This window comes from Mycobacterium sp. SMC-17 (assembly GCF_045310915.1).
Lineage (GTDB): Bacteria > Actinomycetota > Actinomycetes > Mycobacteriales > Mycobacteriaceae > Mycobacterium.
Map to the genome: position 1 here is coordinate 1 of NZ_JBJIAK010000032.1, position 57671 is coordinate 57671.

Genomic DNA, 57671 nt, shown 5'->3' on the forward strand with positions numbered 1-57671 from the left:
GGCAGGTAGAACATGAACGTCTGCTCGAATTCGAGCTTGACCTTCTGGCTGACCTCTTCGACCTTGGCCAGCAACGGATCCCGGCCCACCTGCTCGGGTCCGCCGCCGAGATCGTCGTCCCAGTTGGCGCCCCAGGTGACCTTGGTGTCCTGCCCGGTGATCAGCGACTTGGGCCGGGCCACGGGCGTCGTGTCCATCAATGGCGACGACAGCAGGTTGTCGTAGTCGTACGTCCACGGGTCATAGTAGTCGCTGACCGTGGGCAGGTCCGGATTGGCGAAGATGTTCAGCAGCCGCTTGAACCGCGAGCCCGATCTGAGCGTGAGCTTGCCGCGCTTGTTGAGCGTCCACCCGCCCTTCCAGCGCTCCTGGTCCTGGTACTGGCGCGGATAGCCCTGCCCGGGGCGGGTTTCCACATTGTTGAACCAGACGTACTCGACACCGCTGCGGTTGGTCCACGCCTGCTTGCAGGTGACGCTGCAGGTGTGACAGCCGATGCACTTGTCGAGGTTCATCACCATCGCAAGTTGCGCCATGACTCTCATAGGTCAGTACTCCACTTCTTGCGAACGGCGACGGATCGTCGTCACCTCGTCGCGCTGATTACCCGTGGGGCCGTGGTAGTTCAGTGCGAAGGACTGCTGGGCATAGCCGCCGATCAAGTGCGTGGGCTTGATCATGATGCGGGTCAGGGCGTTGTGAATACCGCCGCGCTTGCCGGTCTTCTCGGTACGCGGCACGTCGACCGCCTTGTCCTGGGCGTGGTACATGAAGACCAGGCCCTCGGGCATCCGGTGGCTGACGATCGCGCGCGCGTTCACCACACCGTTGCGGTTGGTGCACTCGATCCAGTCGTTGTCCTTCACCCCGATCTTGGCGGCGTCGACATCCGACATCCAGATCGCCTGTCCACCACGGGAAAGCGTGAGCATGTACAGGTTGTCCTGGTACGCCGAGTGGATGGACCACTTGGAGTGCGGTGTCAGGTAGCGGACGGTGATGCCACCACTGGTGTCACCGACGGCCGGCTCGTCGAACAATGCGGTCATGTCCAACGGCGGGCGGAACGTCGGCAACTGCTCCCCCATCTCGTCCATCCAGTCGTGGTCGAGATAGAAGTGCTGGCGCCCGGTGAGGGTGTGCCACGGCTTGAGCCGCTCGGTGTTGATGGTGAAAGGTGAATAGCGCCGGCCACCGGTTTCGGACCCCGACCACTCCGGCGAGGTGTTGACCGGCATGGGCCGGGACTGGGTGTCCGCGAAGGTGATTCGCTTGCCTTCGTTCTCGGCGGCCAGGTCGACGAGTTCGGTTCCCGTCCGACGCTGCAGGGCCTCAAAGCCCTCCACCGCCAGGCGGCCGTTGGTGGTGCCGGACAGCGCGAGGATGGCTTCGGCCGCGTGCGTGTCCTTGGCCAGCGACGGCCGTCCCGCCGCGACGCCACGATCGGACACTCCGTTGACGCCGGCCAGGTACTCGACTTCGGCATCGGGGTGGGTGGTGACGCCCTTGACCGTCAGACCCAGCGTTTCGACGAGGGGGCCGAGCGCGGCCATCTTGTCGGCCAGCGCCGGGTAGTCGCGTTCCACCGTCACCAGGCGCGGCATGGTCTTTCCCGGAATCGGTTCGCATTCGCCGGCTTTCCAGTCCAGAACCTTTCCGCCGGGCTGGGCGGTGGCGTCGGAGCTGTCGTGGGCCAGCGGCATCGCGACGATGTCCTTGCGCTTACCCAGGTGCTTCTCGGCGAGCCAGGAGAAGCCGCGGGCGATCCGGTGAAAGGCGTCGAAGTCGGTCTTGGTTTCCCACGGCGGCGAGATGGCCGGCGAGAAGGCGTGGACGAAAGGATGCATGTCGGTACTCGAGAGGTCGTGCTTCTCGTACCACGTCGCGGCCGGGAGCACGATGTCCGAGTACAGCGTCGTGCTGGTGTTGCGGAAGTCCAAGGACAGCAGCAGATCCAGCTTCCCTGCCGGTGCCTCGTCGCGCCAGCGTACATCCTGCGGATGTACGCCGTCCTCATCGCTGGCCGCCACGTTGTTGTCGGCGCCCAGCAGGTGCTTGAGGAAGTACTCGTTGCCTTTCGCCGACGAGCCCAGCAGGTTCGACCGCCACACCGTCAGGCAGCGCGGGAAATTCTCCGGAGCATCCGGGTCCTCGCAGGCGAACTGCAGGTGCCCGGACTTCAGGCCGTCCAGTACATGCTGTGCAGCGTCCTTGCCCTGACGCTCGGCTTCGTCGGCCAGATCCAGCGGATTACGGTTGAACGTCGGGTAACTCGGCATCCACCCCAGCCGGCTCGCGAGAGCGATGTTGTCCGCCGCGGTGCGGCCCGCCAGCATGCCGGTGGCGAGCGGTGAGGTCATCGGCTCGGTGGTGAACCTGTCGTAGCGCCACTGGTCGGTGGCCAGGTACCAGAAAACGGTGCCCTGCATCTGGCGCGGTGCCCGCTGCCAGTCCAGCCCGAATGCCAGTGTCCCCCAGCCTGTTACCGGACGACACTTCTCCTGGCCGACGTAGTGTGCCCAGCCGCCGCCGTTGACGCCCTGACAGCCGGTGAGCATCACAAGAGACAGGAACGAGCGGTAGATCTGATCCGAATGGAACCAGTGATTCGTGCCGGCACCCATGAGGATCATCGAGCGGCCTTTGGAACGCTCTGCGTTGTCGGCGAATTCGCGCGCGATACGCTCCGCGGCCTGCGCCGGCACGCCGGTGATGGCCTGCTGCCACGCCGGGGTGTACGGCTCGGTGGCGTCGTCGTAGCCGGTGGGCCAAGTGCCCGGCAGACCGTCACGGGCCACGCCGTACTGGGCAAGCATGAGGTCGAAGACCGTGGTGACACGCTGTCCCGCAACGATTCTGGTCGGGACGCCGCGCTCCAGGACGCCGGGCTGGTCGGTATCGAACCGAGGGAGTGCAACGGTAGCGACATCATTGGCGCCACCGTGCAGCGTGAGGAGGGGGTCGACCCCCTGCAGGTCCAGGTTCCATTTTCCTTCACCGGAGGCCATCATCACCGGCCTACTCGGTGAGGTCCTCGCCGAATACACCGACCCGCACCCGGCCTACGCCCGGCAACCGTCGGCCGCGCTCGCCGGTGTCCTGAGACCTCACCACAAAAATGCGAAAACCCACCGTTGCGAGTCGAACATATGTTCGATATAGTGTGTTATGGGAATCGCACCGGAACTCACCACCAGCCTCGACACCCTCCGCGGCGTGCAGGTCCCCGACGACATGCCCGCGGGCGACATTCTGGAGGCGCTGCCGTACGTGGTGAAGCTGCGCAATGTGATCGATCATCTGGCAGCGATGGTGACCGGGGTGCTGGATCGCCGCGGGGTCGCGGCCGCGCAGGGACGGACGTCGCGGGAGGTGTTGATGGCGTTGGGGTGTGCCCCGTCGGTGGCACAGCGACTGGTGCGTGTCGGCGGCGCGTTGCCAATGTTGCCGACCCTCGCTGCGCACGCTCGCGATGGGGCGATCTCCGGTGAGCATGTGGATGCGATCGTCAAAGGCATCAACCACATCCAAGCCCGCGCACCCGGTGAGGTGGACGAGGAGACCCGGTTCGCGCAGGTGACCGATCTGTTGGGGCAGTTCTTCTCCGGCGCCACCCCCGCAGACATCGACAAACGCGCCCGCCGGCTGGGCAACCGGGTCGCCGCCGCCGAAGGGGGCCTGCCGGCCGCCGAGGATCGGTCGGTCAACACCGTCGAGCACCGCGTCACCTCCGATGGTCGGGTGCAGGTGCGCGCGGACTTGGACGTGGAGGTGGGCGCCAAGCTGGTCGCAGCGATCGAGGAACACTCGGCACCGCGGCCAGAACCCGACGGCACCCCCGACACCCGCACGGCGGGCAGGCGGCGGGCCGACGCGCTGGAAGCGGTGCTGGACATCGCCGCCCGCGGCGGCGACACCGCGTCCGCGCCGCGCACCCAACTGCTGATCACCGTGCCCGCCGACGCCCCCGACCTGGCCACACTGGAATTCATCGGATCGATCAGCACCATGACCCTGGAACGAATCTGCTGCGACACCACCGTCACCACCATGATCGTCGACGGCGAACACGTACCCCTCGATATGGGGCGCGAGAAACGCCTGTTCCCGGCGCACCTACGCAAAGCGCTCTATCACCGCGATGAATGCTGCATCAAATGCGGCGCCCCACCCGGACGCACCCACGCCCACCACATCATCCACTGGACCCACCACGGTGAGACCTCACTAGCCAACGGCTGCCTGCTGTGCCCAGCCTGCCACGCCAACGTCCACCACGACGGCTGGGACGTCGTCATGGGCCTGGACAAACACCCCTGGCTCATCCCACCCGCGGCCGTCGACCCACACCGAAAACCCATCCCCGCATACAACCGCCGCACCATGCACCTCGACACAGCCGCCTAACACGCAAAGCATTGCGCACCTTGACAACTCAATAGAGAACCTGGCCCTCATGTTCGCGCGGCGGGTCGAATTCGCATCCGCCGCGCGAACATCACGGCTCGCCAATTTCGGCAGCGCCTAGGGTGTCCCGATGAAGTCGACGCCGGCGGTGATCGCCGGGCGATGCCGCAGAATCCGGTAGTGGGCCAGCCGGCCCAGGCCCTTCGTGGTCTCGAGCCGCGCGCCAGGCCACACCTCTGCGATCTCGACACTGGACGAGTAGGGGCTGTCCGGATCATCCGGATCGTGGATGAGCAGTAGCGGCCGGTCGCCGGCGTATTTGGCCGACGCGGTGATGTCGGTGCCCAGCAGCGGCATGCCGAGCCGTCGGTCCAGGCGCCGGTGCAGGCGGTCCCGGATCCGCGGCCCGAAGTTGTGGCGTTCGGCGAAAGCGTCCAGGTACCAGGTGAAGTCGCCCATCGGGGCGAGGAACACCAAGCGCCCCGTCTGCGCACCGCGCGCCGCGGCCAGCGCCGCCGCCTTTGCACCCAGCGAATGACCGACTACGGCGTGCGCCGGCCCGTGCTGAGCGATGACGGCCCGCACTGCTTCCGCGCACTCGACGATGGTGGTGCGGCCCGGCGCCAGTGCCCCCGGCTCCGAATCGTGGTGGCTGGGGAGGTCGAACGCGATGACCCGATACCCCGCCGCGACAAGGGGTTTGACGAAAACCGCCATGTGCGCCCGGCACCCGCCCCAGCCGTGTACCAGGTAGACCAACGGGCCCGAACCCCACGACTGCCCGGCAATGCGGTGGCCGTCCCACGCCGCTTCAAACGGCGTGCTGTCCGGCAGACCGGGCGGCATCTTGGTGCTCAGGTCGACGTCCGGAACCGTGCACCACAATTCGGTGGCCCAGCGAGCTCCGATCGCGGGCGCGAACCGCTCCAGCCACCAGAAGGCCCGGCGCGTTCGGGCCGGGACCGGGGGGAGCACACCGGCATCGGTGTCGGTCACCGCTTCGCCGTTTCGAGCCTGACCGGCACGCGATTCCGTCAATGCCATGCGTCAACCACCTTGGTACGAAGAGTGTCATCCTGCGACGACCGTCGCTGACGGTCTGGCACTACCCACGACGGCCCCATCGCAAACATCGGCCACCAGACGCAAATGTCCCCCAAACACTGTGTGTCGGGGGACATTTGAGTCAGCTCGCGCGAGATCAGAGTGGCGTCAGGCCGTGCTTGCGGGCGATGCGGTCGTGCTTCTGCTTGTCGCGCAACAACTTCAGCGACTTGCGCAGCAGCAGCCGGGACTCGTGCGGCTGGATCACGGCATCGATGTAGCCACGTTCTGCCGCGGTCCACGGAATCGCCATGTTGGCGTTGTAGCCCTCGATGAAGTCCGCCTTGATCTTCTGCACCTCGGGCGCATTCGGATCGGGGAAGCGCTTCACCAGCAGCTGCGCCGCACCCTGGGCACCGATCACCGCGATGCGTGCGGTCGGCCAGGCGAAGTTGAGGTCGGCCGACAGCTGCTTCGAGCCCATGACGGCGTAACCACCGCCGTAGGCCTTACGGATCACGAACGTCACCTTCGGCACGTCGGCCTCGACGATGGCGTTGAAGAAGCGGCCACCGCGCTTGATGATGCCGCCGGTCTCCTCGGCGACACCCGGCAGGGCGCCGGGGGTGTCGACGACGAAAACCAAAGGCAGGTTGAAGGAGTCGCAGAACCGGATGAACCCGGCCGCCTTGTCGGAGGCCTCGTTACCGATGGCGCCCGCCATGAACAGCGGCTGGTTGGCGATGACGCCGACCGGCCGGCCGTCGACCCGCGCGAACGCGGTGATCATCTCCGGAGCGCGCTGTTCGGCGATCTCGAAGATGTCGCCGTCGTCGAACATGCGGAGCAGGATGTCCATCATGTCGTAGCCGGCGTTGTCGGCGTCCGGCACGATCTTGTCCAGCTCGAAGTCGCTGGGCGTCAGCTCCGGCTCCAGGCCCGGGTTGACGATCGGCGGGTCGTCCCAGGTGTTGGCAGGCAGGAAGCTCAGGTAGTCGCGGACGTACTGGAAGGCGGCGGCCTCGTCCTCGACGACCTTGTGGATGTTGCCGCGCTGCGCCTGGACATCCGCGCCACCGAGCTCGTCGAAGGTCACGTCCTCGCCGGTGACGTCCTTGATGACGTCCGGGCCGGTGATGAACATGTAGCCCTGATCGCGCACGGCCACCAACAGGTCGGTCTGGATCGGCGAGTACACCGCACCACCGGCGCACTTGCCGAGGATGATCGAGATCTCCGGCACCGTGCCGCGCAGCATCTCGTGGCGGCGGCCGAGCTCGGCGTACCAGGCCAGCGAGGTGACGGCGTCCTGGATGCGGGCACCCGCGGAGTCGTTGATGCCGATGATCGGGCAGCCGACCATGGCCACCCACTCCATCAGCTTGGCGACCTTGCGGCCGAACATCTCGCCGACCGAGCCCTGGAACACCGTCTGGTCATGGCTGAACACCGCGACCGGACGGCCGTCGATGGTGGCGTGGCCGGTCACCACACCGTCGCCGTACAGCGCGTTCGGGTCGCCGGGCGTCTTGGCGAGCGCGCCGATCTCGAAGAAGCTGCCCGGGTCGACGAGCGCGTGGATGCGGGCGCGGGCCGACGGAATGCCCTTCTTGTCGCGCCGCGCCTTGGCCTTCTCGTCACCGGGATCGGCTGCCAGCTCCAGCTTTCGGCGAAGCTCTGCGAGCTTCTCTGCCGTCGTGGCAGGGCTGCGCTGTTCGGTAACTTCAGTCACGGTTCTCCTACTACTTCCCGGCCTGGATCTGGTTGATGGCCTGGCTCATGTGCGCCCCGACCTTGGCAATGTACGGCTCGTCGATGGCCTGGATGTGCTCGCCGCCGATATTCACGACCTCGAGATCGGGCGCGAACTCGCCCCATCCGCCGTCGGGCTGACGGGTCGCGTACGCAGGTTCGAACACGATCGCGTCGTCGTGGTAACGGTCCGCCATGTAGAGCACGACGTGGCCGTCATACGGCTGGATGTCGATGGTGTCCAGCGCGCGGTTGTCGAGATACGACGTGCGCTGGTGCTCGATGATGCCGCCCGGGATCTGCACGCCGCTCTGCGCGACGATGTCCAGCACGAACTTCACCTGGCCCTCGTCGTCGAGCTTCTCCAGCTCCTCGTACGGAATCTCCGGAATCTCGACGTTGAAGGTGCGCTCGGCGAAGCGGGCATAGCGATCCCAGCGGGCTCGCATACCGGCCTGGCTCTTGTCGATCGGCGTGCCGGGTCGCACGCAGTCGATCAACCCGACGTACTGCACATCGGCACCGGCCTGCTTGAGCCCGATGGCGCACGCGTATGCCAGCGCCCCACCCAGCGACCAACCGGCCAGCACGAACGGGCCCTTGTGCATCTCCAGCAGCTTCGGCACGTACTCGGCGGCGCGCTCCTCGATGGAGCCTTCGACGCGTTCGATGCCGTAGACCGGGATGTCCTCGGGCAGGCGCTTCAACAGCGGCTCGTAGACCACCGTCGAGCCACCGGCCGGGTGGAAGACGAACAGGGGTACCTGCGACCCACCTTCTTTCGGTGCCCGCAGGGTGCGGACGAAGCCGTCCACCACGCCGTCTTCCAGCTGATCACGCACGATCGTGGACAGCTCTTCGATCGTCTTGGCCGTCCGCACCTGCTCGACCGTCACGATGCCCTCGGCGCGCTCGGAAAGCCGCTCGGACAGTTTGGTCGCGGTCGCGTCGTCGACGGCCGGCAGCTCGTTGAAGATGCCACCCGGTGACTTGCCGGTGACGATCGCCCACGTCGCGAAGGTGACGCGCTCAGCCGCATCGCGCGGCGGCACGTCGGCGCCGAGCGCCTCGGTGACCGCCTCCTGCGTGAGGACCTTGGCGGCAGCCGCCGCAGCGGTCGCCTGGCTCGGTCCGGCCGGTCCCGACGGGTTCGTCGGCGGCGGCGGGACGGCCGCCGGGCCGGCGGGGTTCGTCGGGGGCGGCGGAACCTCCAGCGCGACAGCGGAGTCCGTGGCGATCTCGGCCGCCGCCGGCTTGTCGTCGTCCTTGTCGGCCAGCGGGTGCCCGGCCTCGGCCAGCTTGGCCTCCAGCTCGGCGACCGTCGTCGCGCCACCCATCAATTCGGCCTGCGCGGCGGCGATCTCCTCGGCCGTCTGCCCCTTCTGTGCCTCGGCAAGCTGGCCGACCTCGTCGCGGTGCTCGATGGCGTAGTGGATCAGCTTCTCCACCGCGTACAGGTTGGCGTCACGCACCGCGGTCAGCTGGATCGGAGGCAGGTCGAAGTCGTACTCGACGCGGTTCTTGATCCGGACCGCCATCAGCGAGTCCAGACCCAGCTCGATCAGCGGCACCTCCCACGGCAGGTCCTCAGGCTCGTAGCCCATGGCGCCGCCGACGATGGCACCCAACCGGTCCGCGACGGTCTCGCCGGAATCCGGCGACCACTTCTTGAAACCGGCGGCCAGGCCGGCGCCCGCGGTCAGGTTGTCCTGCAGGATGGCGGCGTCGTCTTCGGGTTCCGGTGCGGCGGCGGCGGTTTCGGCCACTGATGCGCCGACGGCGGCCGGCAGGGCCGCACCACCCATGGCGACCGGCAGCGCCGCACCATCACCACCGCGGGTGACGACGGCGTCGTACACCAGGGTGAAGGACTCGCCCATGCGGGCGTGCACCTGCACCGTGCCGCCACCGGGGTGCCGGGTCAGCGTGGTGACCAAGCGCGCGCCCTCACCCGGGATGGCACGCTGCTCGTAAGCGGTCAGCGCCGCATCCGGAAGCACCTGCGCCGCAGCGGCTTTCACCAGCTTGGCCAGCGCCGCGGCGTCGACCTCGCCGCGCGGGGCGTACTCCCACACGTGCCGGCCGTCCGGGGTCGCGACGTGGCTGCCCGGCTCGATGGCCGAGCTGTCGGCGGTGAAGTGCGCGTCCAGCCAGTGCGGCTTGCGCTTGAAGCGCGTCGGCGGGATGGGCGCGTAGTCGACGGCCGGGTTCTCGGCCGGCGAGAACAGCGTCCGGAAGTCCAGGTCGTGGCCGTGCACGAACAGCTGGGCCATGGCGTTGGTCATCGAGTCGACCTCGTCCTGCTTACGGGCGAGGGTCGGGATCAGCTGACCGTCATGCAGGCCGGCCGACATCGTGGTGAGCCCAACCTGCATGAGTGCCACCGGGTTCGGCGCAAGCTCGAGGAAGGTGGTGTGCCCGTTGTCGACGGCGTTGCGGATGCCGTGGGTGAAGTAGACGCTGTGGCGCAGCCCCTTCTTCCAGTACTCGACATCGTGGATCGGCTCCGCACCGGCCCGGATCAGCTGACCCTCGTGCACCGTCGAGTAGTAGGCCGTCTGCAGCGGGCGCGGCTCGATGCCCTGGATTTCCGCGGACAGCTCACCGAGCAGCGGGTCCATCTGCTGTGTGTGGCTGGCGCCCTTGGTCTGCATCTTGCGGGCGAACTTGCCCTCGGATTCGGCGCGGGCGATGATCGCGTCGACCTGCTCCGGCGGACCTCCGATGACGGTCTGGGTCGGGGCGGCGTAGACGCACACCTCGAGGCCCGGGAAGTCGGCGAAGACCGTCTTGATCTCCTCGGCCGAGTACTCGACCAGCGCCATCAGGCGGATGTACTCGCCGAACAGCATGGCCTCGCCCTCACCCATGAGGTGGGCACGCGAGCAGATCGTGCGGGTGGCGTCGGCCAGCGACAGGCCACCGGAGAAGTAGGCCGCGGCCGCTTCACCGAGCGACTGGCCAACTACCGCACCGGGTTTCGCGCCGTGCGCCTTCAGCAGCTCGCCGAGCGCGATCTGCAGCGCGAAGATCACGGTCTGGACGACCTCGATCGGGTATTCGCAGGTCTCGTTGGTGTAGTCGATGGCGTCGTCGAGGATCAGCTCGACGACCGAGTAGCCACGCTCGTCCTGGATGAGCGCGTCGACCTTGTTGATCCACTCCGCGAAGATGGGATCGTTCAGGTACAGGCTCTTGCCCATCTTGCGGTGCTGCGCACCGAAACCGGCGAGCACCCACACCGGGCCGTTGGTGACCGGGCCATCGGCGGCCAGCACCAGCGGGCTCTGCTTGCCCTCGGCCAGCGCCCGCAGACCCTTGACGGCTTCGTCGTGGTCGTGCGCGAGAATCACTGCGCGCGAACGGCCGTGGTTGCGGCGCGACAGCGAGCGACCGATGGACTCCAGCGAGTAGGACCGGCCCACCTCGCTGTCGATCCAGTCCGCCAGCTCAGCGGCAGCCGACTTCTTGCGCGAGGTGAGGAAGCCCGAAACCGCAAGCGGGACAATGCGCTTGACCGGCTCGGCAGCCTCCAGCTCGGCGCGGCCGGCCTCGATCAGCTCCAGCGCCCGCTCGGTCAGGCCGGGGAGCTCGGGCTCGTCGTCGGTCCCGTAGCCGTAGAACTCGGCGTCACCACGAGAATCAAAGGAGTCGTCGCCGCTCTCTGAATCTCTTCGCGCAAGCGGCTCATCGGCGAACTCGCCGTACTCGTCCATCTTGACGCCACCCACGTAGACGGCGCCCGCATCCGAGGCCGGCTTCTCCTCGGCCACAACCTCTTTCGGCTCCGGCTCGACGAGGTCACTGGGCAGCACCTGACGCATGACGATGTGCGCGTTGGCGCCACCGAAACCGAAACCGGAGACACCGGCGATGGCGTGACCGCTGTAACGCGGCCAGTCCGACAGCTCGGCGTTGACCTTGAGGTGTTCCTTGTCGAAGTCGATGTACGGGTTGGGGCCCGCGTAGTTGATCGACGGCGGCAGCTTGTCGTGGTACAGCGCCAGCGTCATCTTCGCGACGCTGGCCGCACCGGCGGCCGACTCCAGGTGTCCCACATTGGATTTCACGGCGCCCAGCAGCGCCGGCTTGTCGGCGGCGCGGCCACGGCCCACGACGCGGCCGAGCGCGTCGGCCTCGATCGGGTCACCCAGGATGGTGCCGGTACCGTGCGCCTCGATGTAATCGACGGTCTTCGGGTCGACGCCGGCGTCCTTGTAGGCCTTGCGCAGCACCGCTTCCTGCGCGTCGGGGTTCGGGGCCAGCATGCCGTTGGAGCGGCCGTCGTGGTTGATGGCCGAACCGGTGATCACCGCGAGGATCTCGTCACCGTCGCGACGGGCGTCGGCGACGCGCTTGAGCACGACCATGCCGCCACCCTCGGAACGGGCGTAGCCGTCGGCATCGGAGCTGAACGACTTGATGCGGCCGTCCGGCGCCAGGACGCCGCCGACCTCGTCGAAGCCGACCGTCACCATCGGGGTCACCAGGGCGTTGACACCACCGGCGACGACGACGCTGGCCTCACCCGAGCGCAGCGCCTTGACGCCCTCGTGGATCGCGACCAGCGACGACGAACACGCGGTGTCGATGGCCATCGACGGCCCGCGGAAGTCGAAGAAGTACGACACCCGGTTGGCGATGATGGAGCTCGCGGTGCCGGTGATGGCGTACGGGTGCGTGATCGACGGGTCGGACACCGACAGGAAGCTGTAGTCGTTGGTCGAGCTACCGACGAACACGCCTACCGACTCGCCGCGCAGCGACGACGCCGGGATACGGGCGAACTCCAGTGCCTCCCAGGTCAATTCGAGCGCCATCCGCTGCTGCGGATCGATGTTGTCGGCTTCCATCTTGGCCAGCGCGAAGAACTCGGCGTCGAAGCCCTTGATGTCCGACAGGTAGCCGCCGCGGGTGCGGGCCTTGGCCACGCGCTCGGCGATCCGGGGCTCGGACAGGAACTCTTCCCAGCGGCCCTCGGGCAGGTCGGTGATGGCGTCGCGGCCTTCGACCAGCGCCCGCCACATCTCGTCGGGCGTGTTCATGTCACCCGGGAAGCGGGTGGCCAGGCCGACAATCGCGATGTTCATCGCGTCGTCGTCGGCGTCGCGGGACCAGTCCTCGGCGTTCGCGGCGTCCGTGTCTTCCTCGGGCTCGCCCTCGACGATGACCTGCGCCAGCGACTCGATGGTCGGGTGCCGGAACGCCACCGTGGCGGTCAGCGTGACACCGGTGAGGTCCTCGATATCGGACGCCATGGCGACCGCGTCGCGCGACGCCAGGCCGAGCTCGACCATCGGCACCGACTCGTTGATGGAGTCCGCCGGCTGACCGGTGGCATTGGCCACCCAGTTGCGCAGCCACTCCCGCATCTCCGGCACGGACATGCCGTTAGCCCGAGCGGGAACCTGCCCCTCCTGCGGCGAAGTGTCGATTTCGTTCGAATTGTCTTCGGTGTCAGTCATTTTCACTGTTCACTTTCGCCGCCGGACAGGGTTGCCGGGTGTGGGTCAGTTCAGATCGTCGGGGAAGGCGTTGGCCACCTTGCCGCTGCGCAGCGTGCCGTCCAGGTACGCCGCACGGGTGGCCCGGCGGCCGATCTTGCCGCTGGAGGTGCGCGGGATGGCGCCGGCCGCGGTCAGCAGCACGTCGCGCACGGTGACGCCGTGACGGACCGCGATGGCGGCCCGGATGTCGTCGACGATCGGCTGCGGTTCGAGCTTGTGCGCGCCCGGGGCCCGCTCGGCGACGATGACCAGCTGCTCGGAGCTGTCGTCGGGATCGCGCTTGAGGCCCGAGTGGGCGTCGGCGAAGACCTCGTCGGGCAGCTGGTTGGCCGGCACCGAGAACGCCGCGACGTAACCGACGCGCAACGCCTTGCTGGCCTCCTGCGCCGAGTACTCGAGGTCCTGCGGGTAGTGGTTACGGCCGTCGATGATCACCAGGTCCTTGACGCGGCCGGTGATGTACAGCTCGCCGTCGTGGTAGGCGCCGTAGTCGCCGGTGCGCACCCAGGTGGCGTCGTCGGCCGCGCCCTCGGCGTGCGACGGGCTGGTGCGCGACTTGAGGGTGTTCTGGAACGTCTCGACGGTCTCCTCGGGCTTGCCCCAGTAGCCGGTGCCCATGTTGGCGCCGCTGATCCAGATCTCGCCGATCTGGCCGTCGGGCAGCTCGGTGGCGGTCTCGGCGTCCACGATGACGGCCCATTCGTCGACACCGACCTTGCCGGCGCCGGCCTGGGCGACAGCCTTCGGCGAGTCGTCCGGAACCACCACGAAGGTGCCGGTGTTGAGGGCGTCGCGATCCACCGACACGATGGTCGGCTCGTCGGCCGACGGCGTGGTCGACACGAACAGCGTCGCCTCGGCCAGGCCGTAGGACGGCTTGATGGCCTTGGCGGGGAAGCCGAACGGACCGAAGGCCTCGTTGAACCGCCGCACCGTCGCCGCCGAAATCGGCTCGCTGCCGTTCAGCACGGCCTTGACGTTGGAGAGGTCGATCTTCTCCTTGGGCACGCCACGGGCGGCGGCGTGGTCGAACGCGAAGTTCGGGGCCACGGAGATGGTGCCGCCGGTGTCGCCTTCCTTGCGGGCGAGCTCACGGATCCAGCGCTCCGGCCGACGCACGAAGGCCGCCGGGGTCATGAACGTGAAGCTGTGGCCGATCATCGGCGCGAGCAGCGCGGTGATCAGGCCCATGTCGTGGAAGAACGGCAGCCAGGACAGGCCGCGGTCGCCCTCTTCGCCCTCGAGGGCCTCGACGACCTGCACCACGTTGGTGGCCAGGTTCAGGTGGGTGATCTGCACGCCCGTCGGGATGCGGGTCGAACCCGACGTGTACTGCAGGTAGGCGATGGTGTGCTCGTCGACGTCGTCGAATGGGATCCAGGTGACGGCGACCTCGTCCGGCACGGCGTCGACGGCGATGACACGCGGACGTTCATTGGCCGGGCGGCTGCGGAAGAACTTGCGGACGCCTTCGGCGGCGGCGGTCGTGGTCAGGATGGCCGACGGCTTGCAGTCGTCGAGCACGGCGTGCAGGCGGCCGACGTGGCCGGGCTCCGACGGATCGAACAGCGGCACGGCGATGCGGCCGGAGTACAGGACGCCGTAGAACGCCACGAGGTATTCGAGGTTCTGCGGGCACAGGATTGCGACGCGGTCGCCCACCTGGGTCACCTGTTGCAGCCGCGCGGCCACGGCTTTGTTGCGCGCGCTGAACTGCGACCAGGTCAGGTCTTTGGCCTCGCCGTCACGCTCCGTGGAGAAGTCCAGGAACCGGAACGCGAGCCGGTCCCCACGGACCTTCGCCCAGCGCTCGACGTGCTTCACGATGCCGGCGCCGTCCGGGAAGGTGATCTTCCCGTTCTTGACGAACGGGTTGTGGAACGCCATCAAAATCTCCTGTTCACAGCCTGCCGCGCTGGTTACGTCGTATGCGGCCAGTCACGCCAAATCCCGGCAAATGGTACCGGGCAGTAGCGATATGCCACCCCAAGATGCCCAGTCAATGATAAGACCGTGCTCTTAGCTATCTCTTAATGTTAGGTGACGCGAATTCGCAGGCCAAATCGCCCCACCGGTTTTGTACTCGCCAGTAGCCAACAAGTGATGTCAGCCGTGTTTGGGGTGCGGCGCGTTGTCGACGAGGTCCTTGGCCCAGTTCAGCGTCCACTGTGTGGAGGTCTGGCCGTCGAGCGTCCAGAACTGCGGCGTGTTGTACAGCGCGTGCACCGGTCCCGCGGCGCTGCCCGACAGCGTGGCGAGCGTGCTGGGCAGGTTGACGACGTTGAACGCCTCGGTCGGCGCGGCGCAGATCAGGTCGCCCTTTCCGCAGATCTCGTTGACCCGGTCGTTGAGCGCACCGAAGCCGCCGACGCGCGGTCCCGTCATGTTCAGCCCGAGCATGCCGAGCGGCAGTTCGTGCAGCGTGATCTCGGCGCCCTGTCCCGGCGGGTTCGGACCGATGTCCTTGCCGACATTGGGCTGGCGCCGGCCGTCGGCGATCAACGTCACGCCGAGCACGAGGTCCTGGTCGATGGGACCGCGGCCGTTGCCGATGTCACTGGCGATGTCGCCGGCGATCACCGCGCCCTGTGAGAAGCCGATGATGACGAAGCTCGTCAGCGGGCAGCGGTTGTTGATGTCCGTGATGGCTTCGACGGCCTTCTTCTTGCCCTCTTCGCGGCTGTCGTTGTACGACATCTGATTGTCCGCGGCCAGCGGGTTATGGAACTGCGCGGTGTAGGGCACCGTGTACTGCGCCAACCGGTCGGCACCGAACTGCTGGCCGAGCGGGTTGCTGACGTTCAGCAGCAGCGCGATCGGGAACGACGGCGTCGGGTTCAGCGGGTCGAGCGCCCGTGAGGACTCCCAGGTGCCCGGGATCGAGATCAGCTGCACATCGGGGCAGTCGGCCGACTGGTACGCCGGCCGCGGCTTGGACGGCTTCGCGCTGGGACCGGACGTCGGCGGCTGCGCCGAGGGCGGCGTCGGCCCCGGGATCTCACCGGGCTGACGCAGCCACACCACGATCGCGAACGCGACCACGATGACCAGCAGTGCCACCGCACCCGCCGCGGCAATGGCGAGGATGCGATGGCGGCGGCGGCGATTGTTGGTGGCCATGTGGTGTGAGGTCTCCTGCGGGCTGAATCAAGCGGTTGCCATCCGAATCTAGTCAGCAGGCGTCACGGACTGGTCACGCCGGCGCGTTCCGTCGGCAAGATCACTCCGGTTGGGCTAGCGGATGACGCTCACCAGTTCGCCCGACATGGCACCGAGCTGACCACTCCAGCTGCCCCAGTCGTGCTGCGGGCCGTCGGGGAAGTCGAAGTGCCCGTTGTGGCCGCCCACGCTGCGGTAATGCGCGTAGAAGGCGCGGTTGCTGCCCTGCGCCTGGTCGCAGTAACCGATCATCGCGGCCGGGTCACTGCAGGTGACCGTCGACGGGCTGAACACCCAGATCCGGGTGTTGTTCTGGTTCAGCAGGCTCACGTGCACATCCGGGTCGTGCCACTTCCAGCGGCCCAGCTGCGGGGCGCCCCACATGCCGTAGGTGTCCACGCCGCCGAACTCACGCATGCCGGCGGTGATGGCGCCGTTGAACGTCGTCGCCGACGGGGTCAGGAAGCCCGACAGCGAGCCCGCGAAGCGGAACCGGTCCGGGTGGAACTCGGCCAGCGTCAGGGCCGCGGTGCCGCCCTGGGCCGCGCCGACGACGCCGTGGCCGTTGGGGGCCAGGCCCTTGGTGGCGGCCAGATAGTCCGGCAGCTCCTGGCTCAGGAACGTCTCCCACTGCTTGCTGCCGTCCTGCTCCCAGTTGGTGTAGAAGCTGAACGCGCCGCCGGCCGGGGCGACCACCGAGATGCCCTTACCGGCGAGGGTGCCCATGGCGTTGCCCGCGGTGACCCAGTTGCTCACATCCGGGCCGGCGTTGAAGGCATCGAGCAGATAGACCGCGTGCGGGCCACCGGCCTGGAACGTCACCGGGATGTCGCGGCCCATCGCGGCCGAGGGCACCATCAACGTCTCGACACCCGCGGCGCGGGCCGTTCCGGTGCCCGTCAGGAGGCCGCCGGCGAGCACTACCGCCGCCGCCGTCGCGGCCATCGTCCGGAACATTGCCTGCAGCCCCATAACCAACCTCACCTGTCGTGATCGTCGAGCGTCCTGAACCCGCGTTGTAGTGAACCACATCACCTCGACGGCTGTCCCGGACAAAGGGAGGGAACGTTGCCAGCGGATGGGGTGATGTTCGGCTACGCCGCCGTAAACGACTGGCGGCGACGACCCGTCAAGGTCGCCGCCGCCAGTGCGAGTTGTTGCCAGAGGATTTACCTCAGGATGAGCGTGTTACGCCTGTCCCGAAGCACCCAGCACACGCTGCAGGTCAGGCTTCATGGCCTGCAGCTGCTGGCCCCAGTAGCCCCAGTCGTGGGTGCCGCTGTTGGGGAAGTTGAACACACCGTTGGTGCCACCGGCAGCCAGGTAGGTCTGCTGGAAGGTGCGGTTGGTGCGGATGGTCAGGCCCTCCAGGAACTTGGCCGGCACGTTGTCGCCGCCCAGGTCGCTCGGGTTGCCGTCGCCGCAGTAGACCCACAGACGGGTGTTGTTCGCCACCAGGGTGCCGATGTTCACGAACGGGTCGTTGCGCTTCCAGGCGTTGTTCGGGTCGCCAGTGGAGCCCCACATGTCGTCGGCCTTGTAGCCGCCGGCGTCACCCATCGAGATGTTGACCAGGAACGGCCACCAGCCCTCGGACAGGTTCAGGAAGCCCGACATCGAGCCCGCGTAGATGAACTGCTGCGGGTGGTAGATGGCGAGGGTCATCGCGGCCGAGCCGGCCATCGACAGACCGACAGCAGCGCCACCGGTCGGCTTGACCGACTTGTTGGCCTGCAGGTAAGCGGGCAGCTCCTGGGTCAGGAAGGTCTCCCACTTGTAGGTCTGGCAGCCCGACTTGCCGCACGCCGGCTTGTACCAGTCGCTGTAGAAGCTGGACTGGCCACCGACGGGCATGACCATCGAGATGCCCGAGCCGTTGTACCACTCGAAGGCGGCGGTGTTGATGTCCCAGCCGTTGTAGTCGTCCTGCGCACGCAGACCGTCCAGCATGTACACGGCCGGCGAGCCCGCGCCACCACTCTGGAACTGGATCTTGATGTCGCGACCCATGGCCGCGGACGGAACCTGCAGGTACTCAACCGGCAGACCGGGACGCGAGAAAGCCCCTGCAGTCGCCGTTTCACCGACGACCCCGACAAGACCGGGCAGCGCTGCCGCGGCAACGGCCGCAACCGCCATCCGGCGCGGCATGGCCTTGGCCATCGACCGCATCTTCCCAACGAAACTCATACCGCTCCCTAATCTTTCCTATGACGGCGTACGGACAACCCTCATCACCGCCTCTGCCGTTGAGGTGACGATCAGGCCGGGCGCACACGCCCGAGTGGTTATCGCCGCATGGTTCCCCGGCGTTACCTACGCTTCAGACCGTGCCAGCGCTCATGCGCTGAAACTACGGACCGGTAGCCGGTAAGCCAGTGTAAGGGGTCGACAGCCTCGGAGGCACATCGAGCTTGCACCTGTACAACTCGTATAACGGCACGCGATCGATCCGGTAACGCGTAAATGTGAACGCGTGTACCAGATTTGACATGAAGCGGTGAACGCCCATCGGGGCGCGCACCGAGCTCAGCATCGTCTCGGTCTCCGGGCATGTCAGCGCGACCGCTGCTTGGGCCACCCAGTCCTCGTCGAGATACGTCGGAATCCACGGGCGCTTGCGCAGGAACGGCCCCTCGGCCACCGCCCAGTCCGGGAACAGATCCTTGTCGTGACCGATGCGCGCGTCGTCCAGCCGTGCCGTGTGCGCGGCCAGCGGGTTGGCCAGCCCGATCTGGTCGATCACCCGGACCTCGAGCGGCAGGTTCATGCCCATCATGCCCAGGTTGGTGAAAAAGACTGTGTGTGGACCTTTTTCGAACCAGTTCGGCGGCGGCGGCGACGTCGGGTCCGGAACCGGCGGCGGCATGGCCGGAACCACGTCCCACTGGTCGTAGTTGCCCGACGGCAGCAGCAGCGCACCGACCGGGGTGTTGTCGATGGCCGCCAGCACCGCTCGCATGCGCGGGTAGTCCAGGTAGTCCGCGGCCGTCAGCGGATGCGCATGCCCGGTGGCCTGCGAATAGAAGCGCCGTTCGTCGACGATTCCCGAGTAGGTCACGCGGGTGGCGTCGTATCCGAGGCCCGGCGAGTTGGCCGCCCACAGCGACCAGCCGACCACCGCCAGCCACAGGGCCGCCGTCGTGCCGGCCAGCGCGTAGCCGACCTCGCGGGCGATGTTCTTGCCGTCGGGAAGCACGATCGGAATCACCGCAACCGGGATGACCAGGCAGAACAGCGGAACCAGCAACACCCGGCCGTGCATGAAGTCGCCGCCCTGACGCAGCCAGTACAGCCCCTGCACCAGGCCGCTGCCGGCCATGAAAATCACTACGGCAGTGGGACTTTGAACCCGGCGGGCCAGCGAGCTGTAGCCGCGCGGGGCCGTCTGGCCCCACCAGGGCCGGCTGTGAGTGACGAACAACACAATCGCCAGCGCCACGGTCAGCACCGCGGGGATCCACAACAGGTAGGGCCGGTTGAAGTTGCCGAGGTAGACGAACCCCTGCTGCCACTTGGAGCCGGTGGCGTCCTTGGCCAGCGCGGTGATGGGCACCAACAGGCCGTAGTAGCCCATCCGGAAGATCTCGTAGGCGATCGGGAGCAGGCCGCCGGCCACCACGATGACGAGGCGGCGGCGCCGGCCCCGGGCCGCGACCAGTTGCATGACGAGGGCCACCCCGCCGATCAGGGCGAGTTCGGGCCGCACCAGGACCGACAGGCCGGCCAGACAGGCCAGGGCGCCGTCGAACCGGGCGCTGGTGGCGTTGGCATCGGCTTCGCGGGCCTCGGGCGGGGCCACGGCCAAGGCCTGCGACCAGCACACCATCATCCACCAGAGCAGCCCCAGGTAGGCCATGATCAGGCCGTTCTCCAGGCCCGACGTCGCGAAGTCACGCGCCGGCGGCACGGCCATGTAGACGAGGGCGCCGGCCGGCACCAACAGCGCGCGACGCCCCCGCAGTCCGGGGGCGTACAGCCGGCCGGTGCCGAGCATCGCGAAGACCAGGCCCGCCACGCTCAGCGTCAGCGCCAATGCCAGGACCACGTACTCGAGCTGCACCGAGCCGCCGATCCAGGCCCCGAGGGTGACCAGATAGGTCCACAGCGTCGACGTGTTGGACTCGACGCGCTCACCGACGTTGAAGACGGGACCGTTGCCGGCCAACAGGTTTCGCACCGTACGCAGCACGATGAGGCCGTCGTCCGCGATCCACCGGCGCTGCCAGGCGCCCCAGCCGAACAACGCGGCAGACACCGCGACGCTCAACCACAGGCTGATCCGCGCGGCCCGGCCATACGGGAAGACCGGCCCGCGCAGCAATTGCCGAGCGGGCGAGTCGATCACCGGACCAGTCCGGGCAGAATCGCGGCGACCAGCGTGGCGACCAGGGCGACGCCCAGCAGCTGCAACACGCGGTCGTTCAGCACGATCTCCTCGGGTTCACCCGCTGCTCCGCTGTCGACATCGACGGCGTAGCGCAGGATCGCGACGGTGAACGGCACCATCGACACGGCGAACCACGGGCCCTTGTTGCCCTCGAAGGCCCACAGGCCGTAGCAGAGCACCACGGCCGTCGCCGACAGCGTCCAGACGAACCGCAGGTAGCTGCTGGTGTAGGACTCCAGCGCCTTACGGATCTTGGCGCCGGTGCGTTCGGCGAGTTGCAGTTCGGCGTAACGCTTTCCGGCCGACATGAACAGCGAGCCGAACGCGAACACCAGCAGGAACCACTTGGACAGCGGGATGCCGGCGGCCGCGCCACCGGCGATGGCGCGGATCAGGAATCCCGACGAATTGATGCAGATGTCCAGCACCGCTTGATGTTTCAGACCGAAGCAGTAAGCCAGCTGCGTCGCGAGATACACCGCCATGACGATCGCCAGGCTGGGCGTGAGCCACCACGAGATGGCCAGCGAGCCGACACCGAGCACGACGGCCAGCGAGTAGGCCAGCTGTACCGAGACGACACCGGCGGCGATGGGCCGGTATTGCTTGGTCGGGTGGACCCGGTCGGCCTCGACGTCACGGGCATCGTTGATGAGGTAGATACACGACGCGGCCATACAGAACACCACGAACGCGACACCGACGGCCTTGAAAACCTCGCTGTAGCTGTAGTGGGCCCCGACGCCGAGCGACGCCAGCGGTGCGGCCAGAACCAGGACGTTCTTCACCCATTGCCGCGGCCGCAGCGCCTTGACGATGCCGGCGGCCAGATTCTTCGGCGGCCCCAGCTCCTGCGTCTGTTCGGTCATACCCCAGCCTTCGGTTCGCGCTTGGCAGTTCGCTCCGAAACCGCCCCGACTGATTCGGCGACCACGGTTCCCACCACGACACCGGTGAGCACATCACTGGGGTAGTGCACGCCGAGAACCAAGCGGGACAACGCCATCGGCGGTACCAGGAACCACGGCAGCGACAGGCCCGTGGCCCGGCCGATCAGGATCGCGGCGGCGGTCGTCGACGTCGCATGCGCCGACGGGAAGCTCAGCCGGCTCGGGGTGCCGACGTTGACGGCGATGGCCGGGTGCTGCGGGCGTTCGCGCTTCACCACCCGCTTGATCAGGACGGCGGCCGCATGGGCGAGGAACGTGCCGACACCGGCCGTCACCCAGGCCCGGCGGCGCTGCGGCTGCAGCAGCGCGCCCAGACCGCACACGGCGAACCAGCCCAGGCTGTGCTCACCGAAGTACGACAGCGCCCGGGCGCCGGCAAGGACGCCGGGACGACCGGTCAGCGCGGACTGGACACCGACCAGGATGGCGTCCTCGCCGCGCGGCGCACTGGCGATGGCATCACCCTCGATACCTTCGAGGCTCACCGGGCACCAGCCGACTCGGGCTGGGAGGCCAGCAGCACGGTCTCCCACTTTTCCTTGCTCGTCAGCTCCGGCAGGGCGTTGCGGTACACCTTCCGCATGCGGTTGAACTTGCGGACCAGCAGCGCCTGACGCTTGAGCGACTCACGCAGCAACTCGAACATCTTCTCGCGGTCGCGCTGGCGGTAGACGACACCGCGGCCGTCGGCGGTGGTGACGGTGACACCGTCGACCATGCACAGCGAGAACCAGCGGGCATCCTGCGTCGCGACGTTGATCTGCGGCCGCACATGGTGTTCCGGGTCGTGCGGCTTGAGCTGGTTCACGACGCCGCGGGTGAGCCGGACCGCGATGGCGGGCAAGCTGGTGGGAATCTTGACCTTGCGGCGCCACTTCTTGTCCGACGGCGCGGGCAACGAGGTCGCGCTCTCCAGCACCACCGCGTCCGGGTACTCGGCACGCATGGCGCGCACCTCGGGCAGCGCGGACTCGAGGATGGTGAACAGGTTGTCCGGCCCGGCGAGGAAGTCGTCCATCGCCCGGTTCTGGATGGCCACCGTCGAATACTCAAGGCACAGAAGGTGTTTCATGGTCGCCTTGAAGTGGCTCGCCACCAGGCCACGGATGTTGCCGTCCCAGTGCAGCGCCGCCACGACGAGGCGGTTGCGCAGGTGGAAGTACGCCTGCCAGTCGATGGCGTCGTCCTTGTCGCTCCACGCCATGTGCCAGATCGCCGCCCCCGGCAGGGTCACCGTCGGGTAGCCGTGCTCGCCGGCACGCAGGCCGTAGTCTGCGTCGTCCCACTTGATGAACAGCGGCAGCGGCTGACCGAGTTCCTCGGCCACCGCGCGCGGGATCATGCACATCCACCAGCCGTTGTAATCGACGTCGATGCGGCGGTGCAGGATCCGGCTGCGGTACTCCTCCTCGTCGGCGAGGGGGTACTTCGCGAAGTTGTGGTCGTACTCGGCGTTGATGGCGTGCGTCCACATGAAGTTCGCCGAATCGACCATCTCGCCCATGACGTGCAGGTGCGAGGGTTCCTGCAGGTTGAGCATCTGGCCGCCGACCAGGGTCGGCGTCTTGGCGAACCGGTTGAACGCCAGCGCCCGCAGGATCGAGTCGGGCTCGACGCGGATGTCGTCGTCCATGAACAGAATCTGTTCGCAGTCAGTGTGTTTCAGCGCTTCGTACATGACGCGGCTGTAGCCGCCGGAGCCACCGAGGTTCGGCTGGTTGTGGATGGCCAGCCGGTCGGCCAGCGGCGCCGCGGCCGCCGCGAAGTCGGGGTGGTCCTTGACCTTGTTGGCGCCCTGATCGGACACGACGACCGCACCGATCACCTTGTCCACCAACGGATCCGACGTCAGCGCCGCGAGGGCGTTGACGGCGTCCGCCGGGCGGTTGAAGGTCGGGATACCGACGGTGATGTTCGCGCGGCCCGGCGCTTCCACGGGGGCGTACCACCCGGCGTTGTGCACCGTCACCGCGCTGTCGGTGGTGATGTCGAACCAGATCCAGCCGCCGTCCTCGAACGGCTCCAGGCCGATCTCGAACTCGACCACCGCCGGGAGGCCGTCCTCACCACTGGCGATCTCGCTGCCGCCCACGGTGATTCGCGCGCCGGTCGCCTTCGACCGGTAGACGTCGACACGGGCGCTGCCGGTCAGCTCGACGCGCAGCACCACCGACGTCAGGATCGTCCAGCGCCGCCAGTAGCTGGCCGGGAACGCGTTGAAGTAGGTGGCGAACGAAACCTCGGACTCCCCACCGATTTCCAGGGTGGTGCGGGTCGGGGCGTGCGCGCGCCGGGCGTTGGTGGACGACTCCTCGATGTACAGCTTGCGGACGTCGAGGGGCTCACCCGGACGGGGCAGGATGACCCGCGACAGCAGGCTCACCGCACGGGACTCTCCCGACGCCAGTGCGCCGGATGGGATGTCGCTCATGGTCTTCAGCTACTTTCTGCACCGGCGAGTGCCACGCCGTCACGAAGATGCGGCATCAGCACGTTGTCGTACATGTTCAGCGCACTGGCGATGGCCATGTGCATGTCGAGGTACTGATAGGTGCCCAACCGGCCCCCGAACAGCACCCGGTTCTCCTCGGTTTCGGCCTTGGCCCTGGCGCGGTAGGCCGCCAGGATCGCGCGATCCGAATCGGTGTTGATCGGGTAGTACGGCTCATCGTCGTCGTTGGCGAAGCGCGAGTACTCCCGCATGATGACGGTCTTGTCGGTCGGGTAATCCCGCTCGGGGTGGAAGTGCCGGAACTCGTGGATGCGGGTGAAGGGCACGTCGGGATCGTTGTAGTTCATGACGGGCGTGCCCTGGAAGTCCCCGATGGGCAGCACTTCCATCTCGAAGTCCAGGGTGCGCCAGCCCAGCCGCCCCTCGGAGTAGTCGAAGTAGCGGTCGAGCGGGCCGGTGTACAACACCGGCGCGTCGGGGTTCTCGGCCCGCAGCCGGTCGCGCACGTCGAACCAGTCGGTGTTCAGCACCACGTCGATGCGCTCGTCGGCGGCCATGTTCTCCAGCCAGGCGGTGTACCCGTCGACCGGCAGACCCTCGTAGGTGTCGTTGAAGTAGCGGTTGTCGAAGTTGTAGCGCACCGGCAGGCGGCTGATGATCGACGCGGGCAGATCCTTGGGATCGGTCTGCCACTGCTTGGCGGTGTAGCCCTTGACGAAGGCCTCGTAGAGCGGCCGGCCGATCAGCGAGATGGCCTTCTCTTCGAGGTTCTGCGCGTCGTCGGTGTTGATCTCGGCGGATTGCTCGGCGATCAGGGCGCGGGCCTCGTCCGGGCTGAAGTAGCGCCCGAAGAACTGCGACACCAGACCCAGCCCCATCGGGAACTGGTAGGCCTGGCCGTCGTACATGGCAAAGACGCGGTGCTGGTAGCCGGTGAAGTCGGTGAACTGCCGCACGTAGTCCCACACCCGCTGATTGGAGTTGTGGAACAGGTGCGCGCCGTACTTGTGCACCTCGATGCCGGTTTCGGGCTCGGCCTCGGAATAGGCGTTGCCGCCCAGGTGGTGACGGCGCTCGACGACCAGCACCCGCTTGTCGAGTTGGGTTGCCGCGCGCTCGGCAATCGTCAGTCCGAAGAATCCGGAGCCGACGACGATGAGGTCATAAGGGCCGGAGGACTGGGTCGCAGCGCCCCGGGAATCAGCGGAGGTCATCGGCGTTCAGGGTATCCGACAGAGGCCGTTCGGCCCGAAAACACCCGGTCGGGTCGGGCAGTGCGCGGGCCGGTCGCAATTCGCTCACGATTCCGCATCGTCACTCTAATCCCACTAATCACAGCTTTAACATCGATTGCGTCAGTACCGACGACTCAGCAAGCCAGCTCGAGCCGTACCCCACAGATTGAGGAGACTTCCGTGCCTAACCGACGTCGACGCAAGCTCTCGACAGCCATGAGCGCAGTCGCCGCCGTGGCCGTCGCAAGTCCGATCGCACTCGTGGCGGTCGCCGAGATGACCCCGGCAAACCCGACACCGCAGCACCGGGAATTCGTCCAGGCCGCGCTCGTGACCGACCTGCCCAACGAGGTCATGTCCGCGCTGTCGCAGGGCCTGTCCCAGTTCGGCGTCAACCTGCCGAACCTCATGGGCGGAGCCGCGAGCTCCCCCAGCCCGCTGACCGGTGGCCTGACCCCGCAGACCGGCCTGACCCCCGGCCTCGGTACCAGCCCCAGCCTGGGCACCACCCCCGGCCTGACCCCGCCGGCCGGCCTCACCCCGGCGGGTGGGCTCACTCCGCCGGCCGGTCTGACCCCGGGCCTGGGCACCACCCCGTCGACCGGGCTGACCGCGCCTGGCCTGACCCCGCCGACCGGGGCGACCGCACCCGGCCTGACCCCGCCGACCGGCCTGGGCGCCACCAGCCCGTCATCGCTGACCCCGGGCCTGGGCGCCCTGCCCAGCGCGGGTCTGACGACCCAGGGCGCGACCCTCCCGAGCGTGAGCACGCCCGGGTTGACCGCTCCCGGCCTGAACGCCACGGGTCTGACGACGCCGTCGATCAGCGCGAGCCCGGCGGGCCTCGGCACCGCAGGCATGCCCATGACCGATCCCAACGCGAGCCTGGGCCTCGGCCCGGGCCAGGGCCTCGGTGGCAGCTACCCCATCCTCGGCGACCCGTCGGTCGGCCTGGGTGGCGGTGACGGCCTCGGCCTCGGCGCGGCGCCGAGCAGCGGTGGCGGCGGGCTGATCAGCGACCTGACCAGCGCGGCCAACCAGCTGGGTGCGACGCAGGCGATCGACCTGCTGAAGGGCATGGTCGTGCCGGCCATCACGTCAGCGGTGAAGTCCGCCCAGGCCGCCCCCGCGGCAGCCGCTGCGGCCGCACCGGCACTGCCGGCCCCCGCGTGACATCTGTCATACACAACTGAAGACCTGTAACCGAGACGGCACCGCAGAAGCCACAAGGCTCTGCGGTGCCGTTGCGGCGTCTTGCAGAGAATTGACAGCCCAGTAATCCGTGTCGAAACACGGGTAACACCTGACACATACGTAACATTCGCGCTGTGCCGCGCCGTCGTCCCGCACCGTCAATACTGTTGTCCGCCCTGGCGGCGACCGTCGTGATGGTGCCGCTGGCCGTCAGCGGCATCCCCGGCATCCCCGGCCTGACCGACGACAAACCGTCCGCACCCGAGCTCCACACGCAGCCACTGGCCGGCGTCGGCGGCGGACAGACCGTCCGGGAAATTCACCAGGACACGCCCTTCTCCCTGGTCGCCCTCACGGCGTCGGACTTCACCGGAACCTCGGCGCGCGTGCGCGCCCAGAAGGCCGACGGAACCTGGGGCCCCTGGTACGAGGTCGAGGCGCCCGACGGCGTCGGGGAAGCGCATGCCACCACGCGCGGCACCGAACCCGTGTTCGTCGGCCGCACCAACACCGTCCAGATCGCGGTGACCCGGCCCGCCGAAGCCGCCGCCACGCCGCCGGCCGGCGACCGGCCGCAGGGCCCCGGCCTGGGATACCGCCCGGTCGACGTCGAAAAGCCGTTGGGCCCCAGCATGAAAGCGGTGCTCATCAGCCCGCCGGAGGCACCCGCGGACGTGCAGTTCCAGCCGACCGCGGTGTCGGCGCCCAACCAGCCGCCCAACATCATCAGCCGCGCCCAGTGGGGCGCCAACGAGAGCGTCCGCTGCGGACAACCGGTCTACGACCCGGGCGTGCGCGCGGCCATCGTGCACCACACCGCAGGCAGCAACGACTACGCGCCCGAGGATTCCGCGGGCATCGTCCGGTCGATCTACGAGTACCACACCCGCGAATTGGGTTGGTGCGACATCGCTTACAACGCCCTGGTCGACAAGTACGGACAGGTCTTCGAGGGCCGGTTCGGCGGCATGACGCGACCCGTGGAGGGCTCGCACACCGGTGGCTTCAACGTCGACACCTGGGGCGTGGCCATGCTCGGTGACTTCGACGCCGTGCCCCCGACGCCGTTGCAGCTCAAGATGACCGGCCGGCTCATCGGCTGGCGGCTGAGCCTGGACCACGTCAACCCCCTCGGCAGCGTGGTGCTGACGTCGGGTGGCGGCTCGTTCACCCACTTCCCCGCCGGCGCGACGCCGACGCTGCCGACGATCTTCACCCACCGCGATGTCGGCAACACCGACTGCCCGGGTAACGCCGCCTATGCCGCCATGGGCGAATTGCGGGACATCGCAGCCTCTTTCACCGCGCCGCCCGGCGCCCTGAGCGCGATGGACATGCTGCGCGGCGGCGCCATCTTCGACAAGTGGCAGGCGATGGGCGGGGCGTCCGGCCCTCTCGGTGTCGCCACCTCACCGGAGGCCGCGGCCGACGGTCACACCCGCTACGCGACCTTCGACCACGGCGCCATGTACTGGTCGCCGAACACCGGCGCCCAGCCGCTCACCGGAGCGCTGTACGACGCCTGGGGCGCACTGGGTTTCGAACGCGGCGCCCTCGGGCTGCCCACCAGCGGCGAGATCGCCGAACCCCAGTGGATCGTGCAGAACTTCCAGCACGGCACCCTCAACTTCGACCGCGAGAACGGCACCGTGACGCGCGTCATCGACGGTGTCCCACAAGAACTTCCGCCGCCGCCGAAGCAGGAGCCGGTGCAGCTCGAGCGGTTCAGCCGGATCGAGATGCAGAGCTAGCGGGCTCGGACTAGAGCCACCAACGTTCGAGGACCCGGGCCACCCCGTCGTCACTGTTGGTCGTGGTGACCTCGTCGGCGGCCGCCAGGGCCTCCGGATGCGCATTGCCCATCGCCACGCCCAGCCCGGCCCAGGTCAGCATCGGGATGTCGTTGGGCATGTCGCCGAACGTCACGACGTCCTCGGCGGTGAGGCCCAACGGCCGGATGATCTCGGCGACGCCCGTCGCCTTGCTGATGCCCAGCGGCACGACCTCGATCAGCCCGTTGTTGGTCGAATAGGTCAGGTCACCCGTGACGCCGACGTGCGGCGCCAGCGCCGCGGCCAGATCGGCGCTGTGCGCGCCGGCCTTGCGGATCAACAGCTTCACCGCCGGCACGCTGAGCATGTCCTCGACCGAGACCTCGGTGTTGTCCGGGTTGTGCCAGGCATGCTCGTAGCCGGGCGAACTCGCGAACTGCGGCATCGACTCGTCGAACGCGGTGCGGCCCACCCGTTCGACCGCCAGCCCGACGCCGGGGATCACCCGGGTGGCGATCTCGGCCAACTCGCCCAACGCATCCGGGCTCAGGGTGTGGGCCGAGACGATCCGGTCGGCCGCGGAGTCGTAGAGCACCGCGCCGTTGGCGCACACCGCCATCGGCGACAGTCCCAGGGCGTCGACCACCGGGGGAATCCAGCGTGGCGGCCGGCCGGTGGCGAGCACGAACTTCGCGCCGTTCGCGACGGCGGCCTGCACGGCGGCGCGCGTCCGCGGCGTCACCCGCTCATGGGTGTCGAGCAGCGTGCCGTCGACGTCGGTGGCAATCAGTGCGGGCAGCATCACCGGCCCCCAGCTGCCCGGCGGGCCCGCTCGGCCTTCTCCAGCACTTCGGCCTCCTCGGGCGTCGGGGCGCCGCCGCCCAATCGGCTCGGCACCCAGTATTCACCCGGCGGGTGCGGGTACTCCTCCTGGACGGCGTGCAACTGCTCGGTCATCGTCTGCTGCAACGTCGCCATCACCTGCGCGACAGGACCGCTCGCCTCGATCGGCGCACCCACCCGAACGATGACGGGAATCTTCTTGCGCCCCAGCCGCTTCGGGTGATCCTTGGTCCACATCCGGTGCACGCCCCAGACGATCACCGGGATGATCGGCACCTGCGCGTCGAGCGCCATCCGCGCCACGCCGGTCTTGAACTCCTTGAGCTCGAAACTGCGGCTGATCGTGGCCTCCGGGTACACCCCGACCAGTTCCCCGGCGCGCAGTCGCTCGACGGCGATGGGATATGCGTCGCCACCGGAGCTGCGGTCGACGGGGATGAGCCCGGCGCGCTTGACCAGGAAATTGCCCATCGGCACCTGCTGCACCTCGGCCTTGAGCATGAAGCGGACCCGGCGCCGCCGATGCGTGGCGGCCAACCCGGCCGGCAAGAAGTCGACGTACGCGGTGTGGTTGATCGCGATCACCGCACCGCCCGTATCCGGAATGTGTTCCAGCCCTTGGTAAGTGATCCGGGTTCCCGTGGCGGCGACGGCCGCCTTGGCGGCAATCTCGATGCCGCGGAAAACTGGCTCCATGGCGCTACTCCGGCGCCCCTTCCGCCTGCCGCGCCGCCCGACGCGCCGCTTTCTCGCGGGCTTCGTCGAGGTCCATCTGGTCGGCCTCGGCCAGCGTCGGCGCGCCGCCGCCCAGCCGGTGCGGCACCCAGAACTCGCCCGCGGGATGTTCGGGGTAGCGGTCCTGGACTTCCGACAGCAGGTGCTGCATGCGGGCGTGCAGCAGCGCCGTCAGCTCGGCGGCGGGCAGCGTCGGGTAGATGGGCTCACCGACGTGGATGAAGATGGGCACCTTGGGACGGCGCATGTTGCGCGGATGACCCTTGGTCCAGATCCGCTGGGCACCCCAGATGATGTGCGGGACGATCGGCACGTCGGCCTCGATGGCCATGCGGGCCGCGCCCGACTTGAACGCCTTGATCTCGAAGCTGCGGCTGATGGTGGCCTCGGGGTACACGCCGACAAGCTCGCCTGCCTTGAGCTGCTTGACCGCCTCGGCGTAGGAGTCCGCGCCGCTGCCGCGGTCGACGGGGATGTGGCGCATCTTGCGCATCAGCCAGCCGCCGTACTTGTTGTCGAAGACTTCCTTCTTCGCCATGAACCGCACCTTGCGGCCGCGCTTCTGCATGACGGCGGGCAGCCCGGCGAACGTGAAGTCGAAGTAGCTGGTGTGGTTGATCGCCACCACCGCGCCGCCACTGACCGGCAGGTTCTCCGCGCCCGTCACGGTGAAGGTCAGACCCTGCGCCCGCCACACCGTGCGCGCCAGCTTGATCACGGTGCCATATACCGGTTCCACGGGGATCAGCCTAGTGCGGACCGTCGGTACCGTGCGTGGAAAGGTCGGGTGGGTGACCTTCCCCAGCGGACCCGTACCTGTTCCCGACGTCGTCGACACCCTCGCCGCCGGCCGTCCCGTCACCGCGGTCTGGGAGAACGAACTCGGCGGCGTGACGTTCGCCATCGGCGCCGGCGCCGAGTACGTGAAGACCTATCCCGCCGAGCACGCGCCGCTGCTGACCGACGAGGCCGTCCGGCTGCGCTGGGCCGTCCGGTACATAGCCGTCCCGCGCGTGCTCGGCGCGGGACCGGGCTGGCTGCACACCGCGGGCCTGCCCGGCCGCTCCGCCGTCGACCCGCTGTGGTCCGACGATCCCGAGACCGCGGCCCGCGCGATCGGGGCCGGCCTGCGGGCCATGCACGACGCGCTGCCCGTCGCGGACTGCCCGTTCGGGCGGCCCTCCTGGGTCGTCGACGTCCCCGATCCGGACCGCCTCGTGGTCTGCCACGGTGACGCGTGCTCGCCGAACACCCTGATGAGCGACGACGGCGCGTTCGTCGGGCACGTCGACATCGGGGACCTCGGGGTGGCCGACCGGTGGGCCGACCTCGCGATCGCCACCATGTCCCTGGACTGGAACTACCCCGGCAACTACGAGGCCGCCCTGCTGGACGCCTACGGGGTGGCGCGGGACGACGAACGCATCGACTACTACCGCTCGCTCTGGGACGCTCCGGAATCCAGCTAGACTCGCTGGCGAACTCGTCACCGCCAAAAGGGGCATTTGTGCAGGTCACAAGCGTTGGACACGCCGGATTCCGGATCGATACCGCCGCGGGCAGCATTCTCTGCGACCCGTGGGTGAACCCTGCCTACTTCGCGTCGTGGTTCCCGTTCCCCGACAACAGCCGGCTGGACTGGGATGCGCTCGGCGACTGCGACTACCTGTACGTCAGCCACCTGCACAAGGACCACTTCGACCCGGAGCACCTGCGCGCGCACGTCAACAAGGACGCGACGGTGCTGCTGCCCGACTACCCGGTGCCGGACCTGCGTCGCGAGCTCGAGGCCCTGGGCTTCCACAAATTCTTCGAGACCACCGATTCGGTGAAGCACCGCGTCAGCGGGCCCAAGGGTGATCTGGACATCATGATCATCGCCCTGCGCGCCCCGGCCGACGGCCCGATCGGCGACTCGGGCCTCGTGGTGTCCGACGGCGAGACCGTCGCGTTCAACATGAACGACGCCCGCCCGATCGATCTGGACATGGTGGCCACCGAGTTCGGTGACGTCGACGTGCACATGCTGCAGTACTCGGGCGCCATCTGGTACCCCATGGTCTACGACATGCCGGCCCGGGCCAAGGAGGCCTTCGGCACCCAGAAGCGGCAGCGCCAGATGGACCGCTGTCGCCAGTACATCGCGCAGGTCGGCGCCACCTGGGTGGTGCCGTCGGCCGGGCCGCCATGCTTCCTGGATCCCGAATTGCGTTGGCTGAACGACGATCACGACGATCCGGCCAACATCTTCCCCGACCAGGCGGTGTTCCTGGACCAGCTGCGCAGCCACGGCCACAACGGTGGGCTGCTGATGATCCCGGGCACCGTGGCGACGTTCACCGGGTCGGCGCTCGACTCGCTTGTGCACCCCATTCCGGACGCCGAGGCCGAGGCGATCTTCACCACCGGCAAGGCCGCCTACATCGAGGCCTACGCGCAGCGCATGGCGCCCGTGCTGGCTGCCGAAAAGGCTTCCTGGGCACCGGCTTCCGGCGATTCGCTGCTGGAGCCACTGCGCGCCAAGTTCGAACCGATCATGGTGCAGAGCGACCAGATCTGCGACGGCATCGGCTATCCGGTTGAATTGAGGATCGGCACTGGGGTCGAATCTCAGACCGTGGTCCTGGACTTCCCGAAACGGGCTGTGCGGGAGGCGATTCCGGACGAGAAGTTCCGCTACGGCTTCGGTATCGCACCCGAGCTGGTGCGCACCGTGCTGCGCGACGACGAGCCGGACTGGGTCAACACCATCTTCCTGTCCACCCGGTTCCAGGCGTGGCGGGTCGGCGGCTACAACGAGTACCTGTACACGTTCTTCAAGTGCCTGACCGACGAGCGCATCGCCTACGCCGACGGCTGGTTCGCCGAGGCGCACGACACCTCGGCGTCCATCGAGCTGGGCGGCTACGAAATTCAGCGCCGGTGCCCGCACCTGAAGGCCGACCTGTCGAAGTTCGGGATCGTCGAGGGCAACACACTGACCTGCAATCTGCACGGCTGGCAGTGGAACCTGGACAACGGCCGCTGCCTGACCTCCAAGGGTCATGAGTTGCGGAGCGCCAAGCGGTGACGAGCGCCCGGTCCGGCGCTCGCCCGGACGCGCATTACGACGACGGCCAGATCTTCCTGGACCGGCAGGCGATCACGTTGCGCCGCTACCACTTTCCGTCGGGCACGTCGAAGATCATCCCACTCAGCGCGGTCCGTGGCTACAAGGCCGAGTCGCTCGGCTTCATCATGGACCGGTTCCTGATCTGGGGCGGCACCGACCCGCGCCGCTGGTTGCCGCTGGACATCTGGCGGCCCATCAAGTCGACGCTGGTGACCCTCGACGTCGTCGGCACCACCCCGGCGCCGGCGTGTACCCCGTTGCGGCCCAAAGAGTTTCTGGCCACGCTCGACGAGTTACTGGGAGAGCAGGCCGCTCGCCGACAGTGACCAAATGGCGGCTGCTACCACCTGGTGCCGTCGAGCCCGGGAATCACGCACCGCCCGTCCGCAGCGACGCGGCCGATGAGCATGCCGTCGTAGCCGGTACACGACGAGTTGAGCGGCTCGCAGGTGTTGATGGACGTGATCACCTTGTCCTGGCCGCACGGGGTGCCCGGCGCGGGTGGATCGGCGGCGGCCACAGCAGCGCTGAAGCCCAACGCGAGCATCACCGTGGACGCGAGGACGAGAGAGCGGGTCGAGTCGAACATCATGGACACCTCCGGCCGATGGCCCCGACGTGCACCAATGCTACGCCGAAACCGGCGATGTGACCCCGGCTAATTCGCGGTCCGCACCGTCTGCAGCAACTCCGAGACGTCGTCCGAGGCGGTGTCGTACACGCGCACGATCGCCCGGTCGCCCGTCTTGAGGTAGGTGGACTCGCCCAGCTCGGTGTAGCGCGTCGCGCCGATGCCGACGAGCAGCTTCCTTGGGTGACCGCTGGCCACCATCAGGGCGCCGACATCCTCCAAAGGTGTGTCGTCCGAACCCTTCTGGTTCGCCAGCCGGTCCACGATCCAGTCCAGCAGCTGTGTCCCGTAGTACGAGTAGCCCAGCAGCGGGCTGTCCTGGCCGTACGCCTGCTCGACGCCGCTGCCGTCGTCCAGGAAGCTCGCCAGCCGCAGCGACGACGTCGGACCGTCGGGGCTCAGGTCGTCGATGGCGAAGAACTGCGGGGCCACCCCCTTGGACGCCGGACCCCAGTTCTTCTTGTGGCTGATCTTCGGCGCGTTGGGCCGGCGAATGGAGCAGTCGTTGAACGCGCCCAGCGCGAACGGCCGCAGCCCGACCACCCGGTCGCCCGACCACGACACCTCGCACGCCAGCCCGACCTCGGGCTCGATCTGCAGGTTCAGCGGGGTGTCACTGACCGGCAGCTGCACCGCGTCGGTGGACAGCGGGAACTCGCCGAGGAACGTGTCGCTGCCCGGCGCGTACCACGGAAAAATGCCCTTGGGTGCCCCGCCCTCGGACCGGACATTGACGAAATCGACTGCCTCCCCGGCCTGTTCGAGGTGCCCGGCGAAATTGCCCGCCACCCCGAAGCCGAACCAGCCACGCATGTCGTCCAGGTCGAGATCGATCATGGCTGCCACCCTACTGCGGCCGTGACCAGCACCGACAAGCCACAACCAAGTCGCGCTTAAGTCACGGGCACCACGCTGTGCGCAACCGATCACGAGGAGTCTGCTGTGCCCACCTCCGTCCCCGCCGTCAGCGTCGCACCCCGCCAGGCCGGCGAGCCCAAGCCCGACCTGCTGGGCATCAGGCTGGCGCACCGCGCCATGCTCGTCGACCTGGTCCGGCTCACCGAGCTGGCCAAGGCCGTGCGCGACCGCGACGTCATCTGCACGCCCGCCCGGGCCCGCGCCATCTCGCAGTACATCGAGATGCTGTGCGACTCGATCCATCACCACCACAGCACCGAGGACACGGTGCTGTGGCCAGTGATCCAGGCCAGCGTCGGCGCTCACCTCGACCTGAGCGAACTCACCGACGACCACGCCGCGCTGGACCCGCGCCTCGATCAGCTGCGGGCGCGCGCCGCGGCGTTCCGGCTGTCCAACGGTGACCGCAAGGTCGCGTTCCTCATGGCGTTCGAACTGGCCGAACTCACCGCGCTGCTGACCGAACACATCAACGACGAAGAATTCGACCTGTTCCCGCTGATCACCGAGCACGTATCGGTGGACGACTGGGAGGACGTGGAGGCAGCCGCCCGCGCCGGCAGCCGGATGTCGTTCGACGGCCCGCGTTCACTGGCCGTGATGACCGACGACGAGCGCGCCTCGATGGCGGGCAAGTTGAGCATCGGGTTGCGGGCGTTTCTGGCGGTCCTGATGTTCCGGCACCGGCGCGTCGTGCGCACCGTCTTCGGCGACCTCGCGGAGAGCCGGTACGAGGCCCTGGCCGGCTAGTCGATGAAACTCAACGCCTCGGCGGCGAGCCGGGACCGCAGCGCGTCGGCGGCCTTGCGGTAGGCGCGGGCCTCGTCGGGCCGGCCCAGCGCATCGGCGGCCGCGGCCAGCGCGTCGTCGACGGGCCCGACCATGAGCCCGTCGACTCCGAGCCCGGCGATGCTGCCGGAGTAGCGCTCGAGTTCGGCGGCCCGGGCCCGCACCTCGTCGAGGTCACCCATTGCGACCGCGGCATTGACGCGCAGCACGGTGAACGGCACCCAGAAATAGGCCCGCTCGATCGGTTTGCGGTCCGGCCACAGCGCCCGGGCCTCGGCCTCGCGGCCCCGCGCGACCAGCGCCAGCACCGCCGCGTCCAACGCGGCGACCGAAATCTCGCGGTAGAAGAACACCAGCTCGTCGGCCAGGGTGCCCAGGTCGCCGAGACAGAACTCCCCAGTCACCCGGCCGACCATCGCCAGCTTGGCGCCGTTGGCAGCGCCGTTTTCGGCCATCCGCGCGGCCAGGTCGGTGTAGGCGCTCACCGCCTCCTCCAACCGGCCGGCGAGCAGGTACATCCGGGCCTGGAACAGCCCCAGCACGCCGAGCAGATGGACCAGCTGGCCGGTGCTCGCGCGCGCCACCGCGAGGTCGACGTGACGCTTCGCCGTCGCCAGGTCGGACCGGTTGCCGGCGGCCAGCGACAGCAGCCAGTGCGCCACCGCCTGGTAGTCGGCCTGCTCGGCGGCCTCCGCGGTCTGCAGCAGTTCGGCGGCGAGCACGTCGCGCTCGCCGTCCAGGTCGGGGCCGAGGGCGCAGAAGGCGTGCACGTTGAGCGCGGTGCACAGCAGGCGGCCCGCTCCGGGATCGTCGGCGTACACCTGCCGCGCCAGCGCGAGCATCTCGGTGCTGGCGGCCAGCGCACCCTCCGGGTCGTTGCCCTCCAGCTCGACATAAAGCGCCTTGAGCAGCCGGATGCGGTCCGCCGCAGAGACGTCGCCGGCCAGCACGTGCCGCAGCAGCCCGATCATCTGACCGTCGGATTCGTCGTACTCGCGGTCGCGCCACACCAGCGGGGTGTCCCACGCCGTGAGGATGCGCACCACCAGATCGTCACGCGACCGGCCCGAGACCAGCTGCAGCGCACATTTCATCTCACTGCGCGCCGTGACGGCGTCGCCGGACTGCGCTAGCGCGGCGATCAGGCCGCAGCGGACCTCGATGTCCTGGTCCAGCATCGCCACGCTCGGCGCCAGCTGCCGGCTGGCGGCCAGTTCGAGCATCTGGACCGCGGCGCGCCACTGCCGGGCGGCTTCGGCATGCGCCCCGACCGAACCCGCGTCCCGAGCAGCGGCGGTGGCGAAATCGGCTGCCGCCGAAGCGGTTTCCGCGGTCGCAGACGCGACGGCGTGGTGGGCCAGCGCGGCCGGATCGACCGAGCGACCAGGCGCGCGCAGCAGCTCGAGCGCCGCGGCATGCAACCGCGACCGCCGCAGTTTCGAGGTGTCCTCATACAGGGTGTCGCGGACCAGCCCGTGCGCGAACTGCAGCCGGCCGGGCGTCGGTTCGTCGAGCAGGCCCAGCAGCACGGCCGGTTCCAGCGCGTCGAGCAGATCGTCGGGGTCACTGCGGCCCAGTTCGGCCAGCAGGTCGACATCGATGTCGCGGCCCAGCACGGCCGCTTGACGCAGCGCGGTGACCGTCGGGCCGGGCAGCCGGGCCAGCCGGCGCCGCAGCACATCGCGCACGCCGACCGGCACCGACGCCCACACCGCGTCGGGCCCCTCGGCGGCCATCAGCCGGGCCAGTTCCCGCACGAACAGCGGGTTGCCGCCGGTGCGTTCGCGCAGCAGGCGCAGCGCCTCGCCACTGGTCGTCAGTCCGCAGTCGGCGGCGACGGCGGCCGTGGCCGCGGCGTCCAGCCCGCCGAGAATCAGGTGCGCCGACGTGTGCACCGTCAGCGCCGCCCGCGCCACCTCGAGTTCGCCGCGATCCTCCGACGGGCGGTACGTCGCGATGACCAGGACGCGACGGTCCTGGGTGCGGTCGGCGACGAGCCGCAGCAGCTCCAGCGTCAGGCCGTCGGTGCGGTGCAGGTCGTCGAGGACGACGGCCAGCGGCTGCTGCTCGGCGACGGCGCTCAGAGCGTCGGCGACCGCCTGCCCGAGCCAGAACGTGCCCTGCTCGGCCGCGGCGCGGTCGTGCAGCAGCGGGGCCAGCGCCTGCCGGTCCTGATCCGTCGCATCGCCCAGCTCCCGGAGCACCTCGGTCCACGCCCAGCCCGCGGGCGCGCCGTGGACCTCCTGGCACCGGCCGTGCACGGTCCGCCAGCCTGCCGCGCGCAACCGGGCCGCGGCGGCCGCGGCCAGCGTGGTCTTGCCGGAGCCCGCCTCGCCGCCGATCCACAGCACCGCACTGACACCGGCGGCGACGCTGCGTGCCGCGGCGTCGATGGCTGCGAGCTCCTCGGCCCGGCCGTACGCGACGAGGCCCGCCGGTTCGCGCGGCGCCGCGTCCGGGACCTCCGGCGCCGTCGCCCGGACCGGCGCGGGCCGCGACGGTTCCAGATGGTCGGCCTGCCGCAGGATGTCGCGCTCGAGATCGCGCAGCGCGCGGCCGGGCTCCAGGCCCAGCTCGTCGATCAGGTGCTCGCGGGTGCGCCGCAGTACCTCGAGCGCGTCGGCCTGCCGACCGGTGCGGTACAGGGCGGTCGCCAGGACTGCGGCCGCGCCTTCGCGTCCCGGATGCGCGGCGACGTGTCCTTCCAGCGCCGCGACCGCGGTGCCGTACCGACCGAGCTCGACATGCGCGGCGGCATGGCTTTCCACCGCGGCCGACCGGAGTTCGGTCAGCCGTGCCACCTCCGGCACCGCCCACAAGGCGTCACCGGCCCCCGCGAACGGCTCACCGGCCCAGCCCGCCAGCGCCTCGTCGAGCAGCTGGGCGCGCCGCCGTGGGTCTGATTCATCTTGCGCCGCAGTCACTTTCGCTTCGAAGTACCAGGCGTCGACGGCGTCGTCCGGCAGCCGCAGGCAGTATCCGGGCGCGGCGCTGACGAGGATGCGGGCCGGTGCCCGGCGCTGGCGATCAGGCTCCAGGACGCGGCGCAGATGCGAGACGTAGACCTGCAGCGCCGACAGTGCCTTGGGCGGCGGTTCGCCTTCCCACAGGTCGTGGATGAGCCGGTCGACGGACACCGTGTGCCCGCGGGCCGCCACCAGCCGGGCGAGCAGCGCCCGCTGCATGCGCGCGCCCAGGTCCACCGGATCGGTACCGACCCAGGCCCGTACCGGGCCGAGCACCGTCACCCGCACCGGTTGTGCCACCGTCATGCCCCCGCCGACGTGGTTTCTTCTACTTGGGCTGTAACACCGAGGTGCCGACGTACGGCACCAACGCCTCGGGCACCCGGACACTGCCGTCGGGCTGCTGGTGGTTCTCCAGGATCGCGACCAGCCAGCGCGTCGTGGCGAGCGTGCCGTTGAGGGTCGCCGCCGTCTGCGGCTTGCCGTTCTCGTCGCGGTAACGCGTGGACAGGCGCCGGGCCTGGAATGTGGTGCAGTTCGAGGTCGACGTCAGCTCGCGGTAGGCCTGCTGCGTCGGCACCCAGGCCTCGCAGTCGTACTTGCGGGCCGCCGACGAACCGAGATCGCCTGCGGCGACGTCGATCACACGGTAGGGCACCTCGATCATGGCGAGCATCTGGCGCTGCCAGGCGAGCAGCTTCTGGTGCTCGGCCTCGGCGTCCTCGGGCTTGCAGTAGATGAAGGCCTCGACCTTGTCGAACTGGTGCACGCGGATGATGCCGCGGGTGTCCTTGCCGTAGCTGCCGGCCTCGCGGCGGAAGCACGACGACCAGCCGGCGTACCGCAGCGGACCCTCGGACAGGTCCAGGATTTCGTCGGAGTGGTAGCCGGCCAGCGGCACCTCCGAGGTGCCGACGAGGTACAGGTCGTCGGCCTCGAGACGGTAGATCTCGTCGGCGTGGGCGCCGAGGAATCCGGTGCCGCGCATGACTTCCGGCCGCACCAGCACCGGCGGGATCATCAGGGTGAACCCGTTCTCGGTGGCCAGCCGGACGGCCAGCTGCAGCAGACCGAGCTGCAGCAGGGCGCCCTGGCCGGTGAGGAAGTAGAACCGCGAGCCCGACACCTTGGCGCCGCGCTCCATGTCCAGCAGGCCGAGGGCCTCGCCCAGTTCGAGGTGGTCCTTGGGGTTCTCGATCTCCGTCGGCGTACCGACGACATCCAGCACCTCGAAGTCGCTCTCGCCGCCCGCGGGCACGCCGTCGATGATGACGTTGCCGATCGCCAGGTGTGCGGCGGTGAACGCCTCTTCGGCCGCGACCTGTCGGGCCTCGATGTCCTTGATCGCCGCGGACAGTTCCTTGGCCTTCTCCAGCAGCGCGGGCCGCTCTTCCGGCGAGGCCGCGCCGACGAGCTTGCTCGCCGCCTTCTGGTTGGCGCGTGCGGTGTCTGCCTCGGCGATGGCGGCGCGCCGGGCCGCGTCAGCGTCGAGCAGCGCATCCACGAGGCCGGGGTCTTCGCCACGGGACCGTTGCGATGCCCGTACCCGGTCCGGATCTTCGCGGAGCAACTTGAGGTCGATCACGGGCGTCAGACTACTTTTGTCGCCGCGGCCGTGGAATGTCGAGGGCCTCTAGCGGGGCCCGGGCACAACCACATAACAGTACAACTGCAACTCTTGTCACACGTCCTACGGCGGCTGTCACAATGGAACCGATGTTGGACGCACCCCCGGCAGTCGAACAGGGCCTGGACACGCCCCCAGACGCGCCGAAGACGACGACCACCTGGCGGCAGCGCATGCATGGCATGCATGCCACCGGGACGCAGCGCGCGCTCGTCCTCACCGCGCTCGGCGGACTGCTCATCGCCGGTGTCCTCACCGTCATGCCGGACGGCTCGCTCGGTCCGACCGGACTCGGCTTCAACACGGGCCGCGTCAACGCCGGCCGTGTCAGTGACACCCTCGACCACGCCAAGCCCGGTGAGTGCTTGAACTGGCCGGATCGCTCGCCCGACGCCGTCGAGATCGTCGACTGCAAGAACGAACACCGCTTCGAGGTCGCCGAGTCCCTGGACATGCGGACGTTCCCGGGCAGTGAATACGGCCCCGATGCCGCGCCGCCGTCCGACGCCCGGATCAAACAGATCAGCCAGGAGCAGTGCCAGAACGCGGCGCGCGACTACCTCGGCCCGCGCTACGACCCCAACGGCAAGTTCGCGGTCAGCCTGGTCTGGTCCGGCGACAAGGCCTGGAAATCCAAGGGCCAGCGCCGCATGCTGTGCGGCCTGCAGCTGCTCGGCCCGAACAGCCAGCAGCTGGCCTACAAGGGCAAGGTCGCGGACGTCGACCAGTCCAAGGTGTGGCCGGCCGGCACCTGCCTCGGCATCGACCCGGCGACCAACCAGCCCATCGACATTCCGGTCGACTGCTCGGCGCCGCACGCCATGGAGGTCACCGGCGCGGTCAACCTGGCCGACAAGTACCACGACGTCATGCCGGCCGAACCCGACCAGCTGGCGTACATCAAGGACAACTGCACCAAGGCCACCGACGAGTACCTGGCCCCGGTGCAGCTGCGTGCCACCACACTGACGCTGATCTACAGTTCCATCGCGCTGCCCAGCTGGACCGCCGGCAGCCGGCAGGTGTCCTGCAGCATCGGTTCGTCGCTCGGAAACGGCGGCTGGTCGACGCTGGTCAACAGCGCCAAGGGACCGCTGCTGATCAACGGGCAGTCGCCCGTCGCACCGCCGGCCATCCCGGAGGAACGGCTGAACCTCCCGCCGATCCCGGTCGTCGAGCCGCCGGTGGACACGTCGTCGCAGAGCTCGTCGTCGTCCTCGTCGTCGTCCTCGTCGCAGGGTTCGCAGTCCGGCTCCTCCAGCCAGTCGAGCCAGAACCAGCGCGACCAGCAGACGTCGCAGTCGCCGCAGGGCAACCAGCACATGCCCGGCCAGACCGACACCTCCAACCAGCACGGCAACACCACCCCCGGCGGCCCTCAGCAGCAGCAGGGCAACACATTCCTCAACGGCCCGCCGCCCGCGCCGGCGCCGCCGCCCGGATTCGGCGCGCCGCTGGACGGACCGCCGCTCGAGGAGGCACCCGCACCGGCGCCGGCCGGACCCGTGGGTGGGGGCGCACCCCCCGGACCGGTGGTGCCCGCGCCCGCGCCGTAGCCATGCCTGTCCGTATGGGGCAGCAGCGGTTCGAGGAGCTGGTGTCCGACGCGCTCGACCTGATCCCGCCCCGGCTCGCCGCGGCGCTCGACAACGTCGTGGTGCTGGTGCAGCCGCGGAACCCCGACGATCCCGGCATCCTGGGCCTGTACGAGGGCGTCGCGCTCACCGAACGCGATTCCTTCTATGCCGGCGCGCTGCCCGACACCATCACGATCTACCGCGACGCCCTGCTCGACATGTGCGACTCCGAGGAGGAGGTCGTCGACGAGGTGGCCATCACGGTGATCCACGAGATCGCCCACCACTTCGGCATCGACGACGAGCGGCTGCACGAGTTGGGCTGGGGCTGAGCCGCGCGGCACCGCGGTTTTGTCGGACCGCGGTGCTACAACAGAGGTCATGAGCACCACCTGCCGCAATTGCGTGGATGGGCTGGCGCACTGCCACGGCACGGTCATCGTGCACGTGGGCCTGCCGGCCGAATGTACCGACGAGATGTGCGCGCTACCCGAATCCGAGCACACCCTGCGCATCGACTGCGACGTGGTCGGGTGTGGCTGCGCAGAACCCGCGATGGGTCTGCGCGCCACCGGATAGTCAGGCCATCGGGTCGGGCGCCGGCGGCGCTTCGGGGTCGTGCCCCGGGTAGAACGGCGGCGTCTTCGCACCCCACTGCACGCAGCTCCACCGGCCGTCGGTGATCGGGCTGAGCACCACGCATTCGGCGTTGAGCAGGTGATGCTCCAACGCGAAATCGGCGTCCACACCGGCCAAGTGGGCGGCCACCAGCCGGATCGCGGCACCATGGCTCACCACCACGATGTCCCCGACCCAGTCGTGATCGTCGAGGCTGCGCACGCGCAGGTTCGTCAGCACCGGCACGTACCGATCCAGCACCTCGCGGCCGGTCTCGCCACCCGGCATGGCGACATCCAGCTTGCCGCGCTGCCAGTCCTCGTAGATGGCGTCGAACTGCTCGATGGCGGCCGCGTCACTGCGGTCTTCCAGATCACCGACCTGCACCTCGTGGATCCCGTGCGCCTCGACCGGATCGAGGCCCAGCCCGTCTGCGATCTCGGCGGCGGTCTGCTGGGCGCGAGCCGCGACCGAATGCACGACGAGGCCGACGGGGTGCGCCCAGTCGATCCCGAAATCGCGAGCCTGCTGCCGGCCGAGTTGGGTCAGCGCCGCTCCCGGCGGCCGGGTGTCCAGCCGCTTGGCGACGTTCGCCTCCGACTGCCCGTGCCGCACCAGAACCAAACGGCCACTCATCCGCGTTGCCCCTCTCTCAACCCCGCCAACCACTGCGCTGCCTCATCGGTGACCGGCGGCGCCGCGCCGGCAGCCACTCCGGTCGGCCACGACCCCAGGTACCGCACGTCGGCCACCCGGCGGTGCAGCGCCTTGAGCGCCTCGGCGACCGGCGCGTCGTCGATATGTCCGACACAATCCAGGAAAAAGATATACGTGCCCAATTCCGTTCTGGTGGGCCGAGATTCGATGCGCGTCAGATCGATGTCCCGGATCGAGAACTCCGTCATCGCGGAGACCAGGGCACCCGGTTCGTTGCGCAACCGCAGCACGACGGATGTCCGGTCGGCGCCGGTGCGCGGCGGCGGCGGACCCGGACGGCCGACGAGCACGAAGCGCGTTCTGGCGTTGGGCTCGTCGACCACACCGTCGGCCAGCGAGTCCAGTTCCCACCGCGCGGCCGCGAGCGCGGTACTGACACCGGCGTCCACCAGACCTTCGGAAACCTGCTGCGCCGCACCGGCATTGGAGATCGCGGGCACCAGGGTGGCGTGCGGCAGCCGGTCTGCCAGCCAGCGGCGCACCTGGGCCGCGGCCACCGGGAACGCCGCGATGGTCGACACCGCAGCGGCGGTGACCCCCGGCCGGACGACGATGCTGAACGCGACGTCGAGCGTGTGCTCGGCGAAAATCTGCACTCCGCTGCCCGACGACAGGCTGTCCATGGTCGGCAGCACCGAGCCCTCGATGGAGTTCTCGATCGGCACGCACGCGTAGTCGGCGTCCCCCGCCCGGACGGCCTCCACGGCCGCGCTCGAGCTGTCACAGGCGACCGGTTCGAAATCCGGGTCGCCGGCGACCAACTGCAACATGGCCGCTTCAGTGAAGGTGCCTTGCGGCCCGAGATAGGCGATGCGTGCCACGCCGCAACCCTACTGGCTGCCGGTCGGCCGACGCCCGCGACGCGGGCCTTTCGATAGGCCTTGCGCCAACACCCCGCGATAGTTAACTTAGGCTTACCTCACTTACCAGCGAAGGCGGGACATGCGCGACCTCACGACGACAATCGCAGCACCGACCACGGCCGAACGTGTCCGCAGCGCGTGCGCCCGGGCCGCCGACGCGACCCTGGCCGCCGACGGCGTCACACCGACGACCACGCCCGTGCATCACCTGCTGGCCGACGGCTCCGTCGCCCTGACCGTGCCGGCCGCGGGCCTGCTCGCCGCCACCGTCACGGCCGCCGGGGCCGTTGGCGTCGCCGCCATGCTGGAGCTGACCGACCTCGCTGCCCTGCCGCTGCGCGAACGGGTCCGCTCCCTCGTCTGGTTTCGCGGACGTCTCCACGATGTGCCGTCCGCCCGCGTCCCGGCCATGCTCGACCTGATCGCCTCCGAGCACCCGCACCCGGCATTGCTGCAGGTCAACACCGGCTCCGGGGCCGGTGACACCGACACGCCCTACACGCTGGTCCGCCTCGAGATCGAGTCCGTCGTGGTGGCCGACGCCACCGGCGCCGAGTCGGTGCCCGTCGGCGCGCTCCTGGAAGCCCGCCCCGACCCGTTCTGCGCCATGGAGTCGCACTGGGTGCAGCACATGGAGAGCGCGCACCGCGACATGGTCGACCGGCTCGCCAGCCGGCTGCCGGTGACGCTGCGCCACGGCCACGTGCGCCCGCTGGGTCTGGACCGCTACGGCGTCCAGCTGCGCATCGAACGCGAAGACGGCGACCATGACGTCCGGCTGCCGTTCACCAAGCCCGTCGACGACGTCACCGGCCTGAGCCGAGCCATCCGCACCCTGATGGGCTGCCCGTTCCTCAACGGGCTCCGCGCGCGCAAGATCTGAGGGCGTCGATTAGCCGCTTGCGCGAAGAGCATCAGGACGATGAGCCGCTTGCGCGCCGAGCATTAGACAAGCGCCGGTTACCGTAGCTGCGATGACCGGGCCGCAGCAGGAACACACCGAACGTCGCGCGCTGCGCCTCGAGATCGCCGTGGTGCTGGCCGTGACGTTCGGCCTGTCGGCCTACACGGCCGTGGTCAGCCTGGCCGAGGCCGTCATCCTCGGCTTGTCGGGGCAGAAGGTCGCGCTCAACCGCCGTCGCTCCCCGATCGACTTCATCGACTTCCTGCTCAACCTCAGTCCCGTCATCACCCTGGTCGGCTGGGGCTTCCTGGCGCTGTACCTGTTGTGGCGCAGCGGCTTCCGGCCCGCGGCGATCGGTCTGGGCCGCTTCCGCTGGCGCCCCGATCTGCTGGGCGGTCTGGGCCTGGCCGCGCTGATCGGTCTGCCCGGACTCGGGCTGTACGTGGCCGGCCGGGCGCTGGGCATCGGCGTGGATGTCGTGCCGAGCACGCTCGGCGACACCTGGTGGCGGATTCCGGTGCTGCTGCTGATGGCGTTCGCGAACGCCTGGGCCGAAGAGATCATCGTCGTCGGGTTCCTGCTGACCCGGCTGCGCCAGTTGGACGTCTCGGCGACCAAGTCCCTCGTCCTGTCGGCTCTGCTGCGCGGCGCCTACCACCTGTATCAGGGTTTCGGCGCCGGACTCGGCAACATCGCGATGGGTCTGGTGTTCGGGTACACCTGGCGGCGCACCGGCCGGTTGTGGCCGTTGATCATCGGGCACGGCGTGATCGATGCGGTGGCGTTCGTGGGCTACGCGTTGGCCGCCCGCCATTTGGGCTGGCTGCACCCGGCGTAATTCCGGGCGAATTCCCCATCACGTCAGCCAAGCCTTACCTATTCGCATTCAGCAATTCGAATTAATGGATATTGCATACGTCACACCGGGTAAGGATATGCTTTCCTGAATTAGGTTGACCTTGCATGACAAGGCCATTTGACCTGCACTATCTTCACTTTCATGACCGACGCGACACGCCTCGAAACGAAATTCCACCAACTGCTCCAGGAACAGATTCGAAGCGAATTCGGCGCGTCTCAGCAATACATTGCGGTGGCCGTGTACTTCGATGGCGAAGACCTCCCCCAGCTCGCCAAGCACTTCTATGCGCAGGCCGTCGAAGAACGCAATCACGCCATGATGCTGGTGAAGTACCTGCTCGATCGCGACATCGACGTCGAGATCCCGGGCGTGGACCCGGTGCGCAACACCTTCGCCTCGCCGACCGATGCGCTCAAGCTCGCACTCACCCAGGAACGCGTCGTCACCGAGCAGATCAGCCGGCTGGCCAGCGTGGCCCGCGAAGAGGGCGACTACCTCGGCGAGCAGTTCATGCAGTGGTTCCTCAAGGAGCAGGTCGAAGAGGTCGCGACCATCACCACGCTGGTGAAGATCGCCGACCGCGCCGGCGAAAACCTGTTCAATCTCGAGGATTTCGTCGCCCGCGAACTGGCGGGCACCGGTGCTGCCGACCCGACCGCGCCCGCGGCCGCCGGCGGCAACCTCTAGGCGGTCAGGCCTAGGCGTCCTGCCCGGCGTCCTGGCCGGTGTCCCGGCCCGCGCCCGTCAACCCGTTCTGCAACCAGTCCTTGGTTCGGCCCGGGTGATTGGTGGCGACCCAGCCGACACCGAGATCCGCGCAGTAGCGCACGTCCTCGTAATGGTCGACGGTCCAGCAGTACAGCGCACGCCCATGCGCGGCGGCATGGTCGACCAGTTCGGGATGCTCACGCAGCGTGGTGATCGACGGGCCCACTGCCGTCGCACCGACCGTCGTCGCCGCGCTGCCGCCCAGGTATCGCGACGTCTCGCCGAGCAGCACGGTCGGCAGCATCGGTGCGGCCCGGCGAATCCGCCACACCGCCGCCGCCGAGAACGACATCACCACGGCGCGGGCGAGGTCGGCGGAGGCCGGCGCCGCGATGCCGTACCGGTGCAGCAGCGCGAGCACCTTGCTCTCGACGAGCGCGCCGTACCGCACGGGGTGCTTGGTCTCGATGAACAGCTTCACCGGCCGGCCCCAGTCCAGCGCCAGCCGGATCAGGTCGTCGAGGGTGAGCAGGCCGGCCGAACTCTGGCCGCCGTCGGCCCGGCTGGGATGCCATGCGCCGTAATCCAATTCGCGCAGCTGCGCGAGGCTCATCTCACTGACCAGCCCGGTGCCGTTGGACGTGCGGTCCACCTTGCGGTCGTGGACACACACCAGATGTCCGTCGCGGGTCAGCCGGACATCGCATTCGAGGCCGTCGGCGCCCTGGCTCAGCGCCAGTTCGTAGGCCGCCAGCGTGTGCTCGGGCCGCTCGGCCGATGCGCCACGGTGTGCCACCACGAAAGAGCTGTGGCGTGTGCCGTCCGTCCCGCCAGTGCCGTCCACGCCCATGGTCCTATGCTGCCGGTTCCTCCGCTGTGGGCTCAACCGGAACCGCCGATTGGGCACCTGATTCTTCGGCCTGCTCCGCGTCGACGACGACCCAGCGCTGTGCGGGTGCGTCGGCCTGCGTCCGTTCGAAGGCGTGATAGACGCGCAGGACCATCGCCAGCGACAGCATGCCCATCAGGTACGCGATGACCGTCACCTCGGTGCTGTCGGCGATGCCCTGCGGGTCCGTCGCGAACATGCCCACGATGGACCACGCGACGACCAGACCCGACACGGCCCAGATCGCCCACCAGATGCCGATCGGGCGGCGCAACGCATTCACGCGGTTCTCGGCCGTGGCCATCTCGGTGACGAACACCGGCGCGAGGAACATGTTGACCACCGGGACGAGGCAGCCGACCCACAGCACCCAGCGGCGGCGCGGCTCGGTGGTGCCGGCGCGGTGATAGGCCGCCGCGCGGCGGGCGATCAGCCAGTTGGTGAGCACGATCGCCGTCGCCAGCACCGCGAACAACGCGACGACGCCGGCCGCGACGCCGAGCCAGCTGCCGGCGAGGGCCACCCACGGGTTCAGCAGCACGGTGCGGTTGATCAGCAGCAGGACGTAGCGCACGACATGCATCAACGCCGCGGCGCCGAGCGCGATCATCGTGATGGCCGCGACCGTCTGCACCACAGCCGTCGACGGTCCGCGATGCGTCTGCTCCGGCGCGGCGGGCGGCCCCGGATCCTGGGCGAACTCTTCGGTCAGGCCCCAGCGCGGAATGTGGTCGTAATGCGGGGTCGGCCCCAACGGGGGCCGCTGCCGCCGTGGCTTAGGCGCAGGACCCGGCCGCACGGCAATCCACCGGTATCCGCGCGCCGACTTCGTCTGCCCGGCCGGCGCCTGCGCGTCGGGGGCCAGCAGCGGACCGCGGCAGCGCGGGCACCACTGACGCTGGCGATCACGCACGTTCCAACGCGTCGAGCACCGGGAACAGACCTGGATCACGGAACCAGCCTACGGGCCCGTCAGACGGCGCCGGGGGCGCCGTCGTCGGTGACGATCGCGCGACCTGCACCGGCCCACGCCAGCATCCCGCCGTTGACGTTGATCGGCTCGAACCCATTGCGCGCCAGGTAGTGCGAGACCTTCAGCGACCGGCCGCCGGCATGGCAGATGACGTACAGCGCGGCATCACCGTCGATCTCCCCCAGCCGGGCGGGCACCTCGCTCATCGGGATGTGCTGGGCCCCTGCGGCGTGGCCACGGGCCCACTCATCGTCTTCCCGCACGTCGAGCAGGACCGCGTCCGAGTCGAACGCGGTGGGCAACTGATCGACGTCGATCTGCGGCACGTGCACATCATCATCCATGCGTACATGCTGGCACGGGCGGGGCTCACGCCACCACAGCACGCCATGACAGCAATCGCAGAACTATCCACAGTTTCCACAGGTTCATCCACAGGGCGACGGGAGGCCCGCCGACGGCCTTACCGGCCACAGCGCGCCGAACGCATAATTGACTGGGGATAAACAAGGGGCCATTGGTCCCCGTTGATCAACAGGCCGACACGCGGCGTGAGCGAAAAAGCTTGCCGGGCTAAGTAAATCCGGGGCCGCAAATCCGGCCCGCCGCCGATGGGGCCCGATTTCCCCGTCCCGCCGGCAAACAGTTATGATCGGCGTCACAACATCGGGTTGTGACAATCCTCACTCCGCTCGAAATCGGGAACTCAGGGTTGTTCTGGCAGGTCAGGGAGTATGCAATGGCGGCACATCCGTTGCGTCCGGGTTCGGGCGCATCGCCCGAGTGGCAATCGGCGTTCCCGTCCCGCACACACAGCCAACTCGTCGCGTGTGTCCGCGCCGGAATCATCGCGCTGGTCCTGCTCGTCGTGCTCGTTCTGATCGTTCTGGTCTAAAGGCCCAACAGGCACCGATCCCACCCCTGTTCCGGGGGTGTCCTTGCGGTGCGCGCAGCGATGGAGCAATGTGGTCTGGGATCTGTGGACGAACCCCAACTAGGGTCGTTGATCCCGCACGCGATCATCTAAGGAAGGAATCCTGTGGCTGAGTACACCCTGCCGGACCTGGACTACGACTACGGCGCCCTGGAGCCGCACATCTCCGGTCAGATCAACGAGATCCACCACAGCAAGCACCACGCGGCCTACGTCAAGGGCGTCAATGACGCGGTGGCCAAACTCGAAGAGGCGCGGGCCGGCGACGACCACGCCGCGATCTTCCTGAACGAGAAGAACCTGGCCTTCCACCTCGGCGGCCACGTCAACCACTCGATCTGGTGGAAGAACCTGTCCCCCAACGGTGGCGACAAGCCGACCGGCGAGCTGGCCGCGGCCATCGACGACCAGTTCGGTTCGTTCGACAAGTTCCGCGCGCAGTTCACCGCGGCCGCCAACGGCCTGCAGGGCTCGGGCTGGGCGGTGCTCGGCTACGACAGCCTGGGCGGCCGTCTGCTGACCTTCCAGCTGTACGACCAGCAGGCCAACGTGCCGCTGGGCATCATCCCGCTGCTGCAGGTCGACATGTGGGAGCACGCCTTCTACCTGCAGTACAAGAACGTCAAGGCGGACTACGTCAAGGCTTTCTGGAACGTCGTCAACTGGGCCGACGTGCAGGAGCGCTTCGCCGCCGCCACGACCAAGACCAACGGTCTGATCTTCGGCTGATCTCACGCTTTCCGGTAACGGGGCGTCGCGCATGTGCGCGGCGCCCCGTTCTCGTTTACCACCGAAGCCCCCATCTCGCGAGCCGGCAGCCACATTCGGCCCACGTGACACTTCTGGCACTCGGGCCATCTTGCGTGCTAACGCGTCACTGCCGCACCCTGGAATCAGCGATCCACTGCCGTATCGACTGATTGCTGATCGAGGTACCGGAGGGCAGCCATGGAGAGGTCTGGGCAAGCCGTCGAGATTGCACCGTTCCATTCCGGCGGCGCGTTGAAGGGGTTCGTGGTGTCCGGCCGGTGGCCCGATTCCACCAAGGAATGGGCCCAGCTACTGATGGTCGCCGTCCGGGTCGCCTCGCTGCCCGGGTTGCTGGCAACCACCACCGTCTTCGGTACGCGCGAGGAACTGCCAGAACATCCACAGCCGGGCACCGTCGGCCTCGTCCTCGCGGAAGGGCCCGTTGTTGGCGAAGCAGCGGTGACACCGGGATACTTCGCCGACCATCAGCCGACGGCCCTGTTGATGCTCCACCCGCCCGCCGAGACGACACCCTCCCTACCGGAGTGCCACGGCGCCGCGTCGGGGTGCCTGCTGCTACCGGGACTGCCTTACCTGGGACTGGAACATCGCGCCGCGTGGGTCGAAGCCGAAGCCGACGGCACCATCACCTCGATGGTCAGCAGGGTCGGCGTCGATCCCATCAGCCACCCCGACACCGCCATTCTGGCGATGCTGCTTGCCGCTTGACCCTACAGTGGGTTAACAGCAAAGAGGTCGGGCAATTCGCCATGTCGCCGGCCGCCGGCCCAGGGCGCTCCCCATCCTGCTCACGCGGTTGCCACGTCCTGCCGCTCGGGTTAATCGTCGGTACGCTAATGGCAAACACTTCGGACGACACCGAGCGCCCGACACCCGGATTGCTGAATCATCCCCCGCCCGACAGCGATTGTGACGCGACGTGCAGCCGAGGTCCGGGCAAAATAGCACACGCGTCAAAATTTGCCTCATCAGGCCGTCGACCGGGGCCGGGATCCACCCCCAGAACCCCAGCTCGGAGCCCTTTGAGCCGACAAATTTGGTAGCTGGAGCGACTTTTCCGTGGTTTGCACTTGGTTCCCGGCGCAACTCTCGCTACGATAGTCAGCAAATAGTGACACTGACGCCTGCGGATATCGCTAAGTGGAGGAATAACCGATGAGCATGACGTTCGCCGCTCGGCTGAACCGGCTGTTTGACACCGTCTACCCGCCCGGACGCGGCCCCCACACATCTGCCGAGGTGATCGCCGCACTCAAGGCCGAGGGTGTGACCATGTCGGCCCCGTACCTGTCGCAGCTGCGTTCGGGCAACCGGACCAACCCGTCTGTCGCGACCATGGCTGCGCTTGCCAACTTCTTCCGGATCAAGCCGGCTTACTTCACCGACGACGAGTACTACGAGAAGCTCGACAAGGAGCTGACCTGGCTCGCCAACATGCGCGACGAGGGCATCCGCCGGATTGCCGCTCGTACGGTCGGCCTGTCCCCCGAAGCCAAGAAGGACCTCGCCAACAAGGTCGACGAGCTGCGTCGCCAGGAGAACCTCGACAGCTGAACTGGTTAGCCCGATCGGGCTCGACCACATTACGACCAGCGGATTCCGTTAATCCGCTGGTCGTACTGCTTTCACGCGACCGACAGACGCCTTCGCGGCGGTTCCGGGCGCATCCGCCTTACCCTGCCGATCCAGCTCGCGGTACTGCGCGGCAATCGCCAGAATCCACTCCCGATCCGAATACGTCGCGGGCTGCCTGAGCCAGCTCGGCCCCGGGAACTTCGTCCGCGAACCGCCCTTCGGACGGCTGCTACGCCCGTCGTAAATCCAGCTGGCCACCCGCCGCGCCTGCACATCCGGCGCCACGTCGACGCGTCCGGAGCCGGCGGCCTCACCGGCACCGTCCAGGACGGCGGTGGCCTCCAGGTACAGCGCATCGGAGATCAACGACATCTGCTCGGCCACCCGGAAGAGCAGCGGACCGCGGGGCCGCACACCGATGCCGATGTTCGGATGGCGGCGGCTCAACTCGGCGAGCAGCGGGGCGATGGTCCGCAGTTCGCGCCGCGCCCCGAACCAGTCCTCGACACTGGGCAGCAGCGAGCCGCTGGCCACCACCAGCATGGCGCAGCCGAGAATGGTCGCCGCCGCGCCGACACCGACCAGTTGCGTGCTGCCCACCGCCCGCAACAGGATGAAGGCGCTGGCCAGCACGATCAGCACGATGCCGACGCTGAAGACGAACAGGGCGCGGCCCCTTCGGGTGCGGTTGGAATTGCGCACCCCGGCCCACGCCACCAGCGTCAGCGCCAGCAACACGTACAACAACGGCAAGAGCCACGACAACGAGTTGCCGCCCGAACCCAGATTTCTGCGCAGGTACTCCTCGGGCGCCATCTCCGGCTGCTGCGGGGTCAGGAAGAACAGCACCAGGGTGAGCAACGCGATCGCCCCGGCGACGCCGTACTGGGCCAGGGCGATGCGGCGGATGACGAGCGGTTTACGACTCGACGATGCCGATGTGATCATCACGCAACTGCCTGCGGCACAAGCGATCAGCGCCACCTGGCTGAGCATGCTGGACACGTTCGGCCAATGCAGGATGGTGTCGAGCAGGAGCGTGAGCGGCTCCCAGTTCAGTGCCGCGACCAGGCCGAGGCTGCCCAGCGCAACGATCATCGCGGCACTGACGAGGGACTGTTTGTTGACCAGCGCCCAACCGATACGCAGGCCGGTCGCCAGGCCGAGCAGGCCGGCGATAACCCAGATGATCAACCAAACGCCTCGCCGAGACGGATCTGGACGATCGAGGAGCGGTCAGAAGGCAGCCGGCCCAGCCGGTGGATGAGCAACGCGGCGAAATCCTCGGCTTCCTGTTCGGCTTCCTCACCGGCCGGCCCCATACAGCCGGTCCGCTGATTCAGCATGTAGCCGATGAGATCGGAACTGGCCAGTTCCATGGTGTCGCGGGCGGCCTCGACGACGGACACGCCCTCATGACCCAGCACCAGGTGGCCGAGCTCGTGGGCGAGGGTTCGGTCACCGGCCGGCAGTCCCTTCTGCAAGAGGAACACGTCGCGGTCGTTGTACTGGCGCCACTGCCCACAGACGCCGGGCGGGAGGTCGGCCATGGTCACCTCGATCGGGCGGCCACGGTCCTCGCTGACTGCTTCGACGAGACGGGCAAGTGAGACCTCGCCACGTCGCGGGGCAAGATCCAGCACCGAATTGACTGCGCGTGTGACACGGCGGCTCGCGGGCATGCCGAACCCCCTTTCGCTGCGATTGGCACGGTTGCCATCAATTGTGCCGCAGACCCATTGCCTCAGGTCATAAATCGTGCAGTGCCGCTGCGGCGGACCACGTGACCAGCGCGCGCCTGCCGGTAGCCGACCAGGCCACCGGCGCCCGTCAGGATGAGGATGCCGGTGAAGCCGGGAACGGCCACCGCGGCCACCTCGCTGAGACCGGCTGCGCGCAGGTAGTCAGGATATCCGGCGCGGAACGCGGGTTCAGCGATGATCTCGTTCTTGGTGCCGAACGTGGTCGGCTGCGGCGACCGCACCGCCGGGAGTTCTGCCGGGGCGCTGACGACGACCGGGTTGTCGAGCTTCAGCGCGGGAAACGCCGGCGTATCCAGCACCGGCGCCAGCGGTAGGCCCGCAGCCGGCACCGGCATGCGGTTCGGGCGCCCGACGTTCAGGTTCATGGTCGGAACGACTTGGGCACTCAGCATCGACAGCGACGTCTGCATGAAGGGCAGCGACGTCGCGGCGTCGAGCGTCGCGTTGGTGAGCCCTGCGACGAAGTCATAGACCGGCTCGATGTGGGCGAGGACGAAAACCGGGATCGCGGCGAGCTGCGCCAGCACCGGGATGTTCGACATGTCGGGCAGCTGGGGGAGCTGATCCCACTTCGGCAGTCGCGGCACCAGCGACGCCAGCGGGATCTTCGTCAGATCGATGCTCTGCACGGCCCCGGTCGGCGACGTGTGGACAGCCGCGGACGGCAGGGAGAACGTCAGACCCATCAGGTTGATGCTGGTGGTCGGTCCGGCCGGGGTCGCCTTGACCGTCGCCTTGGTGGGTGACGCGGTCGGCGACGCGGGGCTGTCCGAACCGCTTCCCGGCTTGACGCCGCCTGCGGTGGGCAGGCCGGGCAGCTTGGGCAGACCCGGGAGCGACGGCAGGCTCAAGATGTTGGGCAGGCTCGGGAACCGGATGGCGGGGGCGCTCGCCGCGGTCGCGGGCGCGGGACCGGTCGCGGCAGCCGGCTGCGGTTGGCTTGTCCCGCCCGTCGTCGCGGGTGCGGTGGTGCCGGACGTCGTACCGGTTTCGGTCTGCTGAGTCGACGAGCCGGCCGACGGCTGATGTTCGCCAGCGGCCGCGTTCGACGTTCCAGAATCCTCGGGCCGCCCCGGAGAAGTGACATTATTTTGTTTGCTGGGGGCGTTGCTTTCAGACGCATTCTTGCCGGATTCACCGGTTTTGCCGGGGTCGTGAACACCAGCTTCAGAACCACTCTTGGCAACGCCGCCGGAGGCACCGCGCTTATCCTTTTTGCCCCCAGAACCGGCGCCCCCGGCCGACGGCGCCTGTGACTGGCCGTCCGTCGGCTTGGCCGGCCGCGCCGGGGCCTTGTGCCCGCCACCAGCGGACGAGCTGCCACCGGGCTTCGTGCCGCCATGAGAAGCCCCGCCACCGTGGCCACTCGAGTCACTACCGGAAGCTGCCGTATCAGCGAAGGCGTTCGCACCACCCAGGCCAGCGATCAACAGCCCAGATGCCATCAGCGCGGCAGCTGTAGCTATTCGTTGGCGTGGCGCCATCGTTCCCTCTGCTTTCATGGCATCAAAAACCCGCTCCGATGAATTCCGAATAATTGTCGCACAGCCGCCGGACTTTGTTTGCTGGATAAAGTAGCGAGAAATGTGGGAAATTCCACCCCCGAATTGCGGCGGAATTCGACCCATGGCCCGATGCCCGATTCCGGCCCACGGACGATAAGGTGACGTCACCATCGCAGCAAGATCGTGCACACGTGTCGAGACGACCGGGAGGTCAGCCGGAATGGGCCTGTTCAAGCGACGCAAGAGCCGGGCAACCCGTCGCGCCGAGGCGAAGGCGATCAAGGCGAAGGCGAAACTCGAGGCACGGCTGTCCGCCAAGAACGAGGCCCGGCGCATCAAGGCGGAAGGCCGTCGGCAAACGAAACGGGACCGGGCCGGCGTCAAAGCCCAGCGGGACAGCGACAAGATGGCACTCAAGGTTGCTGAAACGCAGCTGCAGGCGGTCCGTGAAGGCAAGCTGCTGTCGCCGACCAAGATTCGCCGGCTGCTGATGGTGTCGCGAATCCTCACCCCCGTTGTCGTGCCCGTGGCGTACCGGGCCGCGATTGCCGCGCGCGGTCTCATCGACCAGCGCCGCGCGGACCAACTGGGTGTTCCGCTGAGCCAGATCGGGCAGTTCTCCGGTGCCGGCGGCGCGCTGTCCGCCCGGATCGCCGGTGCGGAGCGCTCGCTGCGCCAGGTCGCCGAGAACAAGCCCAAGGACGCCGAGACCAAGCAGTTCGTGGCGACGCTGTCGAGCAAGCTCGCCGATCTGTCCGCCGCGGTGACGGCGGCGGAGAACATGCCGGCGCCGCAGCGGCGGACCGCGCACGCCGCCATCGAAAGCCAGCTCGACGGCATCGACGCAGACGTCCTGGCCCGCCTCGGGGTGTCCTGACCCACCCGGAGGAGCACCCGCATGGCAGACGAGCAGAAGTCCCCCGACGAGGAGTCGCAACCCGGCGTCCCCCCGAAGGAGACGCCGGCCAAGAAGACGCCCGCGAAAAAGGCGCCCGCGAAGAAGGCTCCGGCCAAGAAGACGCCCGCCAAGAAGGTGCCGGCGAAGAAGACGCCCGCCAAGAAGGCCGCAACCACCGCGCCGGCCAAGAAGGCCCCGGCGAAGAAGGCTCCACCGAAGGTCGGGCCACCCGCACCCCCGGCTTCCGAGGCGCCGGCGCCCCAGCCGCCCGCTCCCGGGGCGCCCGCGCCCGCACCGCTGCCCGTGCTCGACCTGACTCCGCCCGTGCCGCAGCGCTCGCAGGTGCCGGTCACCGCGGTGATCGTCGCGAGCGTTCTGGCCCTGCTCGTCGTGCTGCTGGCCCGACGCCGCGCCGCCGGCTGACTCCGCGCCCTGAGATAATCGGCGGGTGACCATCGAACCCCGCGCCACTGCCGACCTCGTCGACGAGATCTATCCCGATGTCCGCAGCTGCGATCTGCAGCTGCAGAACTACGGCGGTCGAACCATGTTCGCCGGCCGCATCACCACGGTGAAGTGCTTCCAGGACAACGCCCTGCTCAAGTCGATCCTGTCGACGCCGGGCGACGGCGGCGTCCTCGTGGTCGACGGCGACGGATCACTGCACACCGCCCTCGTCGGCGACATCATCGCCGGCCTCGCGCACGACAACGGCTGGTCGGGCGTCATCGTCAACGGCCCGGTGCGCGACGCGTCGACGCTGCGCACCATCGACGTCGGCATCAAGGCGCTGGGCACGAACCCCCGCAAGGGCACCAAGACCGGCGCCGGCGAGCGCGATGTCGAGGTGACCTTCGGCGGCGTCACCTTCGTCCCGGGTGACATCGCCTACTGTGACGAGGACGGCATCGTCGTCGTCACACCGTGACATCAACACGGAAAAGCCCCCACCGTGAGGTGGGGGCTTTTCTCGTCTGACGGATCAAACCGTCACTGCGGCACGGTGTTTCGTGAACTGCAGCGCCTGCTCGTCGACCTTGCCGTACCGGATGGTCCGCATGTCGAAGAAGTAGTTCTGCTTGAGCTTCCACGGCGCTTCCGAACCCGACTTGGGCAGGCTGTCCATGGCCCGCTTGAAGTAGCCGGGCGTGAAGTCCATGAACGGCAGCTCGTCGACGCTGTCGCCCGGGTGCTGCGGCTCGACGCGGTCGAATCCGTTGGCGTCCATGTAGTTCAGCACGCGGCAGATGAACTCGGACACCAGGTCGGCCTTGAGCGTCCAGGACGCGTTGGTGTAGCCGAAGGTGATCGCCATGTTCGGCACGCCCGACAGCATGAGGCCCTTGTAGGTCATGCAGGACGGCAGGTCGATCGGCTCGCCGTTGCGGTTGGCGGTCGCGCCACCGAACAGCTGCATGTTCAAACCCGTTGCGGTGACGATGATGTCGGCCTGCAGCTCCTCGCCGGAGGTCAGCTTGATGCCATTCTCGGTGAAGGTCTCGATGGTGTCGGTGACGACGCCGGCCTTGCCCGAGCGGATGGCCTTGAACAGATCGCCGTTGGGCGCCAGGCAGACTCGCTCGTCCCACGGGTTGTAGCGCGGGCTGAAGTGCTTGTCGTAGTCGAAGCCCTCCGGCAGCCGGCGCTCGGCCATCTGGCGCAGCGCCTTCTTGAACACGGCCGGGAACTTGCGGGCGAGCTGGTACTGCCCGGTGCTGTAACCGATCTGCTTCCAGCGGTTCACGAAGTGCGCCAGGTGCTTCGGCAGATATTTGTTGGCCTGCTTGGCAATCGGGTCCTCGAGTGGCAGCGCACCGATGTAGGTGGGCGAGCGCTGCAGCATGGTCACGTGCCCGGCGCCGCCGTTCACCAGTGACGGGATCAGCGTGACGGCCGTGGCGCCGGAACCGATCACGACGATGTTCTTGCCGGTGTAATCGAGGTCCTCGGGCCAGTGCTGCGGGTGCACGATCTGGCCCTTGAAGTCGGCCGCGCCGGGGAACTCGGGCGAGTAGCCCTCGTCGTAGTTGTAGTAGCCGCTGCACACCGACAGGAACGACGCGGTGACCTGCTTTTCCTCGCCGCCGGCGGTGATGTTGATGGTCCAGCGGTTCTCGGCGTCCGACCAGTCGACCGAGGTGACGTGCTGGCCGGTGCGGATGTGCTGGCGGATGCCGTTCTCGTCGGCGGCCTCGTTGATGTAGTTCCAGATCGACTGGCCGTCGGCGATCGACTTGGCCGACTCCCACGGCTTGAACCGGAAGCCGAGGGTGAACATGTCGGAGTCCGAGCGGATGCCGGGGTACTTGAACAGATCCCAGGTGCCGCCGATGTTCTCCCGACGCTCCAGGATCACGTAGCTCTTGGTGGGGCAGCGGTCCTGGAGGTGCCAGGCGGTGCTGATGCCGGAGATGCCAGCACCGACGATGACAACATCGAAGTGTTCGATCATGGTACCGACGGTATCAACATGGTGTTGAGTCGGTCAACGGTGTGTTGAAAAACTCGACAAACTGTTAGGCTCAGCTGCGTGAGTACCGCTGCGCAGACCCGGGCGCCCCGGGGCCGTCGTGCGGCACGCCCCTCGGGCGACGAGCGCGAAGCGGCCATCCTCGCCACCGCAGCCGCCCT

49 protein-coding genes and 2 pseudogenes (1 of these 51 running past the window's edge) are annotated in these 57671 nt (G+C 68.3%); 21 read left to right on the forward strand and 30 right to left on the reverse strand.

The window, feature by feature from the left end; genetic code table 11:
• Positions 1 to 536: pseudogene (narY, locus tag ACJH7A_RS19610) on the reverse strand (nitrate reductase subunit beta); the annotation flags it as partial.
• Between the two features lie 12 nt (positions 537 to 548).
• Positions 549 to 3002 (reverse strand): annotated as a pseudogene (locus ACJH7A_RS19615) (molybdopterin-dependent oxidoreductase); the annotation flags it as partial.
• Positions 3003 to 3168: 166 nt separating this feature from the next.
• Here ACJH7A_RS19615 and ACJH7A_RS19620 point away from each other — a divergent pair.
• Complete coding sequence (locus ACJH7A_RS19620; protein ID WP_318983982.1) at positions 3169 to 4407, forward strand: DUF222 domain-containing protein; 1239 nt, start codon at positions 3169 to 3171, stop codon at positions 4405 to 4407.
• A gap of 117 nt (positions 4408 to 4524) precedes the next feature.
• Here ACJH7A_RS19620 and ACJH7A_RS19625 read toward each other — a convergent pair whose 3' ends face one another.
• The 12 genes from ACJH7A_RS19625 to glf form a co-directional block, all read right to left on the reverse strand.
• Positions 4525 to 5451, reverse strand: coding sequence for an alpha/beta fold hydrolase (locus ACJH7A_RS19625; RefSeq protein WP_318983983.1), 927 nt, complete (start codon positions 5449 to 5451; stop codon positions 4525 to 4527).
• Positions 5452 to 5608: 157 nt separating this feature from the next.
• On the reverse strand, positions 5609 to 7183 hold the full coding sequence (locus tag ACJH7A_RS19630) for an acyl-CoA carboxylase subunit beta (RefSeq protein WP_212807528.1): 1575 nt from the start codon (positions 7181 to 7183) through the stop codon (positions 5609 to 5611).
• 10 nt (positions 7184 to 7193) lie between these two features.
• Positions 7194 to 12668: a polyketide synthase Pks13 gene (pks13, locus tag ACJH7A_RS19635; RefSeq protein WP_305798788.1), complete on the reverse strand. Its 5475-nt coding sequence runs from the start codon at positions 12666 to 12668 to the stop codon at positions 7194 to 7196.
• A 45-nt stretch (positions 12669 to 12713) separates the two neighbouring features.
• A complete protein-coding gene (fadD32, locus tag ACJH7A_RS19640; RefSeq protein ID WP_212807530.1) occupies positions 12714 to 14597 on the reverse strand; it encodes a long-chain-fatty-acid--AMP ligase FadD32 in 1884 nt (627 codons plus the stop codon).
• Between the two features lie 219 nt (positions 14598 to 14816).
• A complete protein-coding gene (locus tag ACJH7A_RS19645) occupies positions 14817 to 15830 on the reverse strand; it encodes a cutinase family protein (protein WP_212807532.1) in 1014 nt (337 codons plus the stop codon).
• A 114-nt stretch (positions 15831 to 15944) separates the two neighbouring features.
• Entirely contained in the window at positions 15945 to 16814 is an 870-nt protein-coding gene (locus ACJH7A_RS19650; protein ID WP_406774526.1) for an alpha/beta hydrolase-fold protein, read from the reverse strand.
• Positions 16815 to 17057: 243 nt separating this feature from the next.
• The gene (locus ACJH7A_RS19655; RefSeq protein WP_133426184.1) at positions 17058 to 18059 is read right to left on the reverse strand and encodes an esterase family protein; all 1002 of its coding nucleotides are present in this window, start codon (positions 18057 to 18059) and stop codon (positions 17058 to 17060) included.
• Positions 18060 to 18222: 163 nt separating this feature from the next.
• The gene (gene zomB / locus ACJH7A_RS19660; protein ID WP_371824498.1) at positions 18223 to 20217 is read right to left on the reverse strand and encodes a flagellar motor control protein ZomB; all 1995 of its coding nucleotides are present in this window, start codon (positions 20215 to 20217) and stop codon (positions 18223 to 18225) included.
• Complete coding sequence (locus ACJH7A_RS19665) at positions 20214 to 21128, reverse strand: decaprenyl-phosphate phosphoribosyltransferase (protein WP_212807536.1); 915 nt, start codon at positions 21126 to 21128, stop codon at positions 20214 to 20216. Before ACJH7A_RS19665 ends, zomB begins: the two co-directional genes overlap by 4 nt.
• Entirely contained in the window at positions 21125 to 21664 is a 540-nt protein-coding gene (locus tag ACJH7A_RS19670) for a phosphatase PAP2 family protein (RefSeq protein WP_212814508.1), read from the reverse strand. The genes ACJH7A_RS19665 and ACJH7A_RS19670 overlap by 4 nt, the downstream gene beginning before the upstream one ends.
• A gap of 26 nt (positions 21665 to 21690) precedes the next feature.
• Positions 21691 to 23640 carry a glycosyltransferase gene (locus ACJH7A_RS19675; RefSeq protein ID WP_212807538.1) on the reverse strand — a complete coding sequence of 650 codons (1950 nt, stop codon included), beginning with the start codon at positions 23638 to 23640 and terminating at the stop codon, positions 21691 to 21693.
• Between the two features lie 5 nt (positions 23641 to 23645).
• Entirely contained in the window at positions 23646 to 24875 is a 1230-nt protein-coding gene (gene glf, locus ACJH7A_RS19680) for a UDP-galactopyranose mutase (protein ID WP_212807540.1), read from the reverse strand.
• Positions 24876 to 25076: 201 nt separating this feature from the next.
• On the opposite strand from glf, the gene ACJH7A_RS19685 reads away from it, so the two are divergent.
• Both ACJH7A_RS19685 and ACJH7A_RS19690 read left to right on the forward strand, forming a co-directional pair.
• The gene (locus ACJH7A_RS19685; protein WP_212807542.1) at positions 25077 to 26069 is read left to right on the forward strand and encodes a hypothetical protein; all 993 of its coding nucleotides are present in this window, start codon (positions 25077 to 25079) and stop codon (positions 26067 to 26069) included.
• A gap of 155 nt (positions 26070 to 26224) precedes the next feature.
• The gene (locus ACJH7A_RS19690) at positions 26225 to 27841 is read left to right on the forward strand and encodes an N-acetylmuramoyl-L-alanine amidase (RefSeq protein ID WP_212807544.1); all 1617 of its coding nucleotides are present in this window, start codon (positions 26225 to 26227) and stop codon (positions 27839 to 27841) included.
• A 10-nt stretch (positions 27842 to 27851) separates the two neighbouring features.
• Here the strand turns inward: ACJH7A_RS19690 and ACJH7A_RS19695 are convergent, their stop codons facing one another.
• Genes ACJH7A_RS19695 through ACJH7A_RS19705 form a run of 3 tightly spaced genes read right to left on the reverse strand, consistent with a single transcriptional unit; the run spans position 27852 to position 30179 of the window.
• The gene (locus ACJH7A_RS19695; protein ID WP_212807546.1) at positions 27852 to 28664 is read right to left on the reverse strand and encodes an HAD family hydrolase; all 813 of its coding nucleotides are present in this window, start codon (positions 28662 to 28664) and stop codon (positions 27852 to 27854) included.
• Positions 28664 to 29401 (reverse strand): 1-acyl-sn-glycerol-3-phosphate acyltransferase, encoded by a 738-nt coding sequence (locus ACJH7A_RS19700; protein ID WP_212807548.1) that lies wholly within the window; start codon positions 29399 to 29401, stop codon positions 28664 to 28666. Before ACJH7A_RS19700 ends, ACJH7A_RS19695 begins: the two co-directional genes overlap by 1 nt.
• A gap of 4 nt (positions 29402 to 29405) precedes the next feature.
• A complete protein-coding gene (locus ACJH7A_RS19705) occupies positions 29406 to 30179 on the reverse strand; it encodes a 1-acyl-sn-glycerol-3-phosphate acyltransferase (protein WP_212807550.1) in 774 nt (257 codons plus the stop codon).
• Positions 30180 to 30231: 52 nt separating this feature from the next.
• On the opposite strand from ACJH7A_RS19705, the gene ACJH7A_RS19710 reads away from it, so the two are divergent.
• Genes ACJH7A_RS19710 through ACJH7A_RS19720 form a run of 3 tightly spaced genes read left to right on the forward strand, consistent with a single transcriptional unit; the run spans position 30232 to position 32878 of the window.
• Positions 30232 to 30909 carry an aminoglycoside 3'-phosphotransferase gene (locus ACJH7A_RS19710; protein WP_212807552.1) on the forward strand — a complete coding sequence of 226 codons (678 nt, stop codon included), beginning with the start codon at positions 30232 to 30234 and terminating at the stop codon, positions 30907 to 30909.
• A gap of 38 nt (positions 30910 to 30947) precedes the next feature.
• Positions 30948 to 32510, forward strand: a complete 1563-nt coding sequence (locus ACJH7A_RS19715) for a Rieske 2Fe-2S domain-containing protein (protein WP_212807554.1) — start codon at positions 30948 to 30950, stop codon at positions 32508 to 32510.
• Positions 32507 to 32878 carry a hypothetical protein gene (locus tag ACJH7A_RS19720; protein ID WP_406774510.1) on the forward strand — a complete coding sequence of 124 codons (372 nt, stop codon included), beginning with the start codon at positions 32507 to 32509 and terminating at the stop codon, positions 32876 to 32878. Before ACJH7A_RS19715 ends, ACJH7A_RS19720 begins: the two co-directional genes overlap by 4 nt.
• Before the next feature lie 14 nt (positions 32879 to 32892).
• Here the strand turns inward: ACJH7A_RS19720 and ACJH7A_RS19725 are convergent, their stop codons facing one another.
• Positions 32893 to 33141, reverse strand: a complete 249-nt coding sequence (locus ACJH7A_RS19725; protein WP_244872731.1) for a hypothetical protein — start codon at positions 33139 to 33141, stop codon at positions 32893 to 32895.
• Positions 33142 to 33210: 69 nt separating this feature from the next.
• Positions 33211 to 34020, reverse strand: a complete 810-nt coding sequence (locus ACJH7A_RS19730; RefSeq protein WP_212807558.1) for a DUF5718 family protein — start codon at positions 34018 to 34020, stop codon at positions 33211 to 33213.
• 105 nt (positions 34021 to 34125) lie between these two features.
• Between ACJH7A_RS19730 and ACJH7A_RS19735 the strand changes: the two genes are divergently transcribed.
• Positions 34126 to 34851 carry a hemerythrin domain-containing protein gene (locus tag ACJH7A_RS19735; RefSeq protein ID WP_212807559.1) on the forward strand — a complete coding sequence of 242 codons (726 nt, stop codon included), beginning with the start codon at positions 34126 to 34128 and terminating at the stop codon, positions 34849 to 34851.
• Here ACJH7A_RS19735 and ACJH7A_RS19740 read toward each other — a convergent pair.
• Entirely contained in the window at positions 34848 to 38162 is a 3315-nt protein-coding gene (locus ACJH7A_RS19740; protein WP_212807561.1) for a BTAD domain-containing putative transcriptional regulator, read from the reverse strand. The two genes, ACJH7A_RS19735 and ACJH7A_RS19740, sit on opposite strands and share 4 nt — an antisense overlap.
• Positions 38163 to 38184: 22 nt before the next feature.
• Positions 38185 to 39441: a serine--tRNA ligase gene (gene serS, locus ACJH7A_RS19745; RefSeq protein WP_212807563.1), complete on the reverse strand. Its 1257-nt coding sequence runs from the start codon at positions 39439 to 39441 to the stop codon at positions 38185 to 38187.
• A 122-nt stretch (positions 39442 to 39563) separates the two neighbouring features.
• On the opposite strand from serS, the gene ACJH7A_RS19750 reads away from it, so the two are divergent.
• From ACJH7A_RS19750 to ACJH7A_RS19760, 3 genes are read left to right on the forward strand one after another with little or no spacing between them, the layout of a single operon-like run.
• Positions 39564 to 41039: a septum formation family protein gene (locus tag ACJH7A_RS19750; protein WP_212807565.1), complete on the forward strand. Its 1476-nt coding sequence runs from the start codon at positions 39564 to 39566 to the stop codon at positions 41037 to 41039.
• Between the two features lie 2 nt (positions 41040 to 41041).
• Complete coding sequence (locus ACJH7A_RS19755; protein ID WP_212807567.1) at positions 41042 to 41392, forward strand: metallopeptidase family protein; 351 nt, start codon at positions 41042 to 41044, stop codon at positions 41390 to 41392.
• 49 nt (positions 41393 to 41441) lie between these two features.
• Entirely contained in the window at positions 41442 to 41639 is a 198-nt protein-coding gene (locus ACJH7A_RS19760) for a hypothetical protein (protein WP_212807569.1), read from the forward strand.
• Here the strand turns inward: ACJH7A_RS19760 and ACJH7A_RS19765 are convergent, their stop codons facing one another.
• Positions 41640 to 42314, reverse strand: coding sequence for a histidine phosphatase family protein (locus tag ACJH7A_RS19765; RefSeq protein ID WP_212807571.1), 675 nt, complete (start codon positions 42312 to 42314; stop codon positions 41640 to 41642). It lies immediately after the preceding gene.
• Complete coding sequence (gene pheA, locus ACJH7A_RS19770; RefSeq protein WP_212807573.1) at positions 42311 to 43216, reverse strand: prephenate dehydratase; 906 nt, start codon at positions 43214 to 43216, stop codon at positions 42311 to 42313. The genes ACJH7A_RS19765 and pheA overlap by 4 nt, the downstream gene beginning before the upstream one ends.
• Before the next feature lie 121 nt (positions 43217 to 43337).
• On the opposite strand from pheA, the gene ACJH7A_RS19775 reads away from it, so the two are divergent.
• The 3 genes from ACJH7A_RS19775 (at position 43338) to ACJH7A_RS19785 (ending at position 45711) form a co-directional block, all read left to right on the forward strand.
• A complete protein-coding gene (locus tag ACJH7A_RS19775; protein ID WP_212807575.1) occupies positions 43338 to 44141 on the forward strand; it encodes a DUF2470 domain-containing protein in 804 nt (267 codons plus the stop codon).
• Between the two features lie 91 nt (positions 44142 to 44232).
• On the forward strand, positions 44233 to 45000 hold the full coding sequence (locus ACJH7A_RS19780; protein WP_212807576.1) for a CPBP family intramembrane glutamic endopeptidase: 768 nt from the start codon (positions 44233 to 44235) through the stop codon (positions 44998 to 45000).
• Between the two features lie 162 nt (positions 45001 to 45162).
• Positions 45163 to 45711 (forward strand): ferritin, encoded by a 549-nt coding sequence (locus ACJH7A_RS19785; RefSeq protein WP_212807577.1) that lies wholly within the window; start codon positions 45163 to 45165, stop codon positions 45709 to 45711.
• Between the two features lie 10 nt (positions 45712 to 45721).
• On the opposite strand, the gene ACJH7A_RS19790 is transcribed toward ACJH7A_RS19785, so the two are convergent.
• Genes ACJH7A_RS19790 through ACJH7A_RS19800 form a run of 3 tightly spaced genes read right to left on the reverse strand, consistent with a single transcriptional unit; the run spans position 45722 to position 47938 of the window.
• Positions 45722 to 46582, reverse strand: a complete 861-nt coding sequence (locus ACJH7A_RS19790) for a glycerophosphodiester phosphodiesterase (protein WP_212807579.1) — start codon at positions 46580 to 46582, stop codon at positions 45722 to 45724.
• A gap of 4 nt (positions 46583 to 46586) precedes the next feature.
• The gene (locus tag ACJH7A_RS19795) at positions 46587 to 47534 is read right to left on the reverse strand and encodes a DUF4328 domain-containing protein (RefSeq protein ID WP_244872730.1); all 948 of its coding nucleotides are present in this window, start codon (positions 47532 to 47534) and stop codon (positions 46587 to 46589) included.
• Positions 47535 to 47593: 59 nt separating this feature from the next.
• Positions 47594 to 47938 (reverse strand): rhodanese-like domain-containing protein, encoded by a 345-nt coding sequence (locus ACJH7A_RS19800; protein WP_212807583.1) that lies wholly within the window; start codon positions 47936 to 47938, stop codon positions 47594 to 47596.
• Between the two features lie 395 nt (positions 47939 to 48333).
• Here ACJH7A_RS19800 and ACJH7A_RS19805 point away from each other — a divergent pair, with 395 nt between their 5' ends.
• The 4 genes from ACJH7A_RS19805 to ACJH7A_RS19820 all read left to right on the forward strand — a co-directional run bounded on the left by ACJH7A_RS19805 (position 48334) and on the right by ACJH7A_RS19820 (position 50853).
• The gene (locus ACJH7A_RS19805; RefSeq protein ID WP_212807585.1) at positions 48334 to 48489 is read left to right on the forward strand and encodes a hypothetical protein; all 156 of its coding nucleotides are present in this window, start codon (positions 48334 to 48336) and stop codon (positions 48487 to 48489) included.
• Positions 48490 to 48633: 144 nt separating this feature from the next.
• The gene (locus ACJH7A_RS19810; protein ID WP_212807586.1) at positions 48634 to 49257 is read left to right on the forward strand and encodes a superoxide dismutase; all 624 of its coding nucleotides are present in this window, start codon (positions 48634 to 48636) and stop codon (positions 49255 to 49257) included.
• A 219-nt stretch (positions 49258 to 49476) separates the two neighbouring features.
• Positions 49477 to 50007: a peptidase gene (locus tag ACJH7A_RS19815; RefSeq protein ID WP_212807587.1), complete on the forward strand. Its 531-nt coding sequence runs from the start codon at positions 49477 to 49479 to the stop codon at positions 50005 to 50007.
• A 447-nt stretch (positions 50008 to 50454) separates the two neighbouring features.
• A complete protein-coding gene (locus tag ACJH7A_RS19820; protein ID WP_212807588.1) occupies positions 50455 to 50853 on the forward strand; it encodes a helix-turn-helix transcriptional regulator in 399 nt (132 codons plus the stop codon).
• Positions 50854 to 50901: 48 nt separating this feature from the next.
• Here the strand turns inward: ACJH7A_RS19820 and ACJH7A_RS19825 are convergent, their stop codons facing one another.
• The 3 genes from ACJH7A_RS19825 to ACJH7A_RS19835 all read right to left on the reverse strand — a co-directional run bounded on the left by ACJH7A_RS19825 (position 50902) and on the right by ACJH7A_RS19835 (position 53488).
• On the reverse strand, positions 50902 to 52068 hold the full coding sequence (locus ACJH7A_RS19825) for a hypothetical protein (protein WP_212807589.1): 1167 nt from the start codon (positions 52066 to 52068) through the stop codon (positions 50902 to 50904).
• On the reverse strand, positions 52065 to 52556 hold the full coding sequence (locus ACJH7A_RS19830) for an ImmA/IrrE family metallo-endopeptidase (RefSeq protein ID WP_212807594.1): 492 nt from the start codon (positions 52554 to 52556) through the stop codon (positions 52065 to 52067). Before ACJH7A_RS19830 ends, ACJH7A_RS19825 begins: the two co-directional genes overlap by 4 nt.
• 62 nt (positions 52557 to 52618) lie before the next feature.
• Positions 52619 to 53488: a hypothetical protein gene (locus ACJH7A_RS19835; RefSeq protein ID WP_212807595.1), complete on the reverse strand. Its 870-nt coding sequence runs from the start codon at positions 53486 to 53488 to the stop codon at positions 52619 to 52621.
• A gap of 874 nt (positions 53489 to 54362) precedes the next feature.
• Here ACJH7A_RS19835 and ACJH7A_RS19840 point away from each other — a divergent pair.
• From ACJH7A_RS19840 to rraA, 3 genes are read left to right on the forward strand one after another with little or no spacing between them, the layout of a single operon-like run.
• A complete protein-coding gene (locus ACJH7A_RS19840) occupies positions 54363 to 55019 on the forward strand; it encodes a DUF6474 family protein (RefSeq protein ID WP_212807597.1) in 657 nt (218 codons plus the stop codon).
• A 21-nt stretch (positions 55020 to 55040) separates the two neighbouring features.
• Positions 55041 to 55463: a hypothetical protein gene (locus tag ACJH7A_RS19845; RefSeq protein WP_212807598.1), complete on the forward strand. Its 423-nt coding sequence runs from the start codon at positions 55041 to 55043 to the stop codon at positions 55461 to 55463.
• Positions 55464 to 55488: 25 nt separating this feature from the next.
• Positions 55489 to 55968, forward strand: a complete 480-nt coding sequence (rraA, locus tag ACJH7A_RS19850; protein WP_212807599.1) for a ribonuclease E activity regulator RraA — start codon at positions 55489 to 55491, stop codon at positions 55966 to 55968.
• A 54-nt stretch (positions 55969 to 56022) separates the two neighbouring features.
• Here the strand turns inward: rraA and ACJH7A_RS19855 are convergent, their stop codons facing one another.
• Positions 56023 to 57492: an NAD(P)/FAD-dependent oxidoreductase gene (locus ACJH7A_RS19855; protein WP_212807600.1), complete on the reverse strand. Its 1470-nt coding sequence runs from the start codon at positions 57490 to 57492 to the stop codon at positions 56023 to 56025.
• A 78-nt stretch (positions 57493 to 57570) separates the two neighbouring features.
• Here ACJH7A_RS19855 and ACJH7A_RS19860 point away from each other — a divergent pair, with 78 nt between their 5' ends.
• Positions 57571 to 57671, forward strand: the beginning of a protein-coding gene (locus tag ACJH7A_RS19860; RefSeq protein ID WP_406802584.1) for a TetR/AcrR family transcriptional regulator. It continues 532 nt past the right edge of the window; the window shows 101 of its 633 coding nt (coding positions 1-101); it begins with the start codon at positions 57571 to 57573; its stop codon lies off the right edge, out of view.

What these genes read in the sequence shown, in the direction of transcription:
- ACJH7A_RS19620 (WP_318983982.1), top strand. Translation starts at nt 3,169, where the DNA reads ATGGGAATCGCACCGGAACTCACCACCAGCCTCGACACCCTCCGCGGC.
- ACJH7A_RS19625 (WP_318983983.1), bottom strand. Translation starts at nt 5,451, where the DNA reads ATGGCATTGACGGAATCGCGTGCCGGTCAGGCTCGAAACGGCGAAGCG.
- pks13 (WP_305798788.1), bottom strand. Translation starts at nt 12,668, where the DNA reads ATGACTGACACCGAAGACAATTCGAACGAAATCGACACTTCGCCGCAG.
- fadD32 (WP_212807530.1), bottom strand. Translation starts at nt 14,597, where the DNA reads ATGGCGTTCCACAACCCGTTCGTCAAGAACGGGAAGATCACCTTCCCG.
- ACJH7A_RS19645 (WP_212807532.1), bottom strand. Translation starts at nt 15,830, where the DNA reads ATGGCCACCAACAATCGCCGCCGCCGCCATCGCATCCTCGCCATTGCC.
- ACJH7A_RS19650 (WP_406774526.1), bottom strand. Translation starts at nt 16,814, where the DNA reads ATGGCCGCGACGGCGGCGGCGGTAGTGCTCGCCGGCGGCCTCCTGACG.
- ACJH7A_RS19655 (WP_133426184.1), bottom strand. Translation starts at nt 18,059, where the DNA reads ATGAGTTTCGTTGGGAAGATGCGGTCGATGGCCAAGGCCATGCCGCGC.
- ACJH7A_RS19665 (WP_212807536.1), bottom strand. Translation starts at nt 21,128, where the DNA reads ATGACCGAACAGACGCAGGAGCTGGGGCCGCCGAAGAATCTGGCCGCC.
- ACJH7A_RS19675 (WP_212807538.1), bottom strand. Translation starts at nt 23,640, where the DNA reads ATGAGCGACATCCCATCCGGCGCACTGGCGTCGGGAGAGTCCCGTGCG.
- glf (WP_212807540.1), bottom strand. Translation starts at nt 24,875, where the DNA reads ATGACCTCCGCTGATTCCCGGGGCGCTGCGACCCAGTCCTCCGGCCCT.
- ACJH7A_RS19695 (WP_212807546.1), bottom strand. Translation starts at nt 28,664, where the DNA reads ATGCTGCCCGCACTGATTGCCACCGACGTCGACGGCACGCTGCTCGAC.
- ACJH7A_RS19700 (WP_212807548.1), bottom strand. Translation starts at nt 29,401, where the DNA reads ATGGAGCCAGTTTTCCGCGGCATCGAGATTGCCGCCAAGGCGGCCGTC.
- ACJH7A_RS19725 (WP_244872731.1), bottom strand. Translation starts at nt 33,141, where the DNA reads ATGTTCGACTCGACCCGCTCTCTCGTCCTCGCGTCCACGGTGATGCTC.
- ACJH7A_RS19730 (WP_212807558.1), bottom strand. Translation starts at nt 34,020, where the DNA reads ATGATCGATCTCGACCTGGACGACATGCGTGGCTGGTTCGGCTTCGGG.
- ACJH7A_RS19740 (WP_212807561.1), bottom strand. Translation starts at nt 38,162, where the DNA reads ATGACGGTGGCACAACCGGTGCGGGTGACGGTGCTCGGCCCGGTACGG.
- ACJH7A_RS19750 (WP_212807565.1), top strand. Translation starts at nt 39,564, where the DNA reads ATGGAACCGATGTTGGACGCACCCCCGGCAGTCGAACAGGGCCTGGAC.
- ACJH7A_RS19755 (WP_212807567.1), top strand. Translation starts at nt 41,042, where the DNA reads ATGCCTGTCCGTATGGGGCAGCAGCGGTTCGAGGAGCTGGTGTCCGAC.
- ACJH7A_RS19760 (WP_212807569.1), top strand. Translation starts at nt 41,442, where the DNA reads ATGAGCACCACCTGCCGCAATTGCGTGGATGGGCTGGCGCACTGCCAC.
- ACJH7A_RS19765 (WP_212807571.1), bottom strand. Translation starts at nt 42,314, where the DNA reads ATGAGTGGCCGTTTGGTTCTGGTGCGGCACGGGCAGTCGGAGGCGAAC.
- ACJH7A_RS19775 (WP_212807575.1), top strand. Translation starts at nt 43,338, where the DNA reads ATGCGCGACCTCACGACGACAATCGCAGCACCGACCACGGCCGAACGT.
- ACJH7A_RS19780 (WP_212807576.1), top strand. Translation starts at nt 44,233, where the DNA reads ATGACCGGGCCGCAGCAGGAACACACCGAACGTCGCGCGCTGCGCCTC.
- ACJH7A_RS19785 (WP_212807577.1), top strand. Translation starts at nt 45,163, where the DNA reads ATGACCGACGCGACACGCCTCGAAACGAAATTCCACCAACTGCTCCAG.
- ACJH7A_RS19790 (WP_212807579.1), bottom strand. Translation starts at nt 46,582, where the DNA reads ATGGGCGTGGACGGCACTGGCGGGACGGACGGCACACGCCACAGCTCT.
- ACJH7A_RS19800 (WP_212807583.1), bottom strand. Translation starts at nt 47,938, where the DNA reads ATGGATGATGATGTGCACGTGCCGCAGATCGACGTCGATCAGTTGCCC.
- ACJH7A_RS19805 (WP_212807585.1), top strand. Translation starts at nt 48,334, where the DNA reads ATGGCGGCACATCCGTTGCGTCCGGGTTCGGGCGCATCGCCCGAGTGG.
- ACJH7A_RS19815 (WP_212807587.1), top strand. Translation starts at nt 49,477, where the DNA reads ATGGAGAGGTCTGGGCAAGCCGTCGAGATTGCACCGTTCCATTCCGGC.
- ACJH7A_RS19820 (WP_212807588.1), top strand. Translation starts at nt 50,455, where the DNA reads ATGAGCATGACGTTCGCCGCTCGGCTGAACCGGCTGTTTGACACCGTC.
- ACJH7A_RS19830 (WP_212807594.1), bottom strand. Translation starts at nt 52,556, where the DNA reads ATGCCCGCGAGCCGCCGTGTCACACGCGCAGTCAATTCGGTGCTGGAT.
- ACJH7A_RS19840 (WP_212807597.1), top strand. Translation starts at nt 54,363, where the DNA reads ATGGGCCTGTTCAAGCGACGCAAGAGCCGGGCAACCCGTCGCGCCGAG.
- ACJH7A_RS19845 (WP_212807598.1), top strand. Translation starts at nt 55,041, where the DNA reads ATGGCAGACGAGCAGAAGTCCCCCGACGAGGAGTCGCAACCCGGCGTC.
- ACJH7A_RS19855 (WP_212807600.1), bottom strand. Translation starts at nt 57,492, where the DNA reads ATGATCGAACACTTCGATGTTGTCATCGTCGGTGCTGGCATCTCCGGC.